At 53.1% G+C, this 56,359-nt stretch carries 56 protein-coding genes, 2 tRNA genes, 1 other RNA gene and 1 pseudogene (1 of these 60 running past the window's edge); 37 read left to right on the top strand and 23 right to left on the bottom strand.

The features are described from left to right. Positions 1-34, bottom strand: the 5' portion of a protein-coding gene (gene dacB / locus M8Q36_RS03155; protein WP_249880007.1) for a serine-type D-Ala-D-Ala carboxypeptidase. 1,400 nt of this gene lie to the left of the window's left edge; only the first 34 of its 1,434 coding nucleotides appear in the window; the start codon lies at positions 32-34; its stop codon lies beyond the left edge, outside the window. Between the two features lie 247 nt (positions 35-281). Here dacB and greA point away from each other — a divergent pair, with 247 nt between their 5' ends. After that, complete coding sequence (gene greA, locus M8Q36_RS03150; RefSeq protein WP_017457342.1) at positions 282-758, top strand: transcription elongation factor GreA; 477 nt, start codon at positions 282-284, stop codon at positions 756-758. A gap of 152 nt (positions 759-910) precedes the next feature. Here greA and yhbY read toward each other — a convergent pair whose 3' ends face one another. After that, the gene (gene yhbY, locus M8Q36_RS03145) at positions 911-1,204 is read right to left on the bottom strand and encodes a ribosome assembly RNA-binding protein YhbY (RefSeq protein WP_007369919.1); all 294 of its coding nucleotides are present in this window, start codon (positions 1,202-1,204) and stop codon (positions 911-913) included. Between the two features lie 118 nt (positions 1,205-1,322). Here yhbY and rlmE point away from each other — a divergent pair, with 118 nt between their 5' ends. From rlmE to M8Q36_RS03100, 9 genes are all read left to right on the top strand, one after another. Then, positions 1,323-1,949: a 23S rRNA (uridine(2552)-2'-O)-methyltransferase RlmE gene (gene rlmE, locus M8Q36_RS03140; protein WP_020455430.1), complete on the top strand. Its 627-nt coding sequence runs from the start codon at positions 1,323-1,325 to the stop codon at positions 1,947-1,949. A 102-nt stretch (positions 1,950-2,051) separates the two neighbouring features. Further along, complete coding sequence (ftsH, locus tag M8Q36_RS03135) at positions 2,052-3,983, top strand: ATP-dependent zinc metalloprotease FtsH (protein ID WP_249880006.1); 1,932 nt, start codon at positions 2,052-2,054, stop codon at positions 3,981-3,983. Positions 3,984-4,081: 98 nt separating this feature from the next. Continuing rightward, positions 4,082-4,930 (top strand): dihydropteroate synthase, encoded by an 849-nt coding sequence (folP, locus tag M8Q36_RS03130; protein ID WP_249880005.1) that lies wholly within the window; start codon positions 4,082-4,084, stop codon positions 4,928-4,930. Continuing rightward, positions 4,923-6,263, top strand: a complete 1,341-nt coding sequence (gene glmM / locus M8Q36_RS03125) for a phosphoglucosamine mutase (protein WP_017457346.1) — start codon at positions 4,923-4,925, stop codon at positions 6,261-6,263. The genes folP and glmM overlap by 8 nt, the downstream gene beginning before the upstream one ends. Before the next feature lie 224 nt (positions 6,264-6,487). Further along, a complete protein-coding gene (gene secG / locus M8Q36_RS03120; protein ID WP_017457347.1) occupies positions 6,488-6,820 on the top strand; it encodes a preprotein translocase subunit SecG in 333 nt (110 codons plus the stop codon). Between the two features lie 12 nt (positions 6,821-6,832). Continuing rightward, positions 6,833-6,919, top strand: a tRNA-Leu gene (locus M8Q36_RS03115). Between the two features lie 510 nt (positions 6,920-7,429). Beyond that, the gene (locus M8Q36_RS03110) at positions 7,430-8,197 is read left to right on the top strand and encodes a hypothetical protein (protein WP_249880004.1); all 768 of its coding nucleotides are present in this window, start codon (positions 7,430-7,432) and stop codon (positions 8,195-8,197) included. 62 nt (positions 8,198-8,259) lie between these two features. Then, the gene (locus tag M8Q36_RS03105) at positions 8,260-8,781 is read left to right on the top strand and encodes a CS1 type fimbrial major subunit (protein WP_249880003.1); all 522 of its coding nucleotides are present in this window, start codon (positions 8,260-8,262) and stop codon (positions 8,779-8,781) included. A gap of 116 nt (positions 8,782-8,897) precedes the next feature. Continuing rightward, positions 8,898-11,237 (top strand): TcfC E-set like domain-containing protein, encoded by a 2,340-nt coding sequence (locus M8Q36_RS03100; RefSeq protein WP_249880002.1) that lies wholly within the window; start codon positions 8,898-8,900, stop codon positions 11,235-11,237. 121 nt (positions 11,238-11,358) lie between these two features. Here the strand turns inward: M8Q36_RS03100 and argG are convergent, their stop codons facing one another. Then, positions 11,359-12,705, bottom strand: a complete 1,347-nt coding sequence (argG, locus tag M8Q36_RS03095; protein WP_249880001.1) for an argininosuccinate synthase — start codon at positions 12,703-12,705, stop codon at positions 11,359-11,361. Between the two features lie 377 nt (positions 12,706-13,082). Here argG and M8Q36_RS03090 point away from each other — a divergent pair. The 12 genes from M8Q36_RS03090 to mtr all read left to right on the top strand — a co-directional run bounded on the left by M8Q36_RS03090 (position 13,083) and on the right by mtr (position 26,816). Continuing rightward, positions 13,083-13,159 (top strand) — tRNA-Met (locus tag M8Q36_RS03090). A gap of 208 nt (positions 13,160-13,367) precedes the next feature. After that, positions 13,368-13,820: a ribosome maturation factor RimP gene (gene rimP / locus M8Q36_RS03085; protein WP_017457352.1), complete on the top strand. Its 453-nt coding sequence runs from the start codon at positions 13,368-13,370 to the stop codon at positions 13,818-13,820. A gap of 29 nt (positions 13,821-13,849) precedes the next feature. Next, entirely contained in the window at positions 13,850-15,337 is a 1,488-nt protein-coding gene (nusA, locus tag M8Q36_RS03080) for a transcription termination factor NusA (RefSeq protein ID WP_017457353.1), read from the top strand. Between the two features lie 24 nt (positions 15,338-15,361). Beyond that, on the top strand, positions 15,362-18,076 hold the full coding sequence (gene infB / locus M8Q36_RS03075) for a translation initiation factor IF-2 (RefSeq protein ID WP_249880000.1): 2,715 nt from the start codon (positions 15,362-15,364) through the stop codon (positions 18,074-18,076). Between the two features lie 132 nt (positions 18,077-18,208). Then, a complete protein-coding gene (rbfA, locus tag M8Q36_RS03070) occupies positions 18,209-18,610 on the top strand; it encodes a 30S ribosome-binding factor RbfA (RefSeq protein ID WP_017457355.1) in 402 nt (133 codons plus the stop codon). Then, complete coding sequence (truB, locus tag M8Q36_RS03065) at positions 18,610-19,557, top strand: tRNA pseudouridine(55) synthase TruB (protein ID WP_249879999.1); 948 nt, start codon at positions 18,610-18,612, stop codon at positions 19,555-19,557. Before rbfA ends, truB begins: the two co-directional genes overlap by 1 nt. Before the next feature lie 146 nt (positions 19,558-19,703). Further along, a complete protein-coding gene (gene rpsO / locus M8Q36_RS03060; RefSeq protein ID WP_017457357.1) occupies positions 19,704-19,973 on the top strand; it encodes a 30S ribosomal protein S15 in 270 nt (89 codons plus the stop codon). A 244-nt stretch (positions 19,974-20,217) separates the two neighbouring features. Then, the gene (pnp, locus tag M8Q36_RS03055; RefSeq protein WP_097400724.1) at positions 20,218-22,353 is read left to right on the top strand and encodes a polyribonucleotide nucleotidyltransferase; all 2,136 of its coding nucleotides are present in this window, start codon (positions 20,218-20,220) and stop codon (positions 22,351-22,353) included. 108 nt (positions 22,354-22,461) lie between these two features. Continuing rightward, positions 22,462-23,346: a lipoprotein NlpI gene (gene nlpI, locus M8Q36_RS03050; RefSeq protein WP_200552344.1), complete on the top strand. Its 885-nt coding sequence runs from the start codon at positions 22,462-22,464 to the stop codon at positions 23,344-23,346. A 107-nt stretch (positions 23,347-23,453) separates the two neighbouring features. Continuing rightward, positions 23,454-23,534, top strand: coding sequence for a protein YrbN (yrbN, locus tag M8Q36_RS25550; protein WP_097400725.1), 81 nt, complete (start codon positions 23,454-23,456; stop codon positions 23,532-23,534). After that, entirely contained in the window at positions 23,527-25,431 is a 1,905-nt protein-coding gene (locus M8Q36_RS03045) for a DEAD/DEAH family ATP-dependent RNA helicase (protein WP_249879998.1), read from the top strand. Before yrbN ends, M8Q36_RS03045 begins: the two co-directional genes overlap by 8 nt. A 140-nt stretch (positions 25,432-25,571) precedes the next feature. Further along, positions 25,572-26,816: a tryptophan permease gene (mtr, locus tag M8Q36_RS03040; RefSeq protein WP_249879997.1), complete on the top strand. Its 1,245-nt coding sequence runs from the start codon at positions 25,572-25,574 to the stop codon at positions 26,814-26,816. Positions 26,817-26,859: 43 nt separating this feature from the next. Here the strand turns inward: mtr and M8Q36_RS03035 are convergent, their stop codons facing one another. From M8Q36_RS03035 to ubiU, 3 genes are all read right to left on the bottom strand, one after another. Further along, the gene (locus M8Q36_RS03035; protein WP_160268557.1) at positions 26,860-27,867 is read right to left on the bottom strand and encodes a luciferase-like monooxygenase; all 1,008 of its coding nucleotides are present in this window, start codon (positions 27,865-27,867) and stop codon (positions 26,860-26,862) included. 139 nt (positions 27,868-28,006) lie between these two features. Continuing rightward, positions 28,007-28,885, bottom strand: coding sequence for a U32 family peptidase (locus M8Q36_RS03030; protein WP_249879996.1), 879 nt, complete (start codon positions 28,883-28,885; stop codon positions 28,007-28,009). A gap of 7 nt (positions 28,886-28,892) precedes the next feature. Beyond that, positions 28,893-29,888, bottom strand: coding sequence for a ubiquinone anaerobic biosynthesis protein UbiU (gene ubiU / locus M8Q36_RS03025; protein ID WP_020455407.1), 996 nt, complete (start codon positions 29,886-29,888; stop codon positions 28,893-28,895). Between the two features lie 239 nt (positions 29,889-30,127). On the opposite strand from ubiU, the gene ubiT reads away from it, so the two are divergent. After that, on the top strand, positions 30,128-30,652 hold the full coding sequence (gene ubiT, locus M8Q36_RS03020; RefSeq protein ID WP_020455406.1) for a ubiquinone anaerobic biosynthesis accessory factor UbiT: 525 nt from the start codon (positions 30,128-30,130) through the stop codon (positions 30,650-30,652). Beyond that, positions 30,646-31,149 (top strand): GNAT family N-acetyltransferase, encoded by a 504-nt coding sequence (locus M8Q36_RS03015; RefSeq protein WP_045513207.1) that lies wholly within the window; start codon positions 30,646-30,648, stop codon positions 31,147-31,149. The genes ubiT and M8Q36_RS03015 overlap by 7 nt, the downstream gene beginning before the upstream one ends. Here the strand turns inward: M8Q36_RS03015 and M8Q36_RS03010 are convergent. Continuing rightward, a complete protein-coding gene (locus tag M8Q36_RS03010; RefSeq protein WP_502825466.1) occupies positions 31,136-31,477 on the bottom strand; it encodes a GIY-YIG nuclease family protein in 342 nt (113 codons plus the stop codon). The two genes, M8Q36_RS03015 and M8Q36_RS03010, sit on opposite strands and share 14 nt — an antisense overlap. A 14-nt stretch (positions 31,478-31,491) precedes the next feature. Between M8Q36_RS03010 and M8Q36_RS03005 the strand changes: the two genes are divergently transcribed. Continuing rightward, positions 31,492-31,929 carry a YhbP family protein gene (locus tag M8Q36_RS03005; RefSeq protein ID WP_249879994.1) on the top strand — a complete coding sequence of 146 codons (438 nt, stop codon included), beginning with the start codon at positions 31,492-31,494 and terminating at the stop codon, positions 31,927-31,929. On the opposite strand, the gene M8Q36_RS03000 is transcribed toward M8Q36_RS03005, so the two are convergent. Next, a complete protein-coding gene (locus M8Q36_RS03000) occupies positions 31,915-32,433 on the bottom strand; it encodes a type 1 glutamine amidotransferase domain-containing protein (protein WP_249879993.1) in 519 nt (172 codons plus the stop codon). The genes M8Q36_RS03005 and M8Q36_RS03000 overlap by 15 nt on opposite strands. Before the next feature lie 120 nt (positions 32,434-32,553). Here M8Q36_RS03000 and M8Q36_RS02995 point away from each other — a divergent pair, with 120 nt between their 5' ends. Both M8Q36_RS02995 and M8Q36_RS02990 read left to right on the top strand, forming a co-directional pair. Beyond that, the gene (locus M8Q36_RS02995; RefSeq protein WP_249879992.1) at positions 32,554-33,207 is read left to right on the top strand and encodes an NAD(P)H-binding protein; all 654 of its coding nucleotides are present in this window, start codon (positions 32,554-32,556) and stop codon (positions 33,205-33,207) included. Positions 33,208-33,258: 51 nt separating this feature from the next. Next, on the top strand, positions 33,259-34,296 hold the full coding sequence (locus M8Q36_RS02990; RefSeq protein ID WP_249879991.1) for a permease: 1,038 nt from the start codon (positions 33,259-33,261) through the stop codon (positions 34,294-34,296). A 58-nt stretch (positions 34,297-34,354) separates the two neighbouring features. Here the strand turns inward: M8Q36_RS02990 and dolP are convergent, their stop codons facing one another. Genes dolP through M8Q36_RS02970 form a run of 4 tightly spaced genes read right to left on the bottom strand, consistent with a single transcriptional unit; the run spans position 34,355 to position 38,045 of the window. Then, positions 34,355-34,930 carry a division/outer membrane stress-associated lipid-binding lipoprotein gene (gene dolP / locus M8Q36_RS02985; protein ID WP_017457372.1) on the bottom strand — a complete coding sequence of 192 codons (576 nt, stop codon included), beginning with the start codon at positions 34,928-34,930 and terminating at the stop codon, positions 34,355-34,357. 9 nt (positions 34,931-34,939) lie between these two features. Then, positions 34,940-35,530 carry a DnaA initiator-associating protein DiaA gene (gene diaA / locus M8Q36_RS02980; RefSeq protein ID WP_040016590.1) on the bottom strand — a complete coding sequence of 197 codons (591 nt, stop codon included), beginning with the start codon at positions 35,528-35,530 and terminating at the stop codon, positions 34,940-34,942. A 23-nt stretch (positions 35,531-35,553) separates the two neighbouring features. Beyond that, on the bottom strand, positions 35,554-35,949 hold the full coding sequence (locus M8Q36_RS02975; RefSeq protein ID WP_249879990.1) for a YraN family protein: 396 nt from the start codon (positions 35,947-35,949) through the stop codon (positions 35,554-35,556). Beyond that, positions 35,907-38,045, bottom strand: a complete 2,139-nt coding sequence (locus M8Q36_RS02970) for a penicillin-binding protein activator (RefSeq protein ID WP_249879989.1) — start codon at positions 38,043-38,045, stop codon at positions 35,907-35,909. The genes M8Q36_RS02975 and M8Q36_RS02970 overlap by 43 nt, the downstream gene beginning before the upstream one ends. A 62-nt stretch (positions 38,046-38,107) precedes the next feature. On the opposite strand from M8Q36_RS02970, the gene rsmI reads away from it, so the two are divergent. Continuing rightward, positions 38,108-38,968, top strand: coding sequence for a 16S rRNA (cytidine(1402)-2'-O)-methyltransferase (gene rsmI, locus M8Q36_RS02965; RefSeq protein ID WP_249879988.1), 861 nt, complete (start codon positions 38,108-38,110; stop codon positions 38,966-38,968). Between the two features lie 44 nt (positions 38,969-39,012). On the opposite strand, the gene agaD is transcribed toward rsmI, so the two are convergent. The 8 genes and pseudogenes from agaD to kbaZ form a co-directional block, all read right to left on the bottom strand. Then, the gene (gene agaD, locus M8Q36_RS02960; protein WP_249879987.1) at positions 39,013-39,804 is read right to left on the bottom strand and encodes a PTS galactosamine transporter subunit IID; all 792 of its coding nucleotides are present in this window, start codon (positions 39,802-39,804) and stop codon (positions 39,013-39,015) included. Further along, a complete protein-coding gene (gene agaC / locus M8Q36_RS02955; RefSeq protein ID WP_017457378.1) occupies positions 39,794-40,597 on the bottom strand; it encodes a PTS galactosamine transporter subunit IIC in 804 nt (267 codons plus the stop codon). The genes agaD and agaC overlap by 11 nt, the downstream gene beginning before the upstream one ends. A gap of 51 nt (positions 40,598-40,648) precedes the next feature. Continuing rightward, positions 40,649-41,125 carry a PTS galactosamine transporter subunit IIB gene (gene agaB / locus M8Q36_RS02950; RefSeq protein ID WP_249879986.1) on the bottom strand — a complete coding sequence of 159 codons (477 nt, stop codon included), beginning with the start codon at positions 41,123-41,125 and terminating at the stop codon, positions 40,649-40,651. 113 nt (positions 41,126-41,238) lie between these two features. Then, positions 41,239-42,099 (bottom strand): tagatose-bisphosphate aldolase subunit KbaY, encoded by an 861-nt coding sequence (kbaY, locus tag M8Q36_RS02945; RefSeq protein ID WP_249879985.1) that lies wholly within the window; start codon positions 42,097-42,099, stop codon positions 41,239-41,241. Then, the gene (locus M8Q36_RS02940) at positions 42,099-43,253 is read right to left on the bottom strand and encodes an SIS domain-containing protein (protein ID WP_249879984.1); all 1,155 of its coding nucleotides are present in this window, start codon (positions 43,251-43,253) and stop codon (positions 42,099-42,101) included. The genes kbaY and M8Q36_RS02940 overlap by 1 nt, the downstream gene beginning before the upstream one ends. A 320-nt stretch (positions 43,254-43,573) precedes the next feature. Then, positions 43,574-44,008, bottom strand: coding sequence for a PTS galactosamine/N-acetylgalactosamine transporter subunit IIA (gene agaF, locus M8Q36_RS02935; RefSeq protein ID WP_017457382.1), 435 nt, complete (start codon positions 44,006-44,008; stop codon positions 43,574-43,576). Positions 44,009-44,232: 224 nt separating this feature from the next. Beyond that, positions 44,233-44,387 (bottom strand): annotated as a pseudogene (locus M8Q36_RS02930) (PTS sugar transporter subunit IIB); the annotation flags it as partial. A 24-nt stretch (positions 44,388-44,411) separates the two neighbouring features. After that, positions 44,412-45,707, bottom strand: coding sequence for a tagatose-bisphosphate aldolase subunit KbaZ (gene kbaZ, locus M8Q36_RS02925; RefSeq protein ID WP_249879983.1), 1,296 nt, complete (start codon positions 45,705-45,707; stop codon positions 44,412-44,414). Between the two features lie 247 nt (positions 45,708-45,954). Between kbaZ and M8Q36_RS02920 the strand changes: the two genes are divergently transcribed. Continuing rightward, on the top strand, positions 45,955-46,764 hold the full coding sequence (locus tag M8Q36_RS02920; protein WP_017457384.1) for a DeoR family transcriptional regulator: 810 nt from the start codon (positions 45,955-45,957) through the stop codon (positions 46,762-46,764). Positions 46,765-46,821: 57 nt separating this feature from the next. On the opposite strand, the gene garD is transcribed toward M8Q36_RS02920, so the two are convergent. After that, positions 46,822-48,393 (bottom strand): galactarate dehydratase, encoded by a 1,572-nt coding sequence (gene garD / locus M8Q36_RS02915; protein ID WP_200552330.1) that lies wholly within the window; start codon positions 48,391-48,393, stop codon positions 46,822-46,824. A gap of 424 nt (positions 48,394-48,817) precedes the next feature. Here garD and M8Q36_RS02910 point away from each other — a divergent pair, with 424 nt between their 5' ends. The 7 genes from M8Q36_RS02910 (at position 48,818) to M8Q36_RS02880 (ending at position 54,929) form a co-directional block, all read left to right on the top strand. Next, positions 48,818-50,152, top strand: a complete 1,335-nt coding sequence (locus M8Q36_RS02910; protein WP_249879982.1) for an MFS transporter — start codon at positions 48,818-48,820, stop codon at positions 50,150-50,152. A 25-nt stretch (positions 50,153-50,177) separates the two neighbouring features. Further along, entirely contained in the window at positions 50,178-50,948 is a 771-nt protein-coding gene (garL, locus tag M8Q36_RS02905) for a 2-dehydro-3-deoxyglucarate aldolase (protein ID WP_249879981.1), read from the top strand. A gap of 31 nt (positions 50,949-50,979) precedes the next feature. Next, positions 50,980-51,870, top strand: a complete 891-nt coding sequence (gene garR, locus M8Q36_RS02900) for a 2-hydroxy-3-oxopropionate reductase (RefSeq protein ID WP_249879980.1) — start codon at positions 50,980-50,982, stop codon at positions 51,868-51,870. Between the two features lie 103 nt (positions 51,871-51,973). Continuing rightward, positions 51,974-53,119: a glycerate 2-kinase gene (garK, locus tag M8Q36_RS02895; RefSeq protein WP_249879979.1), complete on the top strand. Its 1,146-nt coding sequence runs from the start codon at positions 51,974-51,976 to the stop codon at positions 53,117-53,119. A 32-nt stretch (positions 53,120-53,151) separates the two neighbouring features. Further along, positions 53,152-53,530, top strand: an RNA gene (gene rnpB, locus M8Q36_RS02890) — RNase P RNA component class A. Positions 53,531-53,605: 75 nt separating this feature from the next. Further along, the gene (locus M8Q36_RS02885; RefSeq protein ID WP_249879978.1) at positions 53,606-53,902 is read left to right on the top strand and encodes a hypothetical protein; all 297 of its coding nucleotides are present in this window, start codon (positions 53,606-53,608) and stop codon (positions 53,900-53,902) included. A gap of 274 nt (positions 53,903-54,176) precedes the next feature. Further along, the gene (locus tag M8Q36_RS02880) at positions 54,177-54,929 is read left to right on the top strand and encodes a glutamine amidotransferase (RefSeq protein WP_249879977.1); all 753 of its coding nucleotides are present in this window, start codon (positions 54,177-54,179) and stop codon (positions 54,927-54,929) included. On the opposite strand, the gene M8Q36_RS02875 is transcribed toward M8Q36_RS02880, so the two are convergent. Then, positions 54,909-55,298 (bottom strand): nuclear transport factor 2 family protein, encoded by a 390-nt coding sequence (locus M8Q36_RS02875; protein WP_249879976.1) that lies wholly within the window; start codon positions 55,296-55,298, stop codon positions 54,909-54,911. The genes M8Q36_RS02880 and M8Q36_RS02875 overlap by 21 nt on opposite strands. Before the next feature lie 93 nt (positions 55,299-55,391). Here M8Q36_RS02875 and M8Q36_RS02870 point away from each other — a divergent pair, with 93 nt between their 5' ends. Continuing rightward, a complete protein-coding gene (locus M8Q36_RS02870) occupies positions 55,392-56,111 on the top strand; it encodes an AraC family transcriptional regulator (protein ID WP_249879975.1) in 720 nt (239 codons plus the stop codon). A gap of 67 nt (positions 56,112-56,178) precedes the next feature. On the opposite strand, the gene M8Q36_RS25455 is transcribed toward M8Q36_RS02870, so the two are convergent. Continuing rightward, on the bottom strand, positions 56,179-56,310 hold the full coding sequence (locus tag M8Q36_RS25455; RefSeq protein WP_416211253.1) for a protein YhaL: 132 nt from the start codon (positions 56,308-56,310) through the stop codon (positions 56,179-56,181). Positions 56,311-56,359 lie beyond the last annotated feature (49 nt).

The following is a 56,359-nucleotide window of genomic DNA, read 5'->3' as shown; positions in this document are numbered from 1 at the left end:
TGGTCAATCCGATGATAAAGCTGGAAAATCGCATAATCTCGCGCTAGGAAGCAGTAAACAAGCCGTCATACTACGGCGCAACGACCCGGAAAGTAAACGATGACCCATAGTGAACTTCCGGGTAAAATACGTATCAAATTGAAAAATTGCGCTGACCTGGGGCTTTGTCCCCGGGTCAGTTTTCTTTTGCTCCTGCCTGACGGTATATGCCGGTGTACGGGGGAGGTAGATCAGATGGGGTGGGTTACCGCTCCCTACAGGAATGTTCAAGAGGTATAACAATGCAAGCTATTCCGATGACCTTACGTGGTGCCGAAAAATTGCGCGAAGAGCTGGAGTTTCTGAAATCCGTTCGTCGCCCTGAAATCATTGCCGCCATTGCGGAAGCCCGCGAACATGGCGATCTGAAAGAGAATGCGGAATATCACGCAGCGCGCGAGCAGCAAGGCTTCTGCGAAGGGCGAATTAAAGATATTGAAGCAAAACTGTCTAATGCACAGGTGATCGACATTTCTAAAATGCCGAAAAGCGGTCGTGTTATTTTTGGTTCCACTGTTACGGTATTGAACCTCGATAATGACGAAGAGCAGACTTATCGCATTGTTGGCGATGATGAAGCCGACTTTAAACAGAACCTGATTTCAGTCAACTCGCCTATTGCCCGCGGCCTGGTAGGTAAAGAGCAGGACGATGTGGTGGTGATTCGCACGCCGGGCGGTGAAGTGGAATACGAAATTATCAAAGTGGAATATCTTTGATCATTGCATTCGCGTCGATTGTTGACGAATTGTAAAGAAAAGAAAAAGGCCGCATTGCGGCCTTTTATGAATTCCGGGAGCGTGGCATTTTGCACCTCTGCTGGCGGAAACCCCTCGTTTTACACAGATTTTGTGTTCAATTCAGGATATCCTTAGCGTGGCAGCGAAATTTTACGCTCCGCGGTTGGGCGATAAAGCACCAGCGTTTTACCGATGACCTGTACGTTGCAGGCGCCGGTTTCGCGAACGATAGCTTCCACGATCAAGGTCTTAGTTTCTCTGTCTTCAGAGGCGATCTTCACCTTGATGAGCTCATGGTGCTCTAGCGCTTGTTCAATCTCGGCCAGTACCCCTTCGGTCAAACCATTATTGCCAAGCATAACTACCGGCTTGAGCGGATGTGCCAGACCTTTCAGGTGCTGTTTTTGTTTAGTACTCAGATTCATCGTATATTTTGCTTACGTTGGGATTGAAAACGGGTCATTCTACCGCCATCTCCACTGTATCGCCAAATTGCGCGTCGAAATTTCTCGATGTCGACGATGAACCCGGATGGAAAGTTAAATGACAGGTAAAAAGCGTTCTGCCAGTTCGAGCCGCTGGCTTCAGGAACACTTTAGCGATAAATATGTTCAACAGGCGCAGAAAAAAGGGTTGCGTTCCCGTGCCTGGTTTAAACTTGATGAAATACAGCAAAGTGACAAACTTTTTAAGCCGGGTATGACGGTCGTCGACTTGGGCGCTGCCCCTGGTGGATGGTCGCAATATGCGGTCACGCAGATTGGTGGTAATGGTCGTATCATCGCTTGTGATCTTTTACCGATGGATCCAATCGTTGGTGTGGACTTCCTTCAGGGCGATTTTCGTGATGAATTAGTTCTGAAAGCGTTACTGGATCGCGTTGGTGACAGTAAAGTTCAGGTTGTCATGTCAGATATGGCGCCGAATATGAGCGGTACACCTGCTGTTGATATCCCCCGTTCCATGTATCTGGTGGAACTGGCGCTGGAGATGTGCCGTGATGTGTTGGCGCCAGGCGGAAGTTTTTTAGTGAAGGTGTTCCAGGGCGAAGGTTTCGATGAGTATCTCACCGAAATTCGCTCCCTGTTTACGAAGGTTAAAGTGCGTAAACCGGACTCTTCACGTGCGCGTTCACGTGAAGTGTATATTGTAGCGACCGGGCGAAAATGATACCCCGTCGATTTCGGCCTTTGGTTTGAAAGAGATGGGTTATGTTGTATCCTGACGCTGTTTTTAACACAGTTGTAATATGAGGTTAATCCCTTGAGTGACATGGCGAAAAACCTAATACTCTGGCTGGTCATTGCCGTCGTGCTGATGTCAGTATTCCAGAGCTTTGGGCCCAGCGAGTCGAATAGCCGTAAGGTGGACTATTCTACCTTCCTGCAAGAGGTCAACCAGGACCAGGTTCGCGAAGCGCGTATCAACGGACGTGAGATCAACGTTACCAAGAAAGATAGTAACCGTTACACGACTTACATCCCGGTCCAGGATCCGAAACTGCTCGACAACCTGGTGACGAAAAACGTCAAGGTTGTAGGTGAACCGCCGGAAGAGCAGAGCGTTCTGACGACTATCTTCATCTCCTGGTTCCCGATGCTGCTGCTGATTGGGGTCTGGATTTTCTTTATGCGTCAGATGCAGGGCGGTGGTGGCAAAGGTGCCATGTCGTTCGGTAAGAGCAAGGCGCGTATGCTTACGGAAGATCAGATCAAAACAACTTTCGCTGACGTTGCCGGTTGTGACGAGGCAAAAGAAGAAGTTGGCGAACTGGTTGAATATCTGCGTGAGCCGAGCCGTTTCCAGAAACTGGGCGGTAAAATCCCGAAAGGCGTCCTGATGGTCGGTCCTCCGGGTACGGGTAAAACGCTACTGGCGAAAGCGATCGCCGGTGAAGCGAAAGTGCCATTCTTCACCATTTCCGGTTCTGACTTTGTAGAAATGTTCGTTGGTGTCGGTGCATCTCGTGTGCGTGACATGTTCGAGCAAGCTAAGAAAGCCGCGCCGTGCATTATCTTCATCGATGAAATCGACGCCGTAGGCCGCCAGCGTGGTGCGGGTCTTGGCGGTGGTCACGATGAGCGTGAACAGACGCTGAACCAGATGCTGGTTGAGATGGATGGTTTCGAAGGTAACGAAGGTATTATCGTTATTGCCGCGACGAACCGCCCGGACGTACTCGACCCTGCTTTGTTGCGCCCTGGTCGTTTTGACCGCCAGGTTGTTGTCGGTCTGCCGGACGTTCGTGGCCGTGAGCAGATCCTGAAAGTCCATATGCGCCGTGTGCCGCTGTCGCCGGATATCGATGCGGCAATCATCGCACGTGGGACGCCAGGCTTCTCCGGTGCCGATTTGGCGAACCTGGTCAACGAAGCCGCGCTGTTTGCCGCTCGTGGTAACAAACGCGTTGTGTCGATGGTCGAGTTTGAAAAAGCGAAAGACAAAATCATGATGGGTGCGGAGCGCCGCTCCATGGTGATGACCGAAGCGCAGAAAGAGTCCACGGCATACCACGAAGCAGGCCATGCGATTATTGGTCGTCTGGTGCCGGAACACGATCCGGTGCATAAAGTGACGATTATTCCGCGAGGCCGTGCACTGGGTGTGACGTTCTTCCTGCCGGAAGGTGATGCCATTAGCGCCAGCCGTCAGAAACTGGAAAGCCAGATTTCAACGCTGTATGGCGGTCGTCTGGCAGAAGAGATCATCTACGGTGTTGAACATGTTTCTACCGGTGCGTCGAACGATATTAAAGTCGCGACCAACCTGGCCCGTAACATGGTCACCCAGTGGGGCTTCTCCGACAAACTCGGTCCGCTGCTTTACGCGGAAGAGGAAGGCGAAGTATTCCTGGGCCGTAGCGTTGCAAAAGCGAAGCATATGTCCGATGAAACCGCACGAATCATCGACCAGGAAGTGAAATCGCTTATTGAACGTAACTACAATCGCGCACGTCAGTTACTCAATGAAAATATGGATATTCTGCATGCGATGAAAGATGCTCTGATGAAATATGAGACCATCGATGCGCCGCAGATTGATGACCTGATGTCACGTCGTGATGTTCGTCCGCCTGCAGGTTGGGAAGAACCTGGTGCGAACAACTCTGACAATAATGGTACGCCGCGAGCGCCGCGTCCGGTCGATGAACCGCGTACGCCAAACCCGGGCAACACCATGTCAGAACAGCTGGGCGACAAATAAGTATTTGCGCTGATGATCTGCTTTTAATGAAAACCCCGGGGCTTGCTCCGGGGTTTTCTTTTAATTTCTAACCGCCACAACCTCAGGGATTTTTAGTCATGAAACTCCATGCTCAGGGCTCAACACTGGATTTGTCACATCCCCATGTAATGGGCATCCTCAATGTAACGCCGGATTCTTTTTCAGATGGCGGTGCACATAACACATTGATTGAGGCGGTAAAGCACGCGAACCTGATGATCAATGCGGGGGCGACAATTGTGGATATCGGCGGGGAATCGACGCGTCCTGGGGCGGCCGATGTTAGCGTAGAAGAGGAACTTGATCGCGTAATCCCGGTGGTTGAAGCCATCGCGCAGCGTTTTGAGGTATGGATTTCCGTCGATACTTCTAAACCTGAGGTGATTCGTGAATCGGCGCGAGTAGGCGCACATATTATTAACGATATCCGCTCATTAACAGAACCTGGCGCAGTGGAAGCAGCCGTGCAAACCGGGTTACCGGTTTGCCTGATGCATATGCAAGGCCAGCCAAAAACCATGCAGGAAGCGCCGAAATATGATGATGTGTTTGCCGACGTGAATCGCTTTTTTAGCGAACATATAGCACGATGCGAACAGGCTGGGATCGCAAAAGAGAAATTGTTGCTCGACCCGGGATTCGGTTTCGGTAAAAATCTCTCCCACAATTATGCCTTGCTTGCCCGCCTGGCTGAGTTTCATCATTTTGGCTTACCTCTGCTGGTCGGAATGTCGCGTAAGTCGATGGTAGGCCAGCTACTCAATGTTGGTCCCTCCGAGCGGTTAAGCGGTAGTCTGGCTTGCGCAGTGATCGCGGCAATGCAGGGCGCGCACATTATTCGTGTTCACGATGTAAAAGAAACAGTAGAAGCGATGCGGGTGGTGGAAGCCACGCTGTCAGCGAAGGAAAACAAACGCTATGAGTAATCGTAAATATTTTGGCACCGATGGTATTCGCGGCCGCGTTGGCGACGCACCGATCACCCCTGATTTTGTGCTTAAGCTAGGTTGGGCCGCCGGGAAAGTACTGGCGCGCCATGGATCGCGTAAGATCATCATTGGTAAAGACACCCGTATTTCGGGTTATATGCTGGAATCCGCGCTGGAAGCAGGGCTTGCGGCGGCTGGTCTTTCCGCGTCCTTTACCGGACCAATGCCAACGCCGGCGGTAGCCTATCTCACGCGAACATTTCGCGCAGAAGCAGGAATTGTGATTTCGGCTTCGCATAACCCTTTCTATGACAATGGCATCAAATTCTTCTCTATTGACGGCACAAAACTGCCGGACGCAGTAGAAGAGGCCATTGAAGCCGAGATGGAAAAGGAGTTGACCTGTGTGGACTCCGCTGAGCTGGGGAAAGCCAGCCGCATTGTTGATGCCGCCGGGCGTTACATTGAGTTTTGCAAAGCGACGTTTCCGAATGAACTGAGCCTTAACGGGTTAAAAATCGTGGTTGATTGCGCTAATGGTGCGACTTACCACATTGCACCAAGTGTTTTTCGCGAACTGGGTGCGAAAGTTATTGCCATTGGGTGTGAACCGGATGGCGTGAACATCAACGAAAAATGTGGCGCGACGGATGTGGCAGCGCTGCAGCAGCGCGTTCTGGTTGAGAAAGCCGATTTAGGCATTGCCTTTGATGGTGACGGTGACCGCGTCATTATGGTCGATCACGAAGGTAACAAGGTCGATGGCGATCAAATCATGTACATCATTGCCCGCGAGGGGCTGCGCCAGGGGCAGCTGCGCGGTGGCGCAGTTGGCACACTGATGAGCAATATGGGGCTTGAACTGGCGCTTAAGCAACTGGGCATTCCCTTTGCGCGCGCAAAAGTTGGCGACCGTTATGTGCTGGAAAAAATGCAGGAGAAAGGCTGGCGTATCGGTGCTGAAAACTCAGGTCATGTGATTTTGTTGGATAAAACGACGACCGGAGACGGTATCGTGGCCGGTTTGCAGGTGGTTGCCGCAATGGTGCGTAACCACATGTCCCTGCATGATTTGTGCAGCGGTATGAAGATGTTCCCGCAAGTGCTGGTGAATGTGCGCTTTACCGCAGGCATTGGCGATCCGCTGGAAGACGAGACGGTCAAGACGGTGACTGCAGAAGTGGAAGCGACGCTGGCTGGCCGCGGTCGTGTGCTATTGCGTAAATCCGGTACTGAGCCGTTAATTCGCGTCATGGTAGAAGGTGAAGACGAGGCGCAAGTGACATCGCTGGCGAATCGCATCGCTGACGCGGTTAAGGCTGTAAAATAGCGCGATAAGTGCTTAAAAAGGCGGCTGTTGCCGCCTCTTTAATAGCCCGGGATCGCAATTTTGCTGTTTTTTTCCGCACTTGATAAAATGCACTTAAATTGCCCTTGCGAAGGTCATTCGCTTTGGTTAGTATTCACACCCGCTTCAGTGGGAAAGCAATAAACATCCCTCTTTTATTGGTTTGAAGCATTGGCTGCGGCAACCCCGCAAGGAACAGGTTGATTATGTACGAAGCTCTTTTAGTTATTTTCCTTATTGTAGCGTTGGCTCTTGTTGGCCTGATTATGCTGCAGCAAGGTAAAGGCGCTGACATGGGAGCCTCCTTTGGCGCTGGCGCGTCCGGTACGCTGTTCGGTTCAAGTGGTTCTGGTAACTTCATGACCCGTACGACTGCTGTGCTGGCAACACTGTTCTTTATTATTAGCCTTGTGCTGGGCAACATTAACAGCAATAAAACCAATAAAGGAAGCGAGTGGGATAATCTGAGCGCACCGGCGAAGAGTGAACAAACTCAGCCTGCAGCTCCGGCGCAGCCGACCAGCGATATCCCGCATTAAGAAGTAAGTTGTGCCGAGGTGGTGGAATTGGTAGACACGCTACCTTGAGGTGGTAGTGCCCGATTGGGCTTACGGGTTCAAGTCCCGTCCTCGGTACCAATATTCCGGGAAAAAGACATCGCAAGATGTCTTTTTTTTGCCTGTCATTTATGACATTGCCAAACCTTCAACCTTCAACCTTCAACCTTCAACCTTCAACCTTCAACCTTCAACCTTCAACCTTCAACCTTCAACCTTCAACCTTCAACCTTCAACCTTCAACCTTCAACCTGCAATCTTCAGCCTTCAGCCCCTTCTATGTATTCAACAGGTAATTGCTTTAAAGTTTATTAATTCTACGATTAATACAAGAAAATCGTCCTGCGCCAGGTACTAACTTGCCTGAGTTAGCCTGTCCCTATTTCAAAGGCAAGATAAAAGCGCATTAATTCATATTAATCTTTAAAATCATTGACATATGTCATTATCAAAAATTTATTTACTGGTCTGAGGAGTAAAATTGATCAAGATTCGGTTTTTAATTATTTATTAATCCGCATCTCTTCGGTTGCTTTAATTTCGAGGCGTGATTATCTTTGCCTCGTTTTTAGCGTTGTCTGGATACCGAATATGTATTGCGCCACTTTATTAAAAAAAATTGCTCCATTTTCTCTGGCTCTTATTTTAGGGTTGAAAATACCAGCGGCTTTTGCGCTTCCTGAAATTGGAATAGGAAGCATGTATGACATTATGTCACCTGAATCGCAGTCTATTAATAAACGTATTTATAATACCGGGACATCAACGGCATTTATCCGGGTAGATATGTTGGAAGTTAATATTCATAAAGGTGGGAAAGCTGTTGAGTCGCCAGTTAAAGAAGTTTCTGGTAATTCTTTGCAAAAAGAAAGACTCATTGTCACACCACTGCGAATGATTATTCCGCCATCTGGTTTTCAGTCGGCTAGATTTATGTGGCCGGGTGACCGAAATGTCGAAAAGTATTATCGTGTACGATTTATCCCAGTTCTTCCGCAAAAGGATGATGGTTTCGGGTTAAGCGGTAAAGAAGCTGATGATTACCGTAAGAAGGCATTAACGGCCGGGCTGAATGTAATGGCGGGCTACGGCACGCTGGTTATTGTGCAGCCGTCGAAACCTATTTTTAATACTCAGGTTGAATCGTCACTCCCTGAGGTTATTCGGGTAACAAACAAAGGCAACGCCACGATTGTTCTCGAAGATATCCGTAGTTGCACTTCAGTTGGTACAGAGTGCGGCAGCGCTACGCGTCTTTTTCTATTGCCGGGTAAAAGCAAAGCAGTAGAAAAAAGTAAAGGGCGTACTACCTATTTCACCCTTATCGAAGGGGAAAACCAAAAGAAACTACGTTTCTAGTATTACGCAGTAAGTTGTAAATAAGCAGCATGCTTTTTATATATCAAATTAAGGGACTTGCCATGTTATCTCATAAAATCGCGAAAGTTTGTTTAATCACTGGTGCTCTGTCTTTATCCGTATTCGGTAGTACAGCGGCAATGGCTGTAAATCAGCAAAGCTATACTATTGATGTCTATGCTCATATTCCAAGTGATGACTTTCAAATTGAACCTGTAGAAAGTGGATGGATCCATCAAGCTCAGGAAATTGAATACGATCTTACTACCTCCAAATTGAAAAATTTTGAGAAGCAATTTCAGTATAAAAATATTTCAGGTGGTATTCGTGCGACTTTGACAAATACGGATTCCAACGGCGAGACCATTTTGTCGAACGGCTCAGACACTATTCCGCTTAAAGTGGAATTCAACGGTGTTGAATTAAGTGATACCGCGCAGACTGTAGTCGATGCGACTGCGGCACAAGCGGGTGGACGTACCATGCTGCGTATTAGCCAGAAAGATACTCAGCCTCTTGCTGTGCAGGGTGATTTTACCGGACAGGTTGCCATGATTTTCGAAGAAGAGATTGTTACTCCTTAATTCTTTTCGCTAAATCATTTAAAAGCCTGTCACTAAATATTATGAAAATATCATTAATCTTTCTTGCTGCTGTTCCATTCATTGTTTCGGCAAATGATTTGCAATTGGCTGCGAACATGAAAGGATTGCCAGAAGATTTTAAGCGGTATTTTTATAATTCTGAAGTTGTCGTTCAGGTATATCTGAACGACAACTACATTTTCGATGCCAGCGTGTCTCTTAAAGAGAATGGTGACATCAAGCTTCTCCGCATCATTGATGAACAACAGAACAGCGATTCCGAGACCAATACTCTTTGGTCGGATTTGCTCAGTAAAGGCGTTTCGGTGGGGAAATGTACCGTATCCTGCCCATCAGGGCTGATGCAGGTAGAATATTCGCTGGAGAACTCGGCGCTAAAACTTTATACCAACAACTACGAAACCAGTCAGGTTGCGGGTAATTATCTTGCCGTGCCTGAAGATACGCCTGCTGGGCTAATCATGAATAACGATGTCTCGTTTTCTGAGGCGGCAGCAATGCGTAGTTGGGGGATCAACTCCTCACTCACCGCATCACTTGGCGGATGGAGCCAACTGGCAGCATTTCAGTCATCGGGTACCAGTGGTCGCTACCAATACAACAGCTCCAGTCTTTATCAACTTTTTACGCAGAAAGAGCTTCAGGGCAGTTTTATCCGCCTGGGGCTATTTACGCCGGACAGCGATACCGGGAACGTGCAGGCTTCCGGATTTGGCTACGACACGGTTGTCGGTGGTATGTGGGGAACTTCTGATGCGTTGCTTGTGACTTCCGATAGCGTTAGCGCCTGGCCTGTTTATGTAACAGGGCGCAACCAGTCAATTGCGGAAGTCTGGCGAAATGGACAAATGATCCGTACCCAGCAACTTCAGCCGGGAGTGCAGGCGCTGGATACGCGTCCGTTGCCTATTGGTATCTACGATATCACCATCAAAATCATTGAGAACGGTCAGGTTGTCGACACGCAGGAAGCGCAAATCTTTAAGTCGCAGGGGTGGAGCAATCCAAACCAGCGCTGGCGCATGAATCTGTGGAGCGGGCAGCGCCGTACCCTGGCGACGGGTGATATGAATACACTGGACGGTAACCCTTTTGCTGCGGGCGGTGGTCTGGAGTTATTGATTCACCCCCAGGCTACCGTAGCATTTACTGGTGCAGCCACAGCAAAGGATCGCCACGTGCGAACGCGAGCCAATATTACGCTTTCGCAAAATGACCGATTGCTTGCGCAATATACTGTCGGCAATTCGGAATACCAGGCTAACCAGGATACAGACATTCGTTATTACCATAATTTGTATGCTGGTGGAACAGCCAGCTTTTTCTGGCGCTCAACCCTCACCGATGTTTATGGTCATCGGGTTCGTTCGCGTCAGAGGGGAGATACATGGGGGGCGTCTTTATCATCAAGATTGCCGTGGTCCTCATCGTTGATCCTGAATACGCAATATATGGATACGGTATGGCGTAAAGGCGTAGCCGCAGATGCCGCGTTATCAACACAGACTCGCTTTTATGACCGCAGTACGAGTTTTCGGTTGGGTGTCTATGACAGGCCAGGATTCAATGACAAACGCCGCGATCACGGCGTGTCATTCAGCGTGTCGATTGCGTTATCTCCTTCCAGTGATCACTCTGTTTCCTTGAGCACAGGTATGGAACAAGCGAAAAGCTATTCAAGCTTGCAGTATCAGTGGGAGCCAACGGAGAAAGAGACCATCCGTAGTTTAGGTGGCGGGGTTTCCTGGAATGCGGCAGAAACCATGCTTAACGGCAACGGGGCGATAGATACGCCATGGATAAGTGGTAATTTCTATGCGCAACGTGGGCTGCAGAGCAAAATCAATACGGCCGGTGCTAACCTGAGCCAGGCGCTGGTTATTGGCGGCGGTAAGGTCGCTTCCGTCAACGGTAACAATAGCGGTATGGAGTCTGCTGTGATTGTTGATGTGGACGCCGATGATAATGAGACCCGCATTCTGGCATCCGGCAGCATGAGCGAGACCAGCCTTAAACCTGGCAGGAATATTTTGCCCGCTGAATTGTGGAAAAAAAGCGACATCCAGTTTAGCGCGCGTGGCAGTGACAGTGTGCAGGTATTCCCGGAACGCCAAAGTGTCCAGATGAGCCGTGGTAGCGTGCAGTACGTTAATGTCAAAACGGTGAAGACGTTTACGCTTGTTGGCATGTTGCAAGATGAGCAGGGTAAGGCGGTTAAAAACCGTTACGTCAGAAGTGATGTTGGCGGAAGTATCGTAAATGCGGAAGGTGTACTGACGCTGGACACTGGCGTGGCTAATCGCTTGCTGACTGTACAGGCAGAAAACGGTTTACCCTCATTACAGTGCGTGCTCCCTTCCGGGCTGGATAAGAATAAAAAAGTGCAGTTTATCAGTGCCGTCCGCTGCCAGATCGCGAGCACAGTAGAGAAGTAATGTGTCTTAATGCTGACTGAGCGCTGGGGAGAATCTTTTTCCGGGTGCGAGACAGATAGTGTGTGTACGGCGGTGGTGAAGGAAATCGTGCCTGCATTGCAGGCACGAATGCGAAAAACGACTATTTTTTCTCGCCGTTTTCCAGGTTCTCGACCTGCGGCAGGCCGTTGCCGGCAGAGGTGGAAAGCAGGCCGGTTTGCACGTAGTTGAACAGCTTCTCACGGGTATCAGTGATATCCAGATTACGCATTGTCAGCTGTCCGATACGGTCGTCCGGTGAGAACACCGACTCGCCTTTTTCCATCGTCAGACGCTCTGCTTTGTAGGTCAGATTGTCGGAAACGGTGTTCAGAATCGAGTAATCATTGCCGCGACGCAGTTCCAGCGTCACTTCACCGGTGATGGCGCTCGCTACCCAGCGTTGCAGTGAATCACGTAGCATCAGTGCTTGCGGATCGAACCAGCGGCCCTGGTACAGCAAGCGACCAAGCTGGCGGCCATGGGCGTGATATTGCTCAATAGTGTCTTCGTTGTGGATGCCGGTCAGCAGACGTTCGTAAGCGATATGCAGTAACGCCATCCCCGGGGCTTCGTAAATACCGCGGCTTTTCGCTTCGATAATACGGTTCTCAATCTGATCGCTCATTCCCAGACCATGACGGCCACCGATGCGATTTGCTTCCAGCATCAGTTCAACATCGTCAGTGAAGATTTTGCCGTTCAGCGCAACCGGATGACCACGCTCAAAACGTACGGTAACTTCTTCCGCCGGGATTTTGACATTCTCGTCCCAGAATTTAACCCCCATGATTGGGTTAACAATCTTCACGCTGGAATTGAGGAACTCTAAATCTTTTGCTTCGTGCGTAGCGCCCAGCATGTTGGAGTCAGTCGAGTAGGCTTTTTCTGCCGACATTTTGTAGTCGAAACCAGAGGCAACCATGAATTCGGACATTTCCTGACGGCCGCCCAACTCATCAATAAAGTCGGTATCCAGCCACGGCTTATAGATTTGCAACTCAGCGTTAGTCAGCAAGCCATAACGATAGAAGCGCTCAATATCGTTACCTTTATAGGTGCTGCCGTCGCCCCAAATATTCACACCGTCTTCTTTCATTGCCGCAACCAGCATCGTGCCGGTCACCGCGCGACCCAGCGGCGTGGTATTAAAATAAGTCAGACCGCCCGTCGTATTATGAAAAGCGCCGCACTGGATGGCGGCAATGCCTTCGGCGACCAGCTGTTTACGGCAGTCGATTAGGCGAGCATTTTCCGCACCGTACTCCTTTGCGCGACGGGGAATTGCGTCATAGTCATCCTCGTCCGGTTGACCCAGGTTCGCAGTGTATGCATAAGGAACCGCGCCTTTTTGGCGCATCCACAGCAGCGCTGCACTGGTGTCCAGTCCGCCGGAGAAAGCGATGCCGATACGTTGACCTGCGGGAAGATGCTTGAGAATCGTCGTCATAAAAAAATCCCTGCTTGATAGACCGATGGTGAGAGACTTAACAGCCACGCCATACTCTTTGTGCCATCCGACCAGAACAATTAGTGAATGGTTATGCAAAATAAGTGAGTTTTCATTTAATCATCTTTTGACGATGACCGGAAGAGAAGAGTGCAATTTTCATTGCGAGAGTGGTGAACTGTGCTGTTTACATGCTTAAAGATAATACGCAACAAAATTGCATACGTCAGGGGCACAGGATGCTAACGCGCCATGGTTGACAGAACGGCATGTTTATCAATATACTGCAGGCCGGTTTTACGTCCCGTCTTCGGTACCAAATCCCAGCATTATTTGCAAATTTGCACTCAAGCGAGTAGAATTTGCCACGTTTCAGGCGCGGGGTGGAGCAGCCTGGTAGCTCGTCGGGCTCATAACCCGAAGGTCGTCGGTTCAAATCCGGCCCCCGCAACCACTTTCCCTAAGTGTTCTTTTTCAAATATACTATGAAGACTTAACGCCTTCGCAGCTGGATTTGAAAAAAATACTCACGGAAGGTTCTCCAGGCCGCAGTTGCGGCTATAGGGTTCAGTTATTTAAAGCCCCGATTTATCGGGGTTTTTTGTTATCTGAGTACGAAATAACTGGGCTATATGCCCTTTTTTTATGTCTTGGGGGTGGACTTGTCCACATTAGAGCAAAAATTAACAGAGATGATTACGGCGCCGGTTGAAGCACTGGGCTATGAACTGGTCGGTATCGAGTTTGTGCGCGGGCGCACATCTACACTGCGCATCTATATTGATAGTGAAGATGGCATCAATGTTGATGATTGCGCTGATGTCAGCCACCAGGTCAGTGCGGTACTGGATGTTGAAGATCCGATTACCGTGGCTTACAACCTGGAGGTTTCCTCACCAGGTCTTGAGCGCCCTTTGTTTACGGCTGAGCACTATGCGCGCTTTAAGGGCGACGAAGTCTCGCTGGTTCTGCGTATGGCGGTTCAAAACCGTCGTAAGTGGCAGGGCATCATTAAAGATGTCGATGGCGAGATGATCACCGTTACGGTCGAAGGTAAAGATGAAGTGTTCGCATTGAGCAATATTCAAAAAGCGAACCTGGTCCCCCACTTTTAACAGTCTGGATTTGAGGTGAAAGGCCCCCGATGAACAAAGAAATTTTGGCTGTTGTTGAAGCTGTTTCTAACGAAAAGTCGCTTCCGCGTGAAAAAATCTTTGAAGCGCTGGAAAGTGCTCTGGCTACAGCAACCAAGAAAAAATATGAACAAGAGATCGATGTTCGCGTAAGCATTGATCGTAAAAGCGGTGATTTCGACACGTTCCGTCGCTGGCTGATCGTGGAAGAAGTGACGCAGCCGACACGTGAGATCACCCTCGAAGCAGCGCGTTACGAAGATGAGAGCCTGAACCTCGACGACTATGTTGAAGATCAGATTGAATCCGTCACGTTTGACCGCATCACCACCCAGACCGCAAAACAGGTCATCGTACAGAAAGTACGTGAAGCTGAGCGCGCAATGGTGGTCGATCAGTTCCGCGAGCACGAAGGCGAAATCATCACCGGCGTGGTGAAGAAAGTGAACCGCGACAACATCACGCTGGATCTCGGCAACAACGCTGAAGCCGTTATCCTGCGCGAAGATATGCTGCCGCGTGAAAACTTCCGTCCGGGCGACCGCATCCGCGGTGTGCTGTACGCTGTACGCCCTGAAGCGCGCGGTGCGCAGCTGTTCGTGACCCGTTCCAAACCAGAAATGCTGGTTGAACTGTTCCGCATTGAAGTGCCGGAAATCGGTGAAGAAGTTATCGAGATTAAAGCCGCAGCCCGCGATCCGGGTTCTCGCGCCAAAATCGCCGTGAAGACGAACGACAAGCGTATCGATCCGGTCGGCGCTTGCGTGGGTATGCGCGGTGCGCGTGTGCAAGCTGTTTCGACGGAACTTGGCGGCGAGCGTATTGATATCGTGCTGTGGGACGATAACCCGGCACAGTTCGTTATCAACGCAATGGCACCGGCTGACGTTGCTTCTATCGTGGTGGATGAAGATAAACACACCATGGATATCGCCGTTGAGGCGGGCAACCTGGCGCAGGCTATCGGCCGTAATGGTCAGAACGTGCGCCTCGCGTCTCAGCTGAGCGGCTGGGAACTCAACGTCATGACCGTTGAGGATCTGCAGTCCAAGCATCAGGCTGAGGCTCATGCAGCGATTGATACCTTTACCCGTTACCTGGACATTGACGAAGATTTCGCCACCGTTCTGGTCGAAGAAGGTTTCTCTACGCTGGAAGAACTGGCCTATGTGCCAATCAAAGAGCTGCTGGAAATCGATGGTCTGGATGAAGACACCGTCGAAGCCCTGCGTGATCGTGCGAAAAACGCGCTGACCACTCTGGCACTGGCGCAGGAAGAAAGCCTCGGTAATAAAGAACCGGCTGAAGACCTGCTTAACCTGGAAGGTCTGGATCGCGCACTGGCTTTCAAACTGGCTGCTCGTGGTGTTTGTACGCTGGAAGACCTCGCTGAACAAGGTGTGGATGACCTGAGCGATATCGAAGGGTTAACCGATGAGAAAGCAGGTGAGCTCATCATGGCCGCACGTAATATTTGCTGGTTTGGCGACGAAGCGTAATAAACTGTAGCAGGAAGGAACAGCATGACAGATGTAACCGTAAAAACGCTGGCCGCTGAGATTCAAACCTCTGTGGACCGCCTGGTACAGCAATTTGCTGACGCAGGGATCCGCAAGTCCGCTGAAGACTCAGTGACGGCACAAGAAAAGCAGACGCTGTTAGCGCATTTGAACCGTGAGCACGGTTCTTCGCCTGACAAGCTGACTCTGCAGCGCAAGACGCGCAGTACATTAAGTATTCAGGGCACCGGTGGGAAAAGTAAATCGGTGCAGATCGAAGTCCGTAAAAAACGCACCTTTGTAAAACGCGATCCACAAGAGGCTGAACGTCTCGCTGCGGAAGAAGAGGCGATGCGTGAAGCGGAAGAGAAGGCCCGTCGTGAAGCAGAGGAAGCCGCTGAGCGCGAAGCCGAGGAAAAAGCCAAACGTGATGCCGAAGCTCGTGCGAAACGTGAAGCTGATGAAAAGGCTAAACGCGAAAATGCTGAAAATGCAAAACGCGAAGCTGCGGAAAATAGCAAAGTGAGCAACCAACAATCTGACGAAATGACCAGGACAGCCCAGGCGGAAAAAGCCCGCCGTGAATCCGAAGCGCAAGAACTCAAGCGCAAAGCGGAAGAAGAGGCTCGTCGTAAACTGGAAGAAAATGCGCGTCGCGTAGCGGAAGAAGCTCGTCGTATGGCTGAACAAAATGAAGCGAACTGGACGGCTCCGGCAAGCGAAGAAGAAGAGACTACTGGTGATTACCATGTAACCACTTCCCAGCATGCCCGCCAGGCGGAAGATGATAACGACCGTGAAGTGGAAGGTGGTCGTGGTCGCAGCCGTACAGCAAAAGCTGCTCGTCCGAAGAAAGGCAACAAACACGCTGAAAGCAAAGCTGACCGCGAAGAAGCGCGTGCTGCGGTTCGTGGTGGTAAAGGCGGCCGTCAGCGTAAAGGTTCTGCTCTGCAGCAGGGCTTCCAGAAGCCAGCACAAGCGGTTAACCGTGACGTCGTGATCGGCGAAACTCTGACCGTTGGCGAACTGGCTAACAAAATGGCGGTTAAAGGCTCTCAGGTCATCAAAGCGATGATGAAGCTGGGCGCGATGGCAACCATCAACCAGGTTATTGACCAGGAAACTGCGCAACTGGTTGCTGAAGAGATGGGCCATAAAGTTATCCTGCGTCGTGAAAACGAGCTGGAAGAAGCGGTAATGAGCGACCGTGACACAGGTGCTGCGGCAGAACCGCGCGCACCAGTTGTGACCATTATGGGTCACGTTGACCACGGTAAAACCTCTCTGCTGGACTACATTCGTTCAACGAAAGTGGCCTCTGGCGAAGCGGGCGGCATTACTCAGCATATTGGTGCTTACCACGTTGAAACCGACAACGGCATGATCACCTTCCTGGATACCCCAGGCCACGCCGCGTTTACCGCAATGCGTGCCCGTGGTGCTCAGGCAACGGATATCGTGGTTCTGGTTGTTGCTGCCGATGACGGCGTGATGCCGCAAACTATCGAAGCTATCCAGCACGCAAAAGCGGCGCAGGTGCCGGTAGTGGTTGCCGTGAACAAGATCGATAAGCCTGAAGCCGATCCGGATCGCGTTAAAAACGAACTCTCTCAGTACGGCATCATTCCGGAAGAGTGGGGCGGCGAAAGCCAGTTCGTACACGTCTCCGCGAAAGCCGGTACCGGTATCGACGAACTGCTGGATGCGATCCTGCTGCAGGCCGAAGTTCTTGAGCTGAAAGCCGTACGTAAAGGTATGGCGAGCGGCGTGGTTATCGAATCCTTCCTCGATAAAGGTCGTGGTCCGGTGGCATCCGTGCTGGTGCGCGAAGGTACGCTGCATAAAGGCGATATCGTGCTGTGCGGCTTCGAATATGGCCGCGTGCGTGCGATGCGTGACGAACTGGGTCGCGAAGTAACCGAAGCGGGTCCGTCCATTCCGGTGGAAATCCTCGGTCTGTCCGGTGTTCCGGCTGCGGGTGATGAAGCGACTGTTGTGCGTGACGAGAAGAAAGCGCGTGAAGTGGCACTGTACCGTCAGGGCAAATTCCGCGAAGTTAAACTGGCGCGTCAGCAGAAATCCAAACTGGAAAACATGTTTGCCAACATGACCGAAGGCGAAGTTCACGAAGTGAACATCGTTCTGAAGGCCGACGTTCAGGGTTCTGTCGAAGCTATCTCCGATTCTCTGCTGAAACTGTCTACCGACGAAGTTAAAGTGAAGATCGTGGGTTCCGGCGTAGGTGGTATCACCGAAACCGACGCAACGCTGGCTGCTGCATCCAACGCGATTCTGGTTGGCTTCAACGTTCGTGCCGACGCATCTGCGCGTCGCGTGATCGAAGCGGAAGGTCTGGATCTGCGTTACTACTCCGTCATCTATAACCTGATCGACGAAGTGAAAGCGGCAATGAGCGGTATGCTCTCTCCGGAGCTGAAACAGCAGATCATCGGTCTGGCGGAAGTTCGCGATGTGTTCAAATCGCCGAAATTCGGTGCGATCGCGGGCTGTATGGTTACCGAAGGTGTGGTTAAACGTCACAACCCGATCCGCGTTCTGCGCGACAACGTGGTTATCTATGAAGGCGAGCTGGAATCCCTGCGTCGCTTCAAAGATGACGTCAACGAAGTCCGTAACGGCATGGAATGTGGTATCGGCGTTAAGAACTACAATGATGTACGTACCGGCGATATGATCGAAGTGTTCGAGATCATTGAGATCCAACGTACTATTGAGTAATTCGCTTCGCTTTTCGGCTGCTAGTCAGCCGAAATCAAAAGTGGATGAACATTGCTGGCCGGGTAAGCGAAGCGCCTCCCGGCAAGAAATAGTAAAAGGGGCTACGGCCCCTTTTTAGTCTGGAGAATTATTATGGCGAAAGAATTTGGTCGCCCGCAGCGCGTGGCTCAGGAACTGCAAAAAGAGATTGCGATTATCCTGCAGCGCGAAATTAAAGATCCGCGTCTGGGTATGATGACCACCGTTTCTGGTGTCGAAGTTTCCCGCGATCTGGCTTATGCCAAAGTGTTTGTCACCTTCCTCAACGATAAAGACGAAGCATCCGTGAAAGCGGGTATCAAAGCGTTGCAGGATGCCTCTGGCTTTATTCGTTCCCTGTTGGGTAAAGCGATGCGTTTGCGTATCGTGCCGGAACTGACGTTCTTCTACGACAACTCGTTGGTAGAAGGGATGCGCATGTCCAATCTGGTGACCAGTGTGGTGAAACACGATGACGAACGTCGTGTGAACCCGGACGACAGCAAGGAGGACTGATGAGCCGTCCTCGTCGTCGCGGTCGTGACGTGCATGGCGTTCTGCTGCTGGATAAACAGCAGGGCGCTTCCAGCAACGATGTGCTGCAAAAAGTAAAGCGTCTTTATAACGCCAACCGTGCCGGACACACCGGAGCGCTTGACCCGCTGGCGACCGGCATGCTGCCGATTTGCCTGGGAGAAGCGACAAAGTTTTCCCAATATCTGCTGGATTCGGACAAACGTTATCGGGTGATTGCCCGCCTTGGGCAGCGTACCGATACGTCCGATGCGGATGGGCAAATCGTTGAAGAGCGTCCGTTGACCTTCAGTGCCGAACAACTGGCTACTGCGCTGGAGAGTTTTCGCGGTGATACGCAGCAAGTCCCGTCGATGTACTCTGCCCTGAAATATCAGGGAAAGAAGCTCTACGAGTATGCACGCCAGGGCATTGAGGTTCCGCGTGAAGCGCGCCCAATCACGGTTTACGAGCTGTTATTTATCCGCCATCAAGGCGATGAACTTGAGCTGGAAATTCACTGCTCGAAAGGGACTTACATCCGCACCATCATTGATGATTTGGGTGAGAAACTTGGCTGCGGCGCACATGTTATCTATCTGCGTCGCCTGGCGGTGAGTAAGTATCCTGTTGAACGTATGGTGACGATCGACAAACTGCGCGAGCTGGTGGATCAAGCCGAGCAGCAGGGTATCCCGGCAGCACAACTGTTGGATCCGTTACTGATGCCCATGGACAGCCCGGCGTCAGATTTCCCGACGGTTAACATTCCGTCAGTGGTCGCGGCATACTTCAAAAACGGTCAACCGGTTCGGGCATCCGCAGCGCCAAACGCGGGGCTGGTGCGTGTCACAGAAGGCGATGACGCGAAATTCATCGGCATGGGCGAAATGGATGACGAAGGCCGTGTTGCGCCGCGTCGTCTGGTGGTCGAGTATCCTGCACAATGACCGGCTTACCTTGCGGGAAACCGTGACTACGAGTAGAATATTGCCGCTTAACGCCGGGCTATGTATTTAACATCACCCGGCGTTAATCCTGAGGCCGCTGAATTAGAGATCGGCGCCTTTTCTTTTTTTTATCACTGGAGTTCAAAATGTCTCTAAGCGTTGAAGCTAAAGCAAAAATCGTTTCCGAGTTTGGTCGTGGTTCTAACGACAGCGGTTCTACCGAAGTTCAGGTTGCACTGCTGACTGCTCAGATCAACCACCTGCAGGGTCACTTTGCAGAGCACAAAAAAGATCACCACAGCCGTCGTGGTCTGCTGCGTATGGTTTCTCAGCGTCGTAAACTGCTCGACTATCTGAAACGTAAAGACGTTGCACGCTACACCGCGCTGATCGAGCGTCTGGGTCTGCGTCGCTAAGTCTGGCGAGTTTCAAGAAGGGGCCTACAAGGCCCCTTTTTTCAACCAGGCGGCAGCAATTGGCAGTAAACTAATGTATTGTTGCCAGGTATGATCTTCACTGCAGAGGTTCGCGCGGCTAATGAGAGGCTTTATCCGCAATGGGCGGGTTAGGGTTGTCATTAGTCGCGAGGATGCATGAAGATTCGGTTAAATTGTCAGCATGCCAAAGGTGTGCTGACTTTCATTAAGAAAGGACAGAACTTTGCTGAATCCGATCGTTCGTAAATTCCAGTATGGTCAACATACCGTCACGCTGGAAACCGGCATGATGGCGCGTCAGGCGACTGCTGCCGTTATGGTAAGCATGGATGACACCGCAGTATTCGTGACCGTTGTTGGCCAGAAAAAAGCAAAACCAGGTCAGGATTTCTTCCCGCTGACCGTTAACTATCAAGAGCGTACGTACGCTGCAGGTAAAATCCCTGGCGGTTTCTTCCGTCGTGAAGGCCGTCCGAGCGAAGGCGAAACGCTGATCGCGCGTCTGATTGACCGCCCGGTTCGCCCGCTGTTCCCGGAAGGGTTCGTGAACGAAGTGCAGGTTATCGCTACTGTAGTTTCCGTTAACCCGCAGGTTAACCCGGATATCGTAGCCATGATCGGTGCTTCCGCCGCGCTTTCACTGTCTGGTATTCCGTTCAATGGCCCGATTGGCGCCGCGCGTGTTGGTTATATCAACGACCAGTACGTTCTGAACCCAACTCAGGAAGAGCTGAAAGCAAGTAAGCTGGACCTGGTCGTTGCCGGTACTGAAGCCGCCGTTCTGATGGTGGAATCAGAAGCGGAACTGCTGAGCGAAGATCAAATGCTGGGCGCTGTGGTATTCGGCCACGACCAGCAGCAGATTGTTATCCAGAACATCAACGAGCTGGTAAAAGAAGCAGGCAAACCGCGTTGGGACTGGCAGCCGGAAGCGGTGAACGAAGCGCTGAACGCGCGCGTTGCTGCACTGGCAGAATCACGTTTGAGCGATGCATATCGCATCACTGACAAACAAGAGCGTTATGCTCAGGTTGACGTGATCAAATCCGAAACCATCGCAACGCTGGTGGCAGAAGATGAAACCCTGGATGCTAACGAACTGGGTGAAATCCTGCACGCTATCGAGAAAAACGTTGTTCGTAGCCGCGTACTGGCAGGCGAACCGCGTATCGATGGCCGCGAAAAAGATATGATCCGTGGTCTGGACGTTCGTACCGGTGTGCTGCCGCGTACCCACGGTTCCGCACTGTTTACTCGTGGCGAAACTCAGGCGCTGGTTACTGCCACGCTGGGTACTGCACGTGATGCGCAGATCATCGACGAGCTGATGGGCGAGCGTACTGACTCTTTCCTGTTCCATTACAACTTCCCTCCGTACTCCGTAGGGGAAACCGGGATGGTTGGTTCGCCGAAACGTCGTGAAATTGGTCACGGCCGTCTGGCTAAACGCGGCGTGCTGGCAGTAATGCCGGATGCTGATAAATTCCCGTACACCGTGCGTGTGGTTTCTGAAATCACCGAATCGAACGGTTCTTCTTCTATGGCTTCCGTTTGTGGCGCATCTCTGGCGCTGATGGACGCAGGCGTACCGGTGAAAGCCGCTGTTGCGGGTATCGCAATGGGTCTGGTGAAAGAAGGCGACAACTTTGTTGTTCTGTCCGACATCCTGGGCGACGAAGACCACCTGGGCGATATGGACTTCAAAGTTGCGGGCTCCCGCGACGGTATCTCTGCGCTGCAGATGGATATCAAAATTGAAGGTATCACCAAAGAGATCATGCAGGTTGCGCTGAACCAGGCGAAAGGTGCTCGTCTGCATATTCTGGGTGTAATGGAGCAGGCGATTAACGCGCCGCGTGGTGATATCTCTGAATTTGCACCGCGTATCCATACCATCAAAATTAATCCAGATAAGATCAAAGACGTGATCGGTAAAGGCGGTTCCGTCATTCGTGCGCTGACCGAAGAAACCGGCACCACCATCGAAATCGAAGATGATGGCACCGTGAAAATCGCAGCAACTGATGGCGACAAAGCGAAACATGCTATTCGCCGCATTGAAGAGATCACGGCTGAGATCGAAGTGGGCCGTGTCTATAGCGGTAAAGTGACCCGCATCGTTGACTTTGGCGCGTTTGTTGCCATCGGCGGCGGTAAAGAAGGTCTGGTACATATTTCTCAGATCGCAGACAAACGCGTTGAGAAAGTGACCGATTATCTGCAGATGGGCCAGGAAGTGCCGGTTAAAGTTCTGGAAGTTGACCGTCAGGGCCGTATTCGTCTGAGCATTAAAGAAGCGACTGAGCAGACTCAGCCTGCTGAAGCGTCGGAAGCGCCGCAAGCAGAGCAGGGCGAGTAAGGTTGCCTTTGCCCTCCGCGAAAGCGGAGGGCTTATTAGCAGGCAGGACGCCATGTTTGCAGCCGGGGGACAGGACGTTCATCCAATTGTTGTCTTCGGGAGTGGGAAATGAAGCCTTTTTTGCGCTGGTGTTTCGTTGCGACAGCTTTAACGCTGGCAGGATGCAGCAACTCTGCCTGGCGTAAGAGCGAAGTCCTCGCAGTGCCATTGCAACCGACTTTGCAGCAAGAAGTGATTCTGGCACGCATGGAACAAATTCTTGCCAGTCGGGCTTTAACCGATGACGAACGCGCACAGCTTTTATATGAGCGCGGAGTGTTGTATGATAGCCTCGGTTTGAGAGCCTTAGCGCGAAATGATTTCTCGCAAGCGCTGGCAATCCGACCCGATATGCCTGAAGTATTCAATTACTTAGGCATTTATTTAACGCAGGCAGGCAATTTTGATGCTGCCTATGAAGCGTTTGATTCTGTACTTGAGCTTGATCCAACTTACAACTACGCGCACTTGAATCGCGGGATCGCACTGCATTACGGCGGTCGCGACAAGTTAGCGCAAGATGATCTGCTGGCGTTTTATCAAGACGATCCTAATGATCCTTTCCGGAGTCTGTGGCTTTACATCGTTGAGCGGAAGCTTAATGAGAAGCAGGCTAAAGAAGCACTGAAACAGCGCTTCGAAAAATCGGACAAGGAACAGTGGGGATGGAACATTGTCGAGTTCTACCTCGGCGACATTAGCGAAGCAACGCTAATGGATCGCCTGAAGGCAGACGCAACGGATAACACCTCGCTCGCTGAGCATCTCAGTGAAACCAACTTCTATTTAGGTAAGTACTACCTAAGTCTGGGGGATAAGGACAGCGCTTCGGCACTGTTCAAACTAGCGGTTGCTAACAACGTCCATAATTTTGTTGAGCACCGTTACGCATTGTTGGAATTAGCGCTCTTGGGCCAGGAGCATGACGACCTGGCAGAATCGGACCAGCAATAGCTGACGAACATATCAGCCCGTAATCTTTTTTTGATTGCCATCACCTTCGCGGGTGAGGGCTTCATTGTTCGTTAATTAACCTACTTTGAGCCGGTTCACACTTTTCAATGAAAATTGCTAATTTTTTTCACGATGAGTTATGTAGACTGGCCGCCAATGACATAGAGGCACTTGTACTACATGGCTGAATTCGAAACCACTTTTGCAGATCTGGGCCTGAAGGCTCCCATCCTTGAAGCCCTTAACGATCTCGGTTACGAAAAACCATCTCCGATCCAGGCTGAGTGCATTCCGCACCTGCTGAACGGTCGTGACGTGCTGGGCATGGCCCAGACTGGTAGCGGTAAAACTGCAGCGTTTTCTCTGCCGCTGCTGAACAACATCGATCCGGACCTGCGTGCGCCGCAGATCCTTGTGCTCGCTCCGACCCGCGAACTGGCGGTTCAGGTTGCTGAAGCAATGACCGATTTCTCTAAACATATGCGCGGTGTAAGCGTGGTAGCCCTGTACGGCGGCCAGCGTTATGACGTGCAATTACGCGCTCTGCGCCAGGGGCCACAGATCGTCGTCGGTACGCCGGGTCGTCTGCTGGATCACCTGAAACGCGGCACGCTGGATCTCTCTAAACTGAGCGGTCTGGTGCTGGATGAAGCCGACGAAATGCTGCGCATGGGCTTTATCGAAGACGTAGAAACCATCATGGCGCAGATCCCGGAAGGTCATCAGACCGCTCTGTTCTCTGCCACCATGCCGGAAGCAATCCGTCGCATTACTCGCCGCTTTATGAAAGAGCCGCAGGAAGTGCGCATTCAATCCAGCGTGACGACTCGTCCGGACATCAGCCAGAGCTACTGGACTGCATACGGCATGCGTAAAAACGAAGCACTGGTTCGCTTCCTGGAAGCGGAAGATTTTGATGCGGCGATCATCTTTGTTCGTACCAAAAACGCAACGCTGGAAGTGGCGGAAGCGCTGGAACGCAGTGGCTATAACAGCGCCGCGCTGAACGGCGACATGAACCAGGCACTGCGTGAGCAGACACTAGAGCGTCTGAAAGACGGTCGTCTGGATATCCTGATCGCAACTGACGTTGCAGCACGTGGTCTGGACGTTGAGCGCATCAGCCTGGTTGTTAACTACGACATCCCGATGGATTCTGAATCCTACGTTCACCGTATCGGTCGTACCGGTCGTGCGGGTCGTGCGGGTCGTGCACTGCTGTTCGTTGAGAACCGCGAGCGTCGTCTGCTGCGTAACATCGAACGTACGATGAAACTGACCATTCCGGAAGTGGAACTGCCGAACGCAGAGCTGCTGGGCAAACGCCGTCTGGAAAAATTCGCCGCGAAAGTTCAGCAGCAGCTGGAAAGCAGCGATCTGGATCAGTACCGCGCGCTGCTGGCAAAAATCCAGCCTTCTGCTGAAGAAGAGATGGATATTGAAACGCTGGCCGCTGCACTGCTGAAAATGGCTCAGGGCGAACGTCCGCTGATCCTGCCGCCGGATGCACCGATGCGTCCTAAGCGTGAATTCCGCGATCGTGATGACCGTTTCGAACGCCGTGGCGATCGTAACGATCGTGGTCCGCGTGGCGAACGTTCTGAACGTGGTGGTGAAGATCGTCCGCGCCGTGAACGTCGTGATGTAGGCGAAATGGAACTGTATCGTATTGAAGTGGGCCGCGATGATGGTGTTGAAGTACGCCATATCGTTGGTGCTATCGCGAACGAAGGTGATATCAGCAGCCGTTACATTGGTAACATCAAACTGTTTGGTACTCACTCTACCATTGAGCTGCCGAAAGGCATGCCGGGCGAAGTTCTGCAGCACTTCACTCGCACGCGTATTCTGAACAAGCCGATGAATATGCAGCTGCTGGGCGATGCACAGCCGCGTGAGCGCAGCGAACGTCGCGGTGGCGGTGAGCGTCGTGGCGGTTTCGGTGGTGAACGCCGTGAAGGCGGTCGTGGTGAAGGCCGTCGTTTCAGCGGTGAGCGTCAGGAAGGTCGTAGTTTCGGTGGCGAACGTCGCGCACCGCGCCGCGATCGTGACGACAGCGCTCCGCGTCGCCGTAACGACGCATAATCTGCGTTACAGTCTGTAAAGAAATAGATACAGCCCCGATCGAAAAGATTGGGGCTTTTTTTATCCGTAATGTACTCCTGTACTGGTACAATGCAGCAGCCTGAACTACTGGCATTGCTCATCACAGGAGAATCATTCAGATGTCGACACTGACAACCACACAAGCTTCCCCTTCGCTGTTCGGCGGGGTGGTGATTATTGGCGGCACGATCATTGGCGCAGGCATGTTTTCACTGCCGGTGGTGATGTCCGGTGCGTGGTTTTTCTGGTCATTGCTGGCGCTCGTTTTTACCTGGTTTTGCATGCTGCACTCCGGGCTGATGATCCTTGAAGCCAACCTGAATTACCGGAGCGGCGCGAGCTTCGATACCATCACCAAATATTTGCTGGGAAAAGGCTGGAACCTGGTTAACGGTATCTCGATTGCTTTCGTGCTCTATATCCTGACTTACGCCTACATTTCGGCAAGCGGCTCTATCTTGCACCACACCTTTGCGGAAATGTCGCTGAATGTCCCGCCGCGTTTGGCCGGGTTTGCCTTTGCGCTGCTGGTGGCATTTATCGTCTGGCTCTCGACACACGCTGTCAGCCGAATGACGGCGATTGTACTGGGTGCGAAGGTCATCACCTTCTTCCTCACTTTTGGCAGTCTGTTGGGGCATGTCGAGCCAGCAACCTTATTTAACGTTGCTCAGAGCGATGCTTCGTACACGCCTTATCTGTTGATGACGCTGCCCTTCTGTCTGGCCTCGTTTGGCTACCACGGCAATGTGCCGAGCCTGATGAAATACTACGGCAAAGATCCGCGTACCATTATTCGTTGCCTGGTCTACGGCACGCTGCTGGCGCTGGGGCTGTATGTGATTTGGTTACTGGTCACGATGGGCAACATTCCGCGTCCGGCGTTTATTGAGATCGCGGCCAAAGGCGGGAATATTGATGTACTGGTGCAGGCGCTGAGCGGCGTGCTGAATAGCCGCAGCCTGGATCTGTTGCTGGTTGTCTTTTCAAACTTTGCCGTCGCCAGTTCCTTCCTCGGCGTGACGCTGGGGCTGTTTGACTACCTGGCAGACTTGTTCAAGTTTGATGATTCCCCGCTGGGACGTTTTAAAACAGCACTGCTGACCTTTTTGCCGCCGATTGTTGGTGGCTTACTGTGGCCGAACGGCTTTTTGTATGCGATTGGTTATGCGGGGTTAGCGGCAACAGTATGGGCGGCGATTGTTCCGGCATTACTGGCAAATGCCTCGCGTAAGCGCTTTGGCAGCCCGGCATTTCGCGTGTGGGGTGGTAAGCCGATGATTGTGTTGATCCTGCTGTTTGGCATCGGCAACGCCGTGGTGCATCTGCTTTCCAGCTTTAATTTGCTACCTGTCTATCAGTAATCATTTTCTCTCCTCTCCCTTCCGGGAGAGGAGGATCTCTGCGTTAACCGAGCAGTTCCTCTTTCACCTGCATCGCCAGCTCAAACGAATAAAGCCGCGCCTGGTGATCAAAAATTTGCCCGTTGACCATAATTTCGTCGGCATCCGTTTCCCGCAGAATTGACTCCAGTCCGTGGCGCACTTTCGCTTTATCACCCACCAACGACATGCTCAGCGCCTGCTGCACGCCGTATTGTTCCGACGGTGACCAGAACTGATCCATATTGGGGATCGGTGGTGGCAACTGCGCGCTTTCACCACGGCGCAATTTCACAAAGGCCTGCTGCATAGAGGTAAACAGGAATTCCGCATCGCGATTGCTGTCGGCTGCGACAATATTGATGCACACCATCGCGTACGGTTTTTCCAGCCGCGCCGAAGGCGTAAAGTTGGTGCGATAAAGATGTAACGCCTGAAACAACATATCCGGCGCGAAGTGCGAAGCAAAGGCAAACGGTAAGCCCAGTTGTGCGGCCAACTGCGCGCTATACAGGCTTGAGCCCAGCAGCCAGACGGGGATTTTTTCACCGTAGCCCGGCACCGGTCGTACATGCGGGTTGGGATCGCGGGCATCAAACCAGTCCACCAGTTCAGCGACATCACGCGGGAAATTGTCGATATCACCGCTCATATGGCGGCGCAGCGCCATCATGGTGCGCTGGTCGCTACCTGGTGCACGGCCAAGCCCGAGATCAATGCGTCCGGGATAAAGCGTATTCAATGTGCCGAACTGCTCGGCAATCACCAGCGGTGAATGGTTTGGCAGCATCACGCCGCCGGAACCCAAATGCAGAGTTTGCGTATTCGCCGCCAGGTAGCCAATCAATACGGAAGTCGCGGCACTGGCGATACCAGTCATGTTGTGGTGTTCTGCCAGCCAGTAGCGATGATAACCGCGCTGTTCGGCAAGTTTCGCCAGATCCAGCGAATGAGTGAACGCCTCGCGTGCGCTGGAGTTTTGCGGGATCGGCGCAAGATCAAGCACCGAAAAAGGGATCGTTTTATCAGACATACACACTCACTTTGCTACAGCATTGTCATCAGATTGAAGGTCTTCTTCCAGCCTGGCGCAATGTGCCGCGCCCGGCCAGAAAAGCTGCAACTTTCATACTGCATTAACTTGTGACAATTCTTGTTAACAAAGTGAGCTTTTATTGCTGAAGTACCAACCCCGGTAGCTTGCGCCAGTAACCGTTGCAGTCGCTATTAGATGCCAGCGGCAGCGGCGCATTACCCGTTTCATTAGCCTTAAACGCGTCGAGCATGGCAAACGTCTCGTTACCCATCGGCGACAGGCGCACCATATCCACAAGACCCTTCATTGACGTCAGCTCATTGCCCAGATTGTAAACATAGCCGCTCATCGTCTGGATGCCGTTGAGCACAAAGACTTGCTGATTCTCTTGCGAAAGAATGCTGCGCCCGTTCGGGTATTTAATGCAGCAGGTTTCGCACTCATCTTTGGGCCTGTCTTCGGAGCGGGCGGTAAAGCAGCGCGCGGAGTAAGCCAGCGGCAGATGACCGTAGCTCAGCACTTCCACTTCAAATTGCTGACGAATACCGAGGGAATCACACTGATCGAGTAAGTTTTTCAGCCAGTCGCGTGAAAGCTCAACCGGCATGCACCAGCGCACCATGCCTTGCTTGAGCAGTAAACGCAGCGCCACCGCGTTGTAGCAGTTGAGCGCATGCCCGGCGACAAACGGCAGCTTGCGCTCGGCGCAGATATTCACCACGCCCAGGTCGCTGGCTTCGAGTAAAAACTCGCCGTTATCAACGTAACGTTTTAGTTCGTTTAATTCGGAAGAGGCCTGCACCAGCGCCAGCGTGGAAAGCACAACCTGCTTGCCGCTGCCCGCCAGTTGTTTGGCCATATCCAGCCAGTCGCCCACTTTGGTGGCGCGGCGCTTGCTGCAGACGGCTTCGCCAAGGTAAATCACATCGGCGTGGCTGGTGGCGGCCTGGCGATAAAAATCTTCCAGCGTCTCTTTTGGCCAGTAGTAAAGCACCGGCCCTAATGAATATTTCATGGTTTTCCTACTGCCATTTGCGGTGATACGCGCCGAGGGTGGTTTGGGTGCCTTCCGACATCGACCCCAGCGTTTCCATCCAGGCCGATTGCGGCACAAAGTCTTGCGGCGAGGCCATACAACGGTCGATTGCCTGACGCCATACTTTTGCCACCTGGCTGACATAGGCCGGGCTGCGCTGGCGCCCCTCGATTTTTACCGAGGCAATATTGGCGGCCAGCAGCTCTGGCAGCAGCTCCAGCGTGTTAAGGCTGGTGGGTTCTTCCAGCGCGTGATAGCGCTCGCCATCCACCAGATAGCGGCCTTTGCATAAGGTCGGATAACCGGCGTTTTCGCCATCCTGATAGCGATCAATCAGCACTTCGTTAAGCCGGGACTCCAGCCCCTGCGGCGTTTGCTGCCAGCGCACAAAACGCGCCGGAGAACAGGCGCCCACGGTATTGGGCGATTCGCCAGTCAGGTAAGAAGAGAGATAGCAGCGACCTTCCGCCATAATGCACAGGCTGCCGAAAGCGAACACTTCCAGCGGCACCGGCGTGACGCGCGCCAGTTGCTTGACCTGGTGAATCGATAACACGCGCGGCAGCACCACGCGCGCCACGTCAAAGTGACGATGGTAAAAACGAATTGCCTCTTCGTTGGTCGCGGAAGCCTGGACGGAGACGTGGCGCTCAATATGCGGATAGCGCTCGGCTGCATATTCCAGCATCGCTAAATCCGCCAGGATTAGCGCGTCAGCGCCAATCTGCGCCGCCATATCAACGGCGCGCTCCCAGCGTTGATAGCCATCAGGATGCGCAAATGTGTTAATGGCGATATGCAGCTTGCGGCGGTGCTGGTGAACAAAGCTGACCGCTTCCTGCAGCTTCTTCTCGGTGAAATTAAGACCGGCGAAATGGCGGGCGTTGGTATCATCTTTCAGGCCGATATACACAGCGTCGGCACCGTTTTCAATGGCCGCCTTCAGCGCCGGAAGGTTTCCGGCAGGGCAGAGCAACTCCATAGTGTATCCTGCAATCAGGGGCGCTATGGCCCGGATGTACCCCGTGGGGTCGCTAAGTTGTTAATGAACTGGGATTTTAGTTAACCTGTCAGCGACAATTTTTGATTTGAGGCAGTTAAATGCGTATTGATGGCGCCAATAATCCCCGGCTGTTTATTCGTAATTGTTGATTTGTGCCGCTATGCCATTTGTCGATTGTGGCAAAATAACAGTCATTATCATTTCAGGGAGTAAAGCTCGTGTTGGATAAATTGCGCTCACGTCTTGTTCACGTTGGCCCGTCGTTACTGAGCGTGCCGGTTAAACTGACGCCTTTCGCCATCAAACGTCAGGTGCTGGAGCAGGTGCTGCGTTGGCAATTCCAACAGGCGCTGGCGGACGGTGAACTTGAGTTTCTGGAAGGCCGCTGGTTAAGTATCCAGGTTCGGGATATTGGCCTGACGTGGTATACCTCTGTTGCAGATGGGCAGATGATTGTGCGTGAATCTGCCGATGCGGATGTTAGCTTCAGCGCGGACGCCAGCGATTTGCTGATGATTGCTGCGCGTAAGCAGGATCCCGATACGCTGTTTTTCCAGCGCCGTCTGGTGATTGAAGGCGATACGGAACTTGGGCTGTACGTGAAAAACCTGATGGACGCCATTGAGCTGGAGCAGATGCCAAAACCCCTGCGGGTGATGCTGCTGCAGCTGGCGGAATTTGTTGAGGCTGGCCTGCAAGCGCCGCCTGCAACGACACAACCTTCTGTAGGTGAGCCATGCTGATTAGAGTTGAAATTCCCATTGATGCTCCCGGTATCGACGCGCTACTGCGCCGTAGTTTTGACGGCGAAGCGGAAGCGACGCTGGTGCACGATCTACGCGAAGACGGGCTGATCACGCTGGGATTTGTTGCGACCGATGACGAAGGCCAGGTCATTGGCTACGTGGCGTTTAGCCCGGTTTCGGTCGCCGGTGAAGAGCTGCAATGGGTCGGGCTTGCGCCGCTGGCTGTTGATGAGCAGTACCGCGGGCAGGGTATTGCGCGTCAGTTAGTGTATGAAGGGCTGGATTCACTCAACGAGTTTGGCTATGCGGCGGTGGTCACTTTAGGTGATCCTGCGTTTTATAGCCGTCTTGGGTTTGAGAAAGCGGCGCAGTATGATTTGCGCTGCCGCTGGCCAGAAAGCCATGACGCGTTTTTAGTTCATCGTCTGGCGGATGACGCGTTCAATGGCGTCAATGGTCTGGTCGAATACAGCGATCATTTCAATCGTTTTTAACGGTCGCAGATAACAGGCTTTCCCGCAGCGCCTCGAACGAGCCATCCCCGGCGACGAGGTGCTCTTTCTGGCGCTTGGTTAACTGCTTAATGCGGTACTCCAGCCGCAGCGCCAGCGATCTTTCCCCCACCTCGGCCGAAAAAGCCAATGCCAGCGCACCTTTTCCCCGCAACGCTTTTGCGCCCTTTCCGGATTGATGCTGAGTAAAACGCCGTGCGACATCGGTGGTAATACCGGTGTAGAGCATGTTGTCAGCGGTGCGAATAAGGTAAAGAAACCAGGGCGTCATGACGATGTTCAGTATGTTAATGTGAAAGAAAAATAACATGGGGAAGGGAAAAAATGGAGACTCTTGCAGCCATTAATCGCTGGCTGGCGAAGCAGCATGTTGTCACGTGGTGTGTGGCGAATCGGGGAGAGTTATGGTGTGCGAACGCGTTCTATTTTTATGATCCGCAAGCGGTCGCGTTTTATATCCTGAGCGAAGATCAAACCCGCCATGCACAGATGACGGGGTTGAAAGCGCAGGTGGCGGGCACGGTAAACGGCCAGCCAAAAACCGTGGCGCTGATTCGCGGCGTGCAGTTCACCGGCGAGATCCGCCGCCTCGACGGCGAAGAGAGTGCGACGTTGCGTGCGAAGTACAATCGTCGCTTTCCGGTCGCCCGCATGTTATCCGCCCCGATGTGGGAAATTCGTCTTCATGAACTGAAGTTCACCGATAACACGCTGGGCTTTGGTAAAAAACTGCACTGGATCCGCGACTCAGGCGCCCAGTAAACGCAGCGCTTCGCGGTTAAACGCGGGCAAATCATCGGGAGTACGGCTGGTCACCAGCTGATCTTTATCGACCACCACTTCCTGGTCGTAGAACTCACCCCCGGCGTTTTTCACATCCACCACAATCGGTTTCACCGCCGTGAGCTTACGCCCGCGTATCGCATCGGCGCTGATCAGCAACTGCGGACCGTGGCAAATGGCGAATACCGGTTTCCCGGCGCTGATGAAATCGCGCGTGAAGGTGACAAAACGATCGTCGCCGCGCAGAGAGTCAGGCGAGTGTCCCCCCGGCAGCAGCAACGCGTCAAAGTCTGCCGGGCGCACGTCATCAATGGCTTTATCAATCACTACTTCCGCTTCGCCCTTTTTGCCGTGAATGGTTTTCCCGGCTTGTTTCTCAATCGTAATAACCTCATGACCGGCCTTGCAAAATTCATGTGCCGGAGAGGTGAATTCTGAATCTTCAAACTCGTCGGTGATCAAGACAGCAATTTTCTTGCTCATACTTCCTCCGTTGTTTTGGCTTCAGAAAGGGAGTTATGCATACTGATAACTCACCAGAACATTAAGCCTGGTTCAGCAGGCTGACATTGCAACACAGATTCATCTGCAAAGGGGGAAACGATGCAACGTGTATTAATCACCGGTGCCACCGGTCTGGTTGGCGGGCATCTGTTGCGCTTGCTGAATAGCGACCCGCGAATCGACGCGATCACGGCGCCGACTCGCCGACCGTTGCAGGGCATCTCTGGTGTTGCGAACCCGCACGATCCTCAGCTCAGTGACGCGCTGGCACAGGTCACGGAACCGGTCGATACAGTTTTTTGTTGCCTCGGTACTACCCGGCGTGAGGCGGGGAGCAAAGAGGCATTTGTGCTTGCTGATTACACGCTGGTGGTGGACACGGCAATCACCGGCCTGCGCCTTGGCGCCACGCAAATGCTGGTGGTCAGTTCAATGGGAGCAAACGCGCGCTCGCCGTTTTTCTACAATCACGTAAAAGGTGAGATGGAAAACGCGTTGATGGCGCAACAGTGGCCGTCGCTGACCATCGTCCGCCCGTCAATGCTGTTGGGGGATCGGGAGAAAAAACGGGTCAATGAATCGTTGCTGGCACCGCTTTTCCGCCTGTTACCGGGCAACTGGAAGTCGATTTCCGCCCACGATGTTGCCCGCGCAATGCTGGCGCTGGCATTTTTGCCTGCGAGCCAGCCTGTCCGGGTAGTGAAATCCGCGCAGCTACGGGCGATCGCAGCGGATAGCACATTGGCAAAATAGTTATCACGGCGTACTATTCTCGGGCTTATAAATATATCCCCGGGGAATGTTATGACTGGTCAGTCTTCACCTCAAGCGGCAACACCTGTTCAATGGTGGAAACCCGCTCTGTTCTTTCTTGTTGTTATCGTTGGTCTCTGGTACGTGAAATGGCAGCCTTATTACGGCAAAGCATTCACCGCCGCCGAGACACACAGCATCGGTAAATCCATTCTTTCCCAGGCCGACTCCAGCCCGTTTCAGGCGGCGCTTGATTATGCCATGGTCTATTTTCTCGCAGTCTGGAAGGCAGCCGTACTCGGCGTGCTGCTCGGTTCGTTGATTCAGGTGCTTATCCCGCGCGACTGGTTGCTGCGCACGCTGGGGCAAAAACGCTTTAGCGGCACCCTGTTTGGTACGTTATTTTCTCTGCCTGGCATGATGTGCTCCTGCTGTGCGGCGCCGGTGGCGGCGGGCATGCGGCGTCAGCGCGTTTCGATGGGCGGTGCGCTGGCGTTCTGGATGGGCAACCCGCTGCTGAACCCGGCGACGCTAGTGTTTATGGGGTTTGTGCTTGGCTGGCATTTCGCGGCAATCCGCCTGGTTGCCGGTCTGGTCACCGTGCTCGGCGTGGCAACGCTGGTACAGATGCTGGTGAAAGATAGCCCGCAACAGGCAGAGCCGGTGGAGATCACCTTGCCGGAGCCGCAGGGTAGCTTTATGGCGCGCTGGGGCAAGGCGTTATGGCAACTGTTCTGGAGCACTATTCCGGTCTATATCCTCGCGGTGCTGGTTCTCGGTGCGGCGCGCGTCTGGCTGTTCCCGCATGCGGATGGCGCGGTGGATAACACATTGCTGTGGGTGATTGCGATGGCGATTGTCGGTTGCCTGTTTGTTATCCCTACGGCGGCAGAAATTCCGATTGTGCAAACCATGATGCTGGCGGGGATGGGCATGGCGCCTGCGCTGGCGCTGTTGATTACGCTGCCGGCGGTTAGCCTGCCATCGCTCGTTATGCTGCGTAAATCTTTCCCGGCGAAAGCCCTGTGGCTGACCGGCGGCCTCGTGGCGTTGTGCGGAGTGATTACCGGTATTACAGCGCTGCTGTAAGCCAATTAATGCGCGAAAAAAAGCCCGGTTTTGACCGGGCTTTTTCATGACTGCGGGTTTATTTAAGCAGGGTAAAGGCGGTGGTCACATGTTTCACCCCGCTTACGCGGCTGGCGATATCCGCGGCGGCACGGCCCTCGCGCTCGGTGACCAGCCCCATCAGGAACACTTCACCGTTTTCTGTCGTCACTTTCACGTTTGACGATTTCACCTGGTCGCTGCTCAGCAACTGCGAGCGCACTTTGGTGGTGATCCAGGTATCGGAAGAGGCCGTACCCAGACCAATCGGCTGGCCCTGGCGGATCTCGTTAAAGACTTCGGTTGTCCCTTCCACGCCAACGGCAATCTGTTTTGCCCGCGAAGAGAGATCGGTATTCGGCGCCTGGCCGGTCAGCAGCACTTTCCCCTGATAGGCGGTGACGTTAACACGCGCTTCTTTCTTAATTTGTTCGTCTTTCGACAGCGCGCTATTCACGCGCAGTTCCAGCGTGCTGTCATCCACCTGGGTGCCAACGGTTCGCGGATCCGTCGCGGCTTTTGTGCCCACGGCTGCGGAACCTACCACCACTGCGCCAACACAACCCTGTAACAGCAGCGCGGAAATAAGGACTGCGAGGGGCGTAAATGCCTTCATGTGTACTCCTTAATCATCCTGGTGAGGAAAAAGCGTGTTATCAATCAGATCGCATAAGCAATTTACCGTCAGCATGTGCATTTCCTGGATGCGCGCGCTGCGGTGGGAAGGAATACGAATTTCGACATCCTGCGGCCCCAGCAGACCCGCCAGCTCGCCACCGTCGTAGCCCGTCAACGCAATGATTGACATATCGCGCGTTACCGCCGCTTCGACGGCTTTAACGATATCGCGACTGTTACCACGCGTTGAGATGGCTAATAAAATATCGCCGGTATGGCCGAGCGCCCGAACCTGCTTGGCATAAATTTCATCATGCAGACGGTCATTTGCTATCGCGGTTAAGACCACATTATCGGTATTAAGTGCAATGGCAGGTAAACTAGGACGTTCTGTTTCAAAACGGTTGATCATGCTGGCAGCAAAATGCTGTGCGTTGGCGGCAGATGTGCCGTTGCCACAACAGAGGATTTTGTTGCCATTCAGCAGGGAGTGAACCATCGTCATGGCTGCTCGGGAAATGGCATCAGGTAGCGCTTCCGCCGCTGCAATTTGGGTTTGAATGCTTTCCGTAAAGCAGACTTTAATTCGTTCGAGCACGGTAATCCCTATCATTGAGCCAATCATGAGTGGTCGTTAAAGGCGTTGGGTATCCACTCAACATCATTTTCGGTGAAGGCTACCACATCAAACCGGCAATCCACAGTGTCAAAACTCCCATTGTGCCGGGCCAGCCATAAACGCGCGGTATGCAGCAGTTTGGCTTGCTTGGCGCGGGTGACGCTGCTTGCTGCACCGCCAAAACGCGCCGATTTTCGGTAGCGTACTTCAATAAACACGGTCGTCTTGCCGTGTCGCATTATCAGATCGATTTCGCCGCCGCGCTCGCGCACATTGGCGGCGATAAAGTGCAGTCCTTTGCTTTCCAGCAGGCGACGCGCTTTCGCTTCCCACACGTCGCCGGTCTGCTTACGGCTTAATTCGCCGGGACGATTTGCCCCTGTTGATATTTGAGCCATGACAACTTCCTGTTGATCACGCAATCCTGTGTAGCCGTTAAATCGCCGGTATTGCCGTTCAGCTCGAAACCCGGCACCTGACGCATTTGCGAGAAGTTATTCGCCAGCGACCAGGCATCCGCGCCCATCGCGTACAGACGCGCCAGCGAGTAGTCGTTATTCACGCTTTTCAGCGCTTGCTGCATCAGCGACGGATTTGCGCCGGCAAGCATCGGGATTTCGTTGAATTGCAGGCCTTCCATTTCAAGCCGGAAATCCGGGCCTGCGCCGCCCTGCGCGCTGCGTGAGCTGGCGTACAGCATCACACCGCTCTGGCTGCCGGTACGCAGAGTAATCATCGGTTTAATCAGCGCGATTTCATCCTGCGTGGCGACGATATACACCGCGTCAACGCTGCCGCTACCGCTAATTTGCGCATCCGTCGGCGGAGCCGGAATATTCAGACCGCCAACCGTCACGCCTGGCTGCTGTGGCAGGCTGGAGGCAACCGGGCTACCGGTCAGGGCGATGCCAGAGCGACCGTTCAGCCCCATACGCAGTTCAGCGGTGGAACCAAATTTTTGCGCTAACACAACGCCGCCGCCCAGTTTTTTCCACTCATCGGCAAACGCGGTGCTGACGCGTTCACCCAACGCGCTACGTGGCACCAGCAGCAGCGGCGCATGACGACCCTGCTCAAAAATATGGCGTGCGGCATCGTGGGCTTCATCCTCTGGCGAGAGGGCGAAGTAGCAAATGTTGGCACGGTTTTCGACATGCTCCGGCTGGTTGAGTGCCAGCACGTTCAGCGACGTGTTGCTGCGCATCAGCTCTTCAACATTGTTTTTGAGCAGCGGGCCGACCACGATGCTGGCGCCATCCTGCTGAACCTGGTTGAGGATCTGATCCATTGGCTGTGCGCTGGTATCGTACACTTTCAGCTCAGCGCCTGGGTTCGCCGGTGTGCCTGCCACGGCAGGTGCAGCGACCGGTTGCGTCGCATTAGCGTCGGTCGGCTGAGCGGGCGTTGTGGCTGCCGGATCTTGCTGAGCAGTGGCGGCGGAATTCGTTGTTGCTGCGTCACTTTGTGCTGCGCTATCCGGTGCTTGCGCTTGTTGAGCATCCGGTGCAGCCGCATTTTGCTGCGCCGGGGCGTTGGTCAGGTCATTCACATTCGCGTCTGCCGGGCTGACAACGGCTGCGGTGGCGGCCTGGGCAACTTGCTGCGGAACCGCTGGGCCGGAAACCGGGGCGATGCCGTTTTTCGCCGCTTCAAAACCTTGCTGAATAGCGCGGCTAAACACCGACGCCTGGCCATTTAACGGTAACAGTAGCGCGATTTTGTTGGTTGCCGCCGGTTTAAAGTTTTGCATGTTCGACAACTGCGTAGGCAGCATTTTCGCCGCCGGGTTTTGCGGGTAGCGCGTTTGCCAGTCGGTAATGCCCGCTTTCAGCATATTGGGATCGTTGCGGTTGTCGAACCACATGCGTTGCAGGTCGAGCCAGCCTTGCAGCGTCACTTCATCGGCGTTGATCACCAGCGCTCTGGCTTGATCTTGCGTCATGGAGGCCAGCGCTTGCCAGGTGGCGTCGATGTTTTTCTGCTTCTCTTCTGGTTTACTCAACAGCGGTTGCTGGGCAATGAGCGCGCGCAGCAGCGTCAGAGAAGGCTTGCCTTGCGAGGCGGAAATGCCAATTTGCCAGTAACGCGCTTGCTGGTTCTGCTCAAGATCGGCGGGATCGAGTTCGTTGAGTTGCGCTTTCGCACCGGCAAAATCCTTCTGCGCCAGTTTCATTTCGGCAGCGAGCAACGTGCGTTCTTTACGCTGATTATCGCTCAGATCCTGCGGCAGCTGGGCAAACAGTTCGCCGGCCTGCTGGGTTTTTCCCTCTTTCAGCAGTGCACGAATGGCGAGTAATTGCCAGTTGGTCTTGCTATCATCTGTGCTTTGCTGCATCTGCTGCAGGTAATAGCCAGAATCGGCCTGCGCTTCGCCCTGCATATGCGAGGCGCTTTGGTCTGTCGATTGCGTGCCGCAGCCTGCAAACAGCAGGGCGGCGAGCACCACAGGCAGGCAGCGCGTGGCTTTCGAACGTAGAAATCTTGACGGTAGCATACTGTATCCAGTGATAATTTTTACGCAATGCTCAATATTAAATCGGCAATACGGATGAAACAATGAAACAACACGAATCGGCGGAGAATTCTCAAGGTCAGCTCTTTATTGTACCTACTCCTATCGGGAATTTGGCTGATATTACGCAGCGCGCGCTTAACGTGTTACAAGCCGTTGATTTAATTGCCGCTGAAGATACCCGCCACACCGGTTTACTGCTCCAGCACTTTGCTATTAATGCCCGTTTGTTTGCGCTGCACGACCATAATGAGCAGCAAAAAGCCGAAACGCTGGTGGCGAAATTAAAAGAGGGGCAGAACATTGCGCTGGTCTCCGACGCCGGAACGCCGCTGATTAACGATCCAGGCTACCATCTGGTGCGTACCTGCCGCGAGGCCGGTATCCGCGTGGTGCCGTTGCCGGGGCCGTGCGCGGCCATCGCCGCGTTAAGCGCCGCCGGGCTGCCGTCGGATCGTTTCTGTTACGAAGGTTTTCTGCCTGCCAAATCGAAAGGGCGTCGCGATACGCTCAAAGGGCTGGAAACCGAAAGCCGTACGCTGATTTTTTATGAATCCACTCACCGCCTGCTGGAAAGCCTGGAAGATATGGTCGCCGTATGGGGTGAATCCCGTTACGTGGTACTGGCGCGTGAGCTGACCAAAACCTGGGAAACCATTCAGGGGGCGCCGGTGGGCGAGCTGCTGGCATGGGTTAAAGAGGATGAGAACCGCCGTAAAGGCGAGATGGTACTGATCGTCGAAGGGCACAAGGCGCAGGAAGATGTGTTACCCGCCGATGCGTTGCGCACACTGGCGTTACTGCAAACCGAGCTGCCGCTGAAAAAAGCGGCCGCGCTGGCGGCGGAAATCCACGGCGTGAAGAAAAACGCGCTGTATAAATACGCGCTGGAACAGCAAGAGTAAGCCGCATTATGAGCGGGGCGCAGTCGCGTTGCGCCCCGGCTCTGTCAGAGAATACCCAACGCTGAGGCAAGAATTGACAGCACAAATGTCACCGCAATCAGCACCACCGGGTGAGTCTTTTTCGCACGCAGCAGGTAATACATCAGTAGCGTATACCCCATTGGCAAAATGTTTGGGAACACCTTGTCAAAAAAGTCTTTCTGTAGCGCGACGCTGTGTGTTTCATCAATGGGAAAGGTGGTGATCACATTGATATGCACATACGAGGCGATCAGACCGCCGATAACGGTAATCCCCAGAATTGTTGCCGACCTTGCGATCATTTGTGAGTTTTCCCGAACTTTATCAATCGCTTTAACGCCCACAGAATAACCGACGTGTGTCCAGCCGACGCGCAAAAAGAAAATCGCCAGGTAGACTGCAAAGAAAAGTATCGGGCCAAGCAGGTTGCCCTGGCTGGCAAAAGAGGAACAGATTCCCGCCATAATCGGTAACAGCGTAAACCAGAAAATGGCATCCCCAATCCCCGCGATAGGGCCAAACAGCGCCACTTTTAGCCCCTTAATGGTGCTGCGGTTTTCCCCTTTCTCTTCCATTGAGATAAGCAGCCCCATCAAAAAACCAACCAGGTTGGGGTGGGTATTAATAAATTCCAGATGGTCTTTCATTGCCGCGCTTAAGCCGTCTTTATCATCCTTATAAATCTTTTTCAAAAGCGGCAGCATCGCCCAGGTAAAACCGCCAGCCTGCATCCTTTCATAGTTAAAACTGGCTTGCAGCACGGACGAACGGAAACCTAACCGGGTGATATCTTTCTTACTGATTTCAGATGCCATTGCTGTAATCCTCTTTATCGCTGGGGTTGCTTTCTGCCTGCGGTTGAGACTGGTTTTTCGCCCGCGCATTGAAGAATTCATAGACTGCGAAACCGGCACCTAAAACGGCAACCGGCAGCAGGTTGCTGACCTGGATATAACAGACGAACAGAAACCCGGCGATCAGGTAGGGAATGTATTGCGCTTTAAACATGACGCGTAAGAGCAAGCCGAAACCGACCGCTGGCAAAATGCCGCCCGCCACTTCAAAGCCGTGTGTCAGCCAGCCAGGCATTGCCTTCACCAGCGCCTGCATTGCGCCCTGTGCCATGTAGGTACACAGAAACGCGATAATGGCGTATGAACAGGCAACAATCAGCGTGGTGAGCCAGTTAAGGCGCGCAAAGGCCCGGGTATCGCCCGTGCTGGCGTAGTTATCCGCTTTCGACATAAATAACGAGAAAGCAGAGTAGAAGAACAGAATGATGTATTGCATTAACAGGCTAAACGGCAGCCCAAGACCGATTGCCGTTTTGGCGTCGACACCCGTGGACCACGCGATGACCGTCGTCATTACGCCCGCCATAATCGGGTTTGGAGGTTGTACACCGCCCGCCGGGGTTAAGCCTGCAAAGGCGAGTTCGGTTAAGCCGCCGGTGATTAACCCGATATGAATGTCCCCGAGGATCGCGCCTGTCAGGGTACAAACAATAATTGGTCTGAACAGGAATAATGCTTCCAGCCAGAAATCAATACCGAGGATAAAAACCAGAGCCGCCAGGGATAATCCCTGTATTAGCGTTATTTCATGCATTTTTCAGCCTCATCAGAGAGCGTTGCTTACCATCGTTGGCCGACAAAAAGCTCAGTCGGGAATATCGGTTTTTGTATCGCCGGGAACATCCTGAATGAAAATATGGGCCCCGTGATGTTTGATAAAACGCAAATCGTCCAGGTCCTGTTCATTGACATAGACTTTGCTGCTTATCTGTTTTTTCCCCGCAGAAAAATGCATATTGCCGACGTTGACGTCGTGAAGTTTCACGCCACCTTCTATCAGTTTTCGTACTGTTTCTGGCGTGCGGCAGATGAGGAAAATTTTTTGATGAGGCGCAGCCTTATCGAGAATGTTTATTGTTTTTTCCAGCGAAAAGAAGCGGATACCAAAGCCATAGGTTTCTGCTGTTATGCCCATCAGTTTTTGCTGCAAGGGATCTTTTGCGACGTCATCGTCTACGACGACAAGCAAATTGGCACCGATAGCCGATGTCCAGGTAACGCCCACCTGCCCATGGACGAGACGGTTATCGATGCGTGTGAGTAAAATATTCGGTGAGCTCATACTATTGTCCTGTCATTAATTAATACGGATATGTTCCTTTTTAATATTTATTCCAGTGATGCTTACAACATGTAATGACGTAAAGGCTGCCTCAGTGCGCCCAAAATAGTTCCTTACTTCTCCAGTTTGTCGGCTGAACCGCAGACCGTGACCTTACTTCGCACAACGTCTTTCATCGCATCCATACCGACCCGCATGTAGTAACGCGGATCGTTACCGTCAGGGTTCTCGTCAAACCATTTTCTCACCGCCGCGGCGAACGCGATTTTCAGCTCCGTCGCGACATTGACCTTGCATATGCCTAATCCAATCGCCCGACGGACAAATTCGTCGGGAACATCACTGGCACCGTGCAGCACCAGAGGAACATCCACCACGTTACGGATGGCGGCAAGTCGCTGAAAGTCGAGTTTCGGCGGTTTCGTATACAGGCCGTGCGCCGTACCAATCGCGACGGCGAGGCTGTCAACGCCGGTTAATTCGACGAAGCGTCGCGCATCCTGCGGTGACGTCAGAAAAGCACTTTCCTCGTCCACGCTCATGTCGTCTTCCATGCCACCAAGGCGCCCCAGTTCCGCTTCGACGCTGCAATCCTGGCTATGACAGAAATCGACAACGGATTTAACCAGCCGGACATTGTCGTCGAAAGGCAGATGGCTGCCGTCAATCATGGCACTGCGTACGCCGATATTGACCTTGCGGCGGATATCATCCAGCGATTCGTGATGATCCAAATGGAGCGCCACAGGCATGTGGTAACTGGCAGAGTAGGCGTCGCACAGCGCGTAGATCTCTTCGATAGCGATGTGTTTGTAAGTGCCTGGGGTGCCGGCAAGGATCACCGGTGAACGCATCTCCTGGCAAACTTCAAGGATGGCCTGAATAGTCTCTGCATTATGGATATTGAACGCAGGGATGGCGTAACCTTTCGCCTGCGCGTCCTGCAAAAGATATTTGGTAGAGATAATGCTCATTACGCCTCCTGCCACGGATGAATGACGACGCCCTGTACCACCCGGTTAACCGTTCCGCTCTGGGACGGGGTATCCGGGGTGATCCCGGCTTTTATCGATTGGGTGAGGGCAAATACCTGCGCGTACATCAGGAAACAAAATGCCTGCTCGACATCCAGAAATTCGCGGGCGGGGGGCAGCGTAATCTGTGCGTCTGACGGGATAGCGTGCTCTGGTGCTGCACTGACAGAGACAATGCGCAGTGCCTGGTTTTCTCGGTGAAGCTCTGCCAGCAGATCGCGATCGTAGAGGCGTGTATAAGGGTGGCTCGACATAAACACAACAACCAGCGTTTCGTTATCAATCAGTGATTTGGGGCCGTGGCGAAAGCCTGTAGGGGAATCGTAGAAGGCAACCAGTTTGCCGGCGGTTAATTCCAGCACTTTGAGCGCCGATTCTCTCGCTACGCCCTGCAACCCGCCGCTACCGAGATAGACAATGCGTTTGAAGGGTAAATCCCCGAATACGCCAGCGGAGAAATCCCCGAGCGAGTGAATGATTTGCTGGCAGCGTGTGGCAACATCACGAAAGCGCGCTGTGCTAATGACATCGGGTGCGAAGAGGGCAAGGCAGCTTGCCATCATGGTGGTGATGCTGCTGGTCATGGCGAAGCCGCGATCGTGCGTTTCGGCAGGCATCAACAGCGCCTTGCCATGGCGGCTGGCCTCAGCATTCTGGTACAGCGCACCGGCTTCGTTGCAGGTGATCGCAAGGTGATAACACTGCCTGACGAGCTGGTCTGCCAGGTTAACGGCCGCGACACTTTCCGGGCTGTTACCAGAGCGCCCGAAGGATACCAGCAGTGTTGGTTGCGTTTCCTGAAGATAGTCCACAGGGTTGGTGACCAGGTCGGTGGTCGGTACGGCGGTGATATTTTTCCCGGTGTGGCGCGCAAGCCAGGGACCAATAATGTCGCCAATAAAGGCGGAAGTCCCTGCGCCAGTAAGAATAATTTTAAGATTTTGTATTGATAAAACGGGCTGCAAAAACGCATCAATCTCATCGCGCTGGCGATCGATATTCTCAAGCGAGGCAATCCAGCACGCCGGTTGTTGACGAATTTCTCGTTCGGTCCAGGTTGACGTGTTTGATCGCCCGGAAAGCATTTCACTCATAGCGTATTCCTTAGTCATGCACGGTCACGAAAGTGAGCAGGAAAGAAACCTTTCATTTCGTTTCATTGAATATATTTCTCGTTAAATGAAACGTAACGAAAGTTAAGTCAAAGATCAATGCGAAAATAGCAATAAATCGAAAATTGTGATCGTTAATGCAAAGGAAGTGAAATTTAAATAAACTAGGGGACTATGCTGGGAAATAAAAGTGAAAGCGAAAGAAAAGGCATGGCGTGATAAGCGCGCCATGCCCAAATAACAGACAGGGAAAAGGACTACAAAGGGGAGTCGGGCTAGTGCATTAGCCGTGATCTCATCTGTCAGATCCCTTCTTCAATCTGTTGTTCGTCGCGGCAACGCCCCAGTTCATCGGCGAGGCTTGTCAGGCCACGATGACCGCACTCAAGCGCTTGTGCGCGAAACGCTTCACAACTTAATTCATCCCGTTCAAGTGCCATTTCCAGCAGCAGTTGCAGGTTGGTGCCGGTAATGACTTCACGGTTCGGTTGCTGCATGGCTAAAGTGGACGCGACACGAAATGGCGTACCGCCCAGTAGATCGGTGAGAAACACCACTCCCTCGTTGCCACTTAGCGTGTTAACCGCCTCTTCGAGTTGTTCTGTCAGCAAGGCAGTCGTTGATGTTTCCGGAAAATCGATAGCAATAAATTGCGACTGCTCCCCCAGAATTTGCGTCATTGCCCTTGCCATTCCACTGGCGAAACCACCGTGTCCACAAAGAATAATTCCCAGCATCGTGACTCCTTAATTCAGAGAAAGTGGGCAAATTTACCGACAATAGCCAGCGCGACAGACTGTAACAAGCTGATTTGCATAAAATTGCCTTAATGTAGTGTGAAGATATCCAGTGCGAGTTCTGTCGGTACACTTTGTAGCAGCACTCAACGACGTTGGCTTGCAATACATTGAACGCTGTAATGTCGCAGACGTCGACAGACTGTTTTGACGATCTGCTTTTACAGCGACCAGAAGCGCACCATTTCCATCAAATTTTGCTGTACGGAATCGTTGGCAACCTCATCGTTGGCTACCAGTACCAGGTTCGCCCCGGCAAACCAACCCACTGCACCCCAACCTGGCCGTGGATTAAGCGTTCATCGATACGGCTTAACACGGTGTTTTACATAGCGTTTTCCTGTTAAGGGTTATCAGATGACACGCCCTGACAGGCGGCGTGGTACTGACGCAGCACGTCTTGGATGTGATCAATAATCAGCGCGTTGGGCGTTGCGCTCAGCTTGTGCTCACGCACTCTGGCGTACTGGAGCGGCAGGTACTGGCTAATGAGCGGAAGTGGAATAGCGTGGTCGGCCAGGTTGCGCACCAGTCGTGCGTAGGATTCATCAATCTGGCTATCCGGCCAGTAGTAACGCACGCGATCTGAATAGCTATAATCTCGCGCCAGGCGGCGGGCGTGGCTGTCACCGTGATAATGGCTTTGCCAGTACTCAGGACGGTCGAGCATGACATTTTCCAGCACGTGGCGAAGATCGGAACAGGCGCGCGCGGGAAGCAGTTCCTCTTCGATAGCCGCCAGGGCGAACAGCGCTTCGCGCAGGGCGAAAGTGAGCGCCGGGCCGACTTTCAAAATAGCAAAGTGATCGTGAACCAACTGACGCAGTGCCTGCGGCGTCTGGTAATCCGTGGAGTGGGCTTCAAACACCAGGGTCGGCTGATCTTCAACCATTTTGCTCAGGGCGCTGGCTTTTTGTGGCTGGTAATCCACGACATGGCTGTTATCGAACTCAACGCCAGGCTGGACCACTAGCGCGATGATGCGCGGCCAGATATTGCTTAGCCCCTGGCGTTCAAACGCGATGCGGTGCGCCTGTAACGTGGCGCGTGCGGCATCGGGTGAGGTCACGGCAAGCTCGGTGAGCGTTTCATGGGCACCACCAGGGACGGGAACTTCAGTGCCGATGACGTAAACCAAATCGCTTTCGCCCGATTGTTCGATACAGGCCGCTTCGGCCACCTGCGCCAGCCTTGTGGCGCGTGCCGCGACAATCTCATCGGTAAGCGGCGTGGGATCGTCGGCGCACGACATGCTGCAGTCGAGATGGATTTTTTTGAAACCCGCCGTGACGTAATGCGTAATCAGCTCTTCAGCATGCGACATGGCCTCGGCGGCGGGTAACGTTTGCCAGCGATTCGGGCCAAGATGATCGCCCCCCAAAATCAACTGCGCGCGTGGGAAGTTCAGCTTATCGGCAAGCTGGCAAACGAAAGCGTGAAACTGCGCTGGTGTCATGCCGGTGTAGCCGCCAAATTGATCGACCTGATTGGATGTCGCCTCAATGAGTAAGGGGTGGTGATGAGCGGCGGCAAATCGGATGGCGGCTTCAAGCACCAGCGGATGGGCAGAACAAACGGCGTAGATCCCTTTCTTGTCGCCCTCTTTGTGGTGCTTTATCAGCGCGGTAAGATGTTTCACTTTCCTCTCCTTTTTAGCGTCTTCAGGTTTTATTCTTTCGTTTGGTTTCCTTTTATCCTGATTGATGTTCTCTTAAAAATAAAATGAAAGATAATGCTTTTCCGATCTGTTTCACAAAACAAACATAATGAAAGATTCTTGCCGTCACTTTCCGGGAGCAGCTTTCCATTTCACGCTTGCATTCCTTATGAAGTCAGGTTTAATAAGTAAATCGAAATGAAACGAAAGTTTAGATAAAGGATTTCTTATGGCCAGCATCAGTTCCTCACCCGAAAAGCGCACCATTGGTACGAGCGAAAGGCGTGAGCAGATCATCCAGCGGCTACGGCAGCAGGGAAGCGTACAGGTTAATGATTTATCTACTCTTTTTGGCGTATCCACCGTCACAATCCGCAACGATCTCGCTTTCCTGGAAAAACAGGGAATTGCCGTGCGCGCGTATGGCGGGGCGCTGATCTGTGACGGTAACGCACCGGCAACCGAGCCTTCTGTTGAAGATAAAAGCGCGTTAAATACCGGGCTGAAACGGGGGATCGCGCTGGCGGCGGCGGACATGATAAAGCCAGGGCATCGGGTGATTCTCGACTCGGGAACCACGACGTATGAAATTGCGCGCATGATGAAGCAACACCAGGATGTCATTGTGATGACCAATGGGATGAACGTCGCGAATGCATTGCTCGATGCTGAAGGGGTCGAGTTGCTGATGACTGGAGGGCACTTGCGCCGTCAGTCGCAGTCTTTCTATGGCGATCAGGCGGAGCAATCACTACAGAATTACCATTTCGACATCCTTTTTCTCGGTGTCGATGCCATCGATCTCGAACGCGGCGTCAGCACGCATAACGAAGATGAGGCGCGGCTGAACCGCCGGATGTGCGAAGTCGCAGAGCGCATTATTGTGGTAACCGATTCCAGCAAGTTTAACCGTTTGAGTTTGCACAAAATTATTGATACCCAACGCATTGATATGATCATTACGGATGAAGGTATTCCGGTAGAAAGCCTGCATGGGTTGCAGAAAAGCGGTATCGACGTGCTACTGGTGAAGCAATAAAAAAAAGCATGGCCGCAGCCATGCTTAAAAGTGAGGTTTACATTTTTCTTATAAAAATCAGGTCACCGGAGCCGGGTTAAACACCGCCAGTTGGTTGTGCAGGCCCCACTGATCCGAGAAGGTTTTCTTACGTCCGCTGGCGACATCCAGGATGAAGTGGAACAGCTTCCAGCCCACATCCTCAATCGTCTCTTCGCCCGTGGCGATCGTCCCGGCGTTAATATCCATTAAGTCATACCAGCGGTTCGCCAGTTCGGTACGCGTTGCCATCTTAATCACCGGTACCGCAACCAGGCCGTAAGGCGTACCGCGACCGGTGGTGAAGACCTGCAACGTAATCCCGGAAGAGACTTGTTGAGTACCACACACGAAATCACTCGCCGGTGTTGCCGCGTAAATCAGGCCGCGTTTAGTCGGGCGTTGACCGGGTGAGAGCACTTCCGAAATGGCGCTCTTACCGGATTTCGCAATTGAACCCAGCGCTTTCTCGACCACATTCGCCAGACCGCCTTTTTTGTTCCCCGGAGAAGGGTTGGCGCTGCGGTCGGTTTTGCCCATATCGAGATAGTTATCGTACCAGGCCATCTCTTCCAGCAGGCGTTTGCCCACTTCTTCGTTAATGGCGCGCGGCGTCAGTAAGTGGATCGCATCGCGTACTTCGGTCACTTCAGAGAACATCACCGTGCCGCCGCAGCGAATAATCAGGTCCGATGCAAAACCAACCGCCGGGTTGGCGGTAACGCCGGAGAACGCATCGCTGCCGCCGCACTGCATGCCGACAACCAGTTCGGAGGCCGGGCAGGTTTCACGTTTGCGCTGATTCAGCTTCACCAGGTGGCGTTCAGCCACCTGCAGAATGTCGTCCACCATCGAGCGGAAACCCACGTGATGCTCATCCTGCAAACGCACAATGCTGGCGCTGTCGACCGGAATGGCCTGCACATCTTCGGTGCCCTGCAGCAGACGCTCCGGCTGTAATTTTTCACAACCGAGACCAATCACCATCACTTCACCGCCAAAGTTCGGGTTCAGCGCGAGGTTATGGATAGTACGAATGGGGATCACCGCAGCCGGCGCGTTAATCGCCACGCCGCAGCCATAAAGATGGTTCAGACCGACGACGCCGTCCACATTCGGGTATTTCGGCAGCAGATCGCGTTCGATAATCTTCACGACATAATCGACAACGCCCGCCACGCAATGCACGCTGGTGGTGATACCCAGCAGGTTTTTGGTGCCGACGCTGCCGTCCGCATTGCGGTAACCTTCAAAGGTGTAACCTTCCAGCGGCGGCAGCGGCTCCGGGACTTTGGTCGCCAGCGGCAGCGTATTCAGCGGCGGCGCTTTTGGCAGCTCGACTGTGGATTCATCAATCCAGCTACCGCGTGCAATGTCGCGCACAGCGTAACCAATCACTTCACCGTAACGTACGATTTCACCGTGATGGGGAATATCGACCAGCGCCACTTTATGGCCTTGCGGAATATGTTCAATAAGCTCAAGTCCATCCGGAAAACGGGTTCCCGCTTTTAAGCCATTGTCATTAACGATGATCGCGACATTATCCGTGTCGTGTACCTTAATATAAAACGCCCCTGGCGGTTGCTGTCTAATTTCAATGTCGGACATTGTTAAGTAATCTCCAGCTAACTGTACGATGCATTACTCAATAAAAAGAGGAACCATTCTTTATTCTGTAATTAATATCAGAAATAAAAATCTCATTTGCTGAAATAAGAATGTCAGGAGTTTAAATAATAAAATGTGATCTGCGTCACTTATTATTGTGATGTCCCGTCCGGCGGGGCTGTCTAATGCAAGATCTGTGCATTAGCGCCCAGGCGTATGTGCATATGCTCAAATTATTCTTTTTGCAAAAGCGTAAAATTGAGCAACCCTCCAGTGTGTGACATCATGGCGCTGATTATACTGAGAGCTAATAAAATCGAAGTGCCAATTATCTGATAATAGTTTCGAGTGCTTAAATAAAATCAGGTAAGAAACATCACAATAATTATATTTTAAAGTTAGCGGTGCCCGAGGAAATTAAAAAATGACTGTTGAACATGCCGTTGAAACAAAACGGGGCTTACCCACCCGTTATTTAATTTTGCTGATTATATTTATTGTTACTGCTGTGAACTATGCAGACCGCGCTACGCTGTCCATTGCCGGGACAGAGGTTGCGAAAGAGCTGCAACTTGATTCTGTCTCGATGGGCTACATCTTTTCGGCATTCGGCTGGGCTTACCTGCTGATGCAAATCCCTGGCGGCTGGCTGCTTGACCGCTTCGGCTCGAAAAAGGTTTATACCTGGAGTCTGTTTTTCTGGTCACTCTTCACCTTCTTGCAGGGTTTTGTTGATGTCTTCCCGATCGCCTGGGCCGGGATTTCGATGTTTTTCATGCGGTTTATGCTCGGCTTCTCAGAAGCGCCTTCGTTCCCTGCGAACGCCCGCATCGTTGCGGCCTGGTTCCCGGCGAAAGAGCGCGGTACGGCCTCGGCGATTTTTAACTCCGCACAATACTTCTCTCTGGCGTTGTTCTCGCCGCTGCTGGGCTGGTTGACGTTCGCCTGGGGCTGGGAACATGTGTTTACCGTGATGGGCGCGATCGGTTTTGTGCTGACCTTCGCCTGGGTGAAATTTGTCCACAACCCAACTGACCATCCGCGGATGTCCCGCGAAGAGCTGGAGTACATCGAGCAAAATGGCGCGGTCGTGGATATGGACCATAAAAAAACGGACGACAGTAAAAACGCCGGTCCTAAAATGGATTACATCAAGCAACTGCTGTGCAACCGCATGATGCTTGGCGTGTTTTTTGGTCAGTACTTCCTCAACACCATTACCTGGTTCTTCCTGACCTGGTTCCCGATTTATCTGGTGCAGGAAAAAGGCATGTCGATCCTCAAGGTCGGGTTTGTTGCCTCCATTCCGGCGCTATGCGGTTTTGCTGGTGGCGTGCTGGGCGGATTTTTCTCTGATTACCTGATTAAGCGCGGTTCCTCGCTGACCGTGGCGCGTAAATTCCCTATCGTGGTCGGGATGTTACTGGCTTCAAGCATCATTCTGTGTAACTACACCGATAACACCGCACTGGTTATTGCCCTGATGGCGCTGGCGTTCTTCGGTAAAGGTTTTGGCGCGTTGGGTTGGCCGGTGATTTCCGATGTCGCGCCGAAAGAGATTGTCGGTCTGTGCGGTGGCGTATTCAACGTGTTCGGTAACGTGGCTTCTATCGTGACGCCACTGGTTATCGGATACATGGTTAAAGAGTTGCATTCTTTCAACGGTGCGTTGGTGTTCGTAGGCTGTTCAGCGCTGATGATGATGGTCTGCTATCTGTTCGTGGTTGGCGACATTAAACGTATGGAACTGAAGAAATAAGCAACAACTCATTAAGGTACAAAAGATGAATAACGATATCTTCCCAAACAAATTCAAGGCCGCGCTGGCGGCCCAACAGATTCAAATCGGTTGTTGGTCTGCGCTGGGTAGTCATATCAGCACTGAAGTTCTGGGTCTGGCGGGCTTTGACTGGCTGCTGCTGGACGGCGAACACGCCCCAAACGACGTGCTCACTTTTGTACCGCAATTAATGGCATTAAAGGGCAGCGTTAGCGCGCCGGTGGTGCGAGTTCCAACCAACGATCCGGTGGTTATCAAACGCCTGCTGGACATCGGTTTCTATAACTTCCTGATCCCGTTTGTTGAAACCGAAGAAGAAGCGGTAAACGCTGTTGCGGCGACCCGTTATCCGCCGGGAGGCATTCGCGGTGTCTCTGTTTCACACCGCGCCAATATGTTCGGCACCGTGCCGGATTATTTCCGCCAGTCCAACGCCAACATCTCGATTCTGGTGCAGATCGAAAGCCAGGCGGGTGTGGATAACCTCGACGCAATCCTTGCGACCGACGGCGTAGACGGGGTGTTTGTTGGCCCGAGCGATCTGGCTGCCACGCTGGGTTACATCGGCAATGCCGCGCACCCGGAAGTACAGCGCACCATTCAACACATTTTTGCGCGCGCCAAAGCGCACAACAAACCGAGCGGCATTCTGGCGCCGGTTGAAGCCGACGCACGCCGCTACCTTGAATGGGGCGCGACCGTGGTGGCCGTTGGTAGCGACCTTGGCGTGTTCCGCTCAGCCACGCAGAAGCTGGCCGACACCTTTAAGAAATAATCAAACCACCATTAAAGAGAGAGACGCAATTATGACGATGAAAGTTGGTTTCATTGGCCTGGGTATCATGGGTAAACCAATGAGTAAAAACCTCATTAAAGCCGGTTACTCACTGGTGGTCGTGGACCGTAACCAGGACGCCGTGGCTGAAGTGATTGCCGCAGGCGCTGAAGCCGTGACCAGCGCGAAAGCCGTTGCTGAGCAGTGTGATGTGATTATCACCATGCTGCCGAACTCCCCGCACGTAAAAGAAGTGGCACTGGGCGAAGGTGGCATCATCGAAGGCGCGAAGCCGGGTACTGTGCTTATCGACATGAGCTCTATCGCACCGCTGGCCAGCCGTGAAATCAGCGACGCGCTGAAAGCGAAAGGCGTTGACATGCTGGACGCGCCGGTCAGCGGCGGTGAACCGAAAGCCATCGACGGCACCCTGTCCGTGATGGTGGGCGGTGACAAAGCGATTTTCGACAAATATTACGATCTGCTGAAAGCGATGGCGGGATCTGTGGTGCATACCGGTGATATCGGCGCGGGCAACGTGACCAAACTGGCAAACCAGGTGATCGTGGCGCTGAACATTGCCGCGATGTCCGAAGCGCTGACGCTGGCGACTAAAGCGGGCGTTAACCCGGATCTGGTCTACCAGGCAATTCGTGGTGGTCTGGCGGGCAGCACCGTGCTGGACGCGAAAGCGCCGATGGTGATGGATCGCAACTTCAAACCGGGTTTCCGTATTGATCTGCATATCAAAGATCTCTCCAACGCGCTGGATACCTCGCACGGCGTGGGCGCGCAGCTGCCGCTGACTGCTGCGGTGATGGAGATGATGCAGGCGCTGCGTGCTGATGGCCTGGGCAATGCCGACCATAGCGCGCTGGCATGCTACTACGAGAAACTGGCGAAGATCGAAGTTACTCGTTAATAAGAAGGGCGCGGCGCTGCGCCCTTGACTCCTTATTTATCCACTTCTTCAGGCCGCTATTGGCCTGAAGGGTGAAGTGCGCGGCACTATCAGGCTCACAACTATGAAAATCGTAATCGCCCCAGACTCTTACAAAGAAAGCCTTTCAGCTACCGAAGTAGCGCAGGCGATAGAAAAAGGATTTCGGGAAATTTTCCCGGATGCTCAATACGTTTCTGTTCCGGTTGCGGATGGTGGCGAAGGTACGGTTGAAGCCATGATTGCCGCCACAAATGGCACGGTGCACACCGCGCGCGTCACTGGACCGCTGGGTAAACATGTTGAAGCCTGCTGGGGGATGTCTGGCGACGGAAAAACCGCGTTTATTGAAATGGCGGCGGCGAGCGGGCTGGCGCTTGTTCCACCTGAATTACGTAACCCTTTGATTACCACTTCGCGCGGCACCGGGGAACTTATTTTGCACGCGCTGGAACAGGGGGCGACCAACATTATTATTGGCATTGGCGGTAGCGCAACTAACGACGGCGGCGCGGGTATGGTGCAGGCGCTGGGTGCGAAACTGACCGATGCTAACGGGACGGAAATCGGCTACGGCGGCGGTAGTCTGATAAGCCTGAACGCCATTGATATTTCCGGGCTCGATCCGCGTTTGCAGCACTGCACACTGCGTGTCGCCTGCGATGTCACTAACCCTTTGATCGGCGAACAGGGCGCATCACGCATTTTTGGTCCGCAAAAAGGGGCGACGGAAGCGTTGATTGTCGAATTGGATCGCAACCTGAGCCATTTCGCCGATGTCATTAAAAAATCATTGCGTGTTGATGTGAAAAACGTGCCTGGCTCCGGCGCAGCGGGCGGGATGGGCGCGGCGCTGATGGCTTTTCTCGGCGCGGAATTGCGCAGCGGCATTGAGATCGTGACGCAGGCGCTCAATCTCGAAGAGCATATTCATGATTGCACCCTGGTCGTGACGGGCGAAGGGCGCATCGACAGCCAGAGTATTCACGGCAAAGTGCCGGTGGGCGTGGCGCATGTCGCCAAAAAATATCACAAGCCGGTGATCGGTATCGCCGGGAGTTTGACCAGCGATGTGGGCGTGGTTCACCAGTACGGCATTGACGCCGTATTTAGCGTGCTGACCAGCATCGGTACGCTGGAAGAGGCGTTTCGTGGCGCGTTTGACAATATTTATCGCGCATCGCGCAATATTGCCGCCACCTTGCAAGTGGGAATGTTGACGGAAGGGTGACAGGCGCAAGCAAACCCTCTATACTGCGCGCCGAAGCTGACCAGACAGTCGCCGCTTCGTCGTCGTCCTCTTCGGGGGAGACGGGCGGAGGGGAGGAAAGTCCGGGCTCCATAGGGCAGGGTGCCAGGTAACGCCTGGGAGGCGCAAGCCTACGACCAGTGCAACAGAGAGCAAACCGCCGATGGCCCACGCAAGTGGGATCAGGTAAGGGTGAAAGGGTGCGGTAAGAGCGCACCGCGCGTCTGGCAACAGTTCGCGGCACGGTAAACTCCACCCGGAGCAAGGCCAAATAGGGGTTCATAAGGTACGGCCCGTACTGAACCCGGGTAGGCTGCTTGAGCCAGTGAGCGATTGCTGGCCTAGATGAATGACTGTCCACGACAGAACCCGGCTTATCGGTCAGTTTCGACTATTAATAAAACCCCGCTTCGGCGGGGTTTTTGCTTTCTGGCGGCTAAAGCTGAATAACTGTCCACTCCACTTTCTATGAAAGAACGCGGCTTATCGGTCAGTTTCGACTGTTCAGGTAAGATCCCGCTTCGGCGGGGTTTTTGCTTTCTGGCGGCTAAAGATGAATGGCTGTCCACTCCGCTTTCTATGGAAGAACGCGGCTTACCGGCTAGTTTCGACTGTTCAGGTAAGATCCCGCTTCGGCGGGGTTTTTGCTTTCTGGCGGCTAAAGATGAATGGCTGTCCACTCCGCTTTCGATGAAAGAGCACGGCTTACCGGTCAGTTTCGATTATTCAGGTAAAACCCCGCTTCGGCGGGGTTTTGCTTTTTGAGACGGCAAGATGGACGCCTGCCCACTCCACTTTTTATGAAAGAACGCGGCTTATCGGTCAGTTCCGACTCTTAAAGGCCCCCGCAGGAGCAATCTTGCGGGTTTTTTGCGTGCGGAAGTTGGCAACTTGCAGGCATTTTGCTGTTGCGCGCGTCGTACCGTTAAGCACCGGTACTGCTAACCTTATAAATAAATATCCCGTCGGAAGGCTGTCGAAAAGCGCTAACATGTTCTTAAACGGTTTTGAAACTAGCATCGCGGGAGTCGCTGGCGTCATGGAACAAAAATCATTGATCATTATTCAGATGGGGGATGCCCCGAAGCCTTTACGTGACGCCCACGGGGATATTCCGCATTGGTTTTGCCGGGTTATCGGTTGTGCTCCTGAAGAGGTGGACGTGGTTCGCGTCTTTGAAGGCGAAACGCTGCCAGCCCCGGATGCGCGCCGGGCAGCGATCATTACCGGTTCATGGGCAATGGTTTCCGACAGGCTGCCGTGGAGCGAGAAAACCGCAGAGTGGATCCGCGAAGCCATTGCGATTGAGATGCCGCTGTTTGGCGTTTGCTACGGTCATCAACTGATGTCCTGGGCCCTGGGCGGGAATGTTGAATACCATCCGCAGGGCCGTGAAGCGGGGACAAAAACCGTTTATTTGCACACCTCGGCGCACAACGATCCGCTACTCAGCCACCTGTCTGAAAGTTTCCCTGCGCACCTGACGCACCGGCAAACCGTGACGCGGTTGCCTGAAGGCGCATCGGTGCTGGCCTCTTCCGCGCACGATAATCATCAGATCGTTCGATACGGGCCGCAGGCCATTTCGGTGCAATTTCACCCGGAAATGACGCCGGAAATCGCGACCGATCTGCTGCGTTTGAATCGCGCGCACATCGAAAAAGAGGGTACCGATGCCGACAGTTTAGTCGCCGGCGTGCTGCCCGCGCCGGGCGCGGCGGAGATCCTGCGCCGTTTCGTGCAGGACGTGATCGAGCGCAACAACACGCGGTTATCTCACGCTGCCCAGTGAACGGTCTTGCGCCGTGCCCTGCACCAGCCGGGTTAACTCCTCGCAGCGGGTGATTAGCCCGTTCTCTAGCGTGAAATGCGCAAATACGTCAATGTGTGCCTGAGAGCCATCTTTCTTACTCACTGCTACAAGATGGTGCGTCAATACGTCATTGTTTTGCCCGGCAATGGCGACCACCGTCACGTCAATGGCGTGCGTCAGATGTTTGAGCTTTGCCATATGCTCAACAAATCCCGTGAAATTAAGCGACTGTCCGTCGACAACTTGTTGATAATCCGGCGAGAAGAATTGGCGGATTTTGGCTTCGTTATGGTCAGGGTGGCAAACGACGCTTTGCAAAGCCAAGGCGATACGTTGGGTGATATCCATTATTGTTATCCTCATTTGTGCTTATAAAGAGGATATCGCCCCACCGCGTTGGTATATTAGCCGCATCAGGACATCAAATACGGTTTATCAGCCATGTTAATCGTACAAAAGCAGCGACTCACGCATCAAAACAAGCACACTACCGAGTGGCACCAGCATGTTACCGGGCAGCTGTTTTGCATTCAGCGAGGGATGATGATTGTGAAAACGGAGCAGGCGCAATGGGCGCTAACGCCCGCGACTGTCGGCTGGTTTCCTGCGCAGATGCGCCACTGCGCCTGGAGCGTGGGCGATGTGGAAGGACATAGCCTGCAACTCAACCATGATGATGCCCCCACTTTCGCGGGAGTGTGGCCTGCCGATCCGTTTATGATGCTGTTGATGGAACGCATAACGCAGTGCGACCCGTCTCGCCAGGCATCGCTTCTGGCGGTGATGATGGAGGAGATTCGCGTAGCACCAGGCGCGCCGTTGCAGTTAACCCTGCCGCAGGATCGCCGGGCGAAACGGGTGGCTGAACTGCTATTGTCGGAGCCACACCATGCGGCAAATCAGGCGCAACTGGCTAAGCTCTTTGGCTTGAGCGTCAGAACATTAAGCCGCTTGTTCAGCGAACAAACCGGGCTGAGTTTTAGCCAGTGGCGGCAGCAGGCAAAAGTCCTGGCATCGATGGGGCATCTGCTGCGCGGGGCGCCGGTAAGTGAGACGGCAGAACGCTGCGGATACGATAACGTCAGTGCTTTTATCGCCGCATTTAAGCTGCGCTTTGGCAGCACGCCGGGGCAGTTTCAGGCGCGAAACCGGGCATGCTAAGTTCGCGAAGAACGACAGTAGGGTTCAACAGAGATGTGCCCCGGTCTTGTGCGCCGGGGCTTATGGGTCAGGCGGTGGCTTCTTCTTCCGCCAGTCGGACAACGGCTTCTGCGACAATCGCTTCCAGCTCTGTCAGCATCTCTTCATAACCGAATCCAGCCACGACGGGGAGTGGGGTTTGCTGTGTAGGGTCTGTCATAAAATTCATTGTGCTGCTCATTTCATTTACTCACTTACGTAACGCAACT

This window comes from Kosakonia sp. R1.Fl, from assembly GCF_023516815.1.
Lineage (GTDB): Bacteria > Pseudomonadota > Gammaproteobacteria > Enterobacterales > Enterobacteriaceae > Kosakonia.
Note: the sequence above shows the minus strand (reverse complement) of the source record. Positions and strands in the feature narration are given on the sequence as shown.

Excerpts from the sequence above, each read along its gene's own strand:
- M8Q36_RS02875 (WP_249879976.1), bottom strand. The coding sequence starts at position 55,298 with ATGGATATCACCCAACGTATCGCCTTGGCTTTGCAAAGCGTCGTTTGC.
- rlmE (WP_020455430.1), top strand. The coding sequence starts at position 1,323 with ATGACAGGTAAAAAGCGTTCTGCCAGTTCGAGCCGCTGGCTTCAGGAA.
- M8Q36_RS03005 (WP_249879994.1), top strand. The coding sequence starts at position 31,492 with ATGGAGACTCTTGCAGCCATTAATCGCTGGCTGGCGAAGCAGCATGTT.
- garR (WP_249879980.1), top strand. The coding sequence starts at position 50,980 with ATGACGATGAAAGTTGGTTTCATTGGCCTGGGTATCATGGGTAAACCA.
- infB (WP_249880000.1), top strand. The coding sequence starts at position 15,362 with ATGACAGATGTAACCGTAAAAACGCTGGCCGCTGAGATTCAAACCTCT.
- M8Q36_RS02880 (WP_249879977.1), top strand. The coding sequence starts at position 54,177 with ATGGAACAAAAATCATTGATCATTATTCAGATGGGGGATGCCCCGAAG.
- greA (WP_017457342.1), top strand. The coding sequence starts at position 282 with ATGCAAGCTATTCCGATGACCTTACGTGGTGCCGAAAAATTGCGCGAA.
- garD (WP_200552330.1), bottom strand. The coding sequence starts at position 48,393 with ATGTCCGACATTGAAATTAGACAGCAACCGCCAGGGGCGTTTTATATT.
- M8Q36_RS02910 (WP_249879982.1), top strand. The coding sequence starts at position 48,818 with ATGACTGTTGAACATGCCGTTGAAACAAAACGGGGCTTACCCACCCGT.
- rpsO (WP_017457357.1), top strand. The coding sequence starts at position 19,704 with ATGTCTCTAAGCGTTGAAGCTAAAGCAAAAATCGTTTCCGAGTTTGGT.
- M8Q36_RS02975 (WP_249879990.1), bottom strand. The coding sequence starts at position 35,949 with ATGGCTCAAATATCAACAGGGGCAAATCGTCCCGGCGAATTAAGCCGT.
- M8Q36_RS03035 (WP_160268557.1), bottom strand. The coding sequence starts at position 27,867 with ATGTCTGATAAAACGATCCCTTTTTCGGTGCTTGATCTTGCGCCGATC.
- nusA (WP_017457353.1), top strand. The coding sequence starts at position 13,850 with ATGAACAAAGAAATTTTGGCTGTTGTTGAAGCTGTTTCTAACGAAAAG.
- nlpI (WP_200552344.1), top strand. The coding sequence starts at position 22,462 with ATGAAGCCTTTTTTGCGCTGGTGTTTCGTTGCGACAGCTTTAACGCTG.
- M8Q36_RS02870 (WP_249879975.1), top strand. The coding sequence starts at position 55,392 with ATGTTAATCGTACAAAAGCAGCGACTCACGCATCAAAACAAGCACACT.
- M8Q36_RS03015 (WP_045513207.1), top strand. The coding sequence starts at position 30,646 with ATGCTGATTAGAGTTGAAATTCCCATTGATGCTCCCGGTATCGACGCG.
- glmM (WP_017457346.1), top strand. The coding sequence starts at position 4,923 with ATGAGTAATCGTAAATATTTTGGCACCGATGGTATTCGCGGCCGCGTT.
- M8Q36_RS03045 (WP_249879998.1), top strand. The coding sequence starts at position 23,527 with ATGGCTGAATTCGAAACCACTTTTGCAGATCTGGGCCTGAAGGCTCCC.
- mtr (WP_249879997.1), top strand. The coding sequence starts at position 25,572 with ATGTCGACACTGACAACCACACAAGCTTCCCCTTCGCTGTTCGGCGGG.
- ftsH (WP_249880006.1), top strand. The coding sequence starts at position 2,052 with ATGGCGAAAAACCTAATACTCTGGCTGGTCATTGCCGTCGTGCTGATG.
- rsmI (WP_249879988.1), top strand. The coding sequence starts at position 38,108 with ATGAAACAACACGAATCGGCGGAGAATTCTCAAGGTCAGCTCTTTATT.
- M8Q36_RS02995 (WP_249879992.1), top strand. The coding sequence starts at position 32,554 with ATGCAACGTGTATTAATCACCGGTGCCACCGGTCTGGTTGGCGGGCAT.
- kbaY (WP_249879985.1), bottom strand. The coding sequence starts at position 42,099 with ATGAGCATTATCTCTACCAAATATCTTTTGCAGGACGCGCAGGCGAAA.
- M8Q36_RS02920 (WP_017457384.1), top strand. The coding sequence starts at position 45,955 with ATGGCCAGCATCAGTTCCTCACCCGAAAAGCGCACCATTGGTACGAGC.
- agaC (WP_017457378.1), bottom strand. The coding sequence starts at position 40,597 with ATGCATGAAATAACGCTAATACAGGGATTATCCCTGGCGGCTCTGGTT.
- M8Q36_RS03110 (WP_249880004.1), top strand. The coding sequence starts at position 7,430 with ATGTATTGCGCCACTTTATTAAAAAAAATTGCTCCATTTTCTCTGGCT.
- M8Q36_RS02970 (WP_249879989.1), bottom strand. The coding sequence starts at position 38,045 with ATGCTACCGTCAAGATTTCTACGTTCGAAAGCCACGCGCTGCCTGCCT.
- rbfA (WP_017457355.1), top strand. The coding sequence starts at position 18,209 with ATGGCGAAAGAATTTGGTCGCCCGCAGCGCGTGGCTCAGGAACTGCAA.
- M8Q36_RS02885 (WP_249879978.1), top strand. The coding sequence starts at position 53,606 with ATGAAAGAACGCGGCTTATCGGTCAGTTTCGACTGTTCAGGTAAGATC.
- ubiU (WP_020455407.1), bottom strand. The coding sequence starts at position 29,888 with ATGGAGTTGCTCTGCCCTGCCGGAAACCTTCCGGCGCTGAAGGCGGCC.
- argG (WP_249880001.1), bottom strand. The coding sequence starts at position 12,705 with ATGACGACGATTCTCAAGCATCTTCCCGCAGGTCAACGTATCGGCATC.
- agaB (WP_249879986.1), bottom strand. The coding sequence starts at position 41,125 with ATGAGCTCACCGAATATTTTACTCACACGCATCGATAACCGTCTCGTC.
- folP (WP_249880005.1), top strand. The coding sequence starts at position 4,082 with ATGAAACTCCATGCTCAGGGCTCAACACTGGATTTGTCACATCCCCAT.
- yhbY (WP_007369919.1), bottom strand. The coding sequence starts at position 1,204 with ATGAATCTGAGTACTAAACAAAAACAGCACCTGAAAGGTCTGGCACAT.
- agaF (WP_017457382.1), bottom strand. The coding sequence starts at position 44,008 with ATGCTGGGAATTATTCTTTGTGGACACGGTGGTTTCGCCAGTGGAATG.
- M8Q36_RS03105 (WP_249880003.1), top strand. The coding sequence starts at position 8,260 with ATGTTATCTCATAAAATCGCGAAAGTTTGTTTAATCACTGGTGCTCTG.
- garL (WP_249879981.1), top strand. The coding sequence starts at position 50,178 with ATGAATAACGATATCTTCCCAAACAAATTCAAGGCCGCGCTGGCGGCC.
- agaD (WP_249879987.1), bottom strand. The coding sequence starts at position 39,804 with ATGGCATCTGAAATCAGTAAGAAAGATATCACCCGGTTAGGTTTCCGT.
- garK (WP_249879979.1), top strand. The coding sequence starts at position 51,974 with ATGAAAATCGTAATCGCCCCAGACTCTTACAAAGAAAGCCTTTCAGCT.
- M8Q36_RS03030 (WP_249879996.1), bottom strand. The coding sequence starts at position 28,885 with ATGAAATATTCATTAGGGCCGGTGCTTTACTACTGGCCAAAAGAGACG.
- truB (WP_249879999.1), top strand. The coding sequence starts at position 18,610 with ATGAGCCGTCCTCGTCGTCGCGGTCGTGACGTGCATGGCGTTCTGCTG.
- M8Q36_RS02990 (WP_249879991.1), top strand. The coding sequence starts at position 33,259 with ATGACTGGTCAGTCTTCACCTCAAGCGGCAACACCTGTTCAATGGTGG.
- M8Q36_RS03100 (WP_249880002.1), top strand. The coding sequence starts at position 8,898 with ATGAAAGGATTGCCAGAAGATTTTAAGCGGTATTTTTATAATTCTGAA.
- M8Q36_RS25455 (WP_416211253.1), bottom strand. The coding sequence starts at position 56,310 with ATGACAGACCCTACACAGCAAACCCCACTCCCCGTCGTGGCTGGATTC.
- M8Q36_RS03010 (WP_502825466.1), bottom strand. The coding sequence starts at position 31,477 with ATGTTATTTTTCTTTCACATTAACATACTGAACATCGTCATGACGCCC.
- dolP (WP_017457372.1), bottom strand. The coding sequence starts at position 34,930 with ATGAAGGCATTTACGCCCCTCGCAGTCCTTATTTCCGCGCTGCTGTTA.
- secG (WP_017457347.1), top strand. The coding sequence starts at position 6,488 with ATGTACGAAGCTCTTTTAGTTATTTTCCTTATTGTAGCGTTGGCTCTT.
- M8Q36_RS03000 (WP_249879993.1), bottom strand. The coding sequence starts at position 32,433 with ATGAGCAAGAAAATTGCTGTCTTGATCACCGACGAGTTTGAAGATTCA.
- M8Q36_RS02940 (WP_249879984.1), bottom strand. The coding sequence starts at position 43,253 with ATGAGTGAAATGCTTTCCGGGCGATCAAACACGTCAACCTGGACCGAA.
- yrbN (WP_097400725.1), top strand. The coding sequence starts at position 23,454 with ATGAAAATTGCTAATTTTTTTCACGATGAGTTATGTAGACTGGCCGCC.